We start from the raw sequence: 57,413 nt of genomic DNA, 5'->3' as shown, positions 1-57,413 counted from the left end.
CGTCGGCGCGCTGCGGGTCGCGGAACTGCACGGCCATCGCCTTGCCGTCGATCACGGTGCCGCCGTTGGCGGCGAAGACCATGTCGGGCAGGCCGGGCACCGGAGTGATCTCCTCGACGGTGTGGCCCAGGTCCAGGTACGTCTGGCGCAGCTGCTCCCACTGCCGGACGGCCAGCGCGGCGTCGACCGGCGCGCTCGGGTCCATCCAGGGGTTGATCGCGTAGTCGACGGCGAAGTACGTCGGCCGGCACATCAACAGGCGCTGGCTGGTGGCGTCCATCGTCATTGTCCTGCTCCAAGGGGTCGGGCGCGCCCGGCCACCGTGGCCCACGGGCTGGCGCCGTTGCTCAACGGTATGCGGCCCCAGCGGAAGGATCCACCACCGAAGGTTGCGCAGACCGAACATTCGTTGCGTGTGCTCAGTCTCGCGCCGCGATTCGTTGCGTAGATGGGCCGGCCAGGGCTGCTGGTGCTCCGCGTCACCCGACGTGGCCTGTGCGACGACACCGTCCGTGCGCGTGACCCCGTCCGTCTGCGGGCCGACGTGCGGGGTCGACGTGCGGGCCCGGCTGCGGGGGCAGTGGGCGCATCCTTTGCTCTGCTTCAGCGGAGGCAACACCTGCCGTCCGATAATCGGACGCTCGGTGTTGCCTGGGGTGAAGCAGAGCAAAGGACGAAAGGAGGAGGAAGGGGAGCCGGAAGGCAAGGAGCGAGCAGGAGGAAGAGGAAGAGAGAGGCGGAGAGGGGCTCAAGAGAGGGAGCGGAGGGAAGCTGCGGGTGCGCGCGATGTCCCTTCCCCGGACACACTTCAGGGGCGGCGAATCGCCGCCCCTGAAAGGGTGTTGCCCGATCGGTGAACCACCTGCGGGCTGCCGGCGAACCGCCGGCTTTTCGCCGGTGCATCACCGGCGAGCGGAACAGTGCCCGCTAGAAACGGTCCACAAACTGTGAATCAAGCCACTCGCGGAAGCGCTGCACCCAGTCGCCGTCGGTGGTCGGCCAGTCGAACTGACCGGTCATCGCCAGCACGCCGATCACCACCGCCGCGAGCCCGATGAGCACGCCGAACAGCGCGTCGGTCTTGCCGGCGACGTGCCGGCGGCGGGTGGCCATCAGGCCGAGCACCGAGAGCACCGCGCCGAACGCGCCGACGCCGATGCCGTACCCGGCCAGGGTGCCGGTCAGCACGAACAGCGCACCGGCGACGGAGGCGATGAGGCCGAGGGTGGCGAGCAGGCTGGCCCGGGGCTTCGGGCCGCGCGTCACCGGCGGCTCCGGCTCGATGTGCCCGGGGGTCGCGTCGACCGGGCGGTCGGTCCCGACGCGGTCGGTCGGGTCGGGCCGCGGGGTCGTCCGGTCGAGGTCCGTGTCGCGCTCGGGGCGTCGGGTCGTGTGGTCGCGGTCGAGGTCGGTGTCCCGCTCGATGGTCGGGGCGGTCGCCGCGGCGCTGCTCGCCCGGGTCGGGCCGTCCGAGCGGACGGCGCCGGATCGGGCGTCGCCCTCCACCGGGCGGGCGGTGGCGGCCCGGGCCACGGCCGCGCGCTCGGCGGCACGCCGCTCGGCCTCGCCGGCCTGGTCGCCGGTCGCCGTCGTGCTGCGGTACGTCGTCTGGTCGGCGTCCCGGTCGGTGACCACCGGCCGGTCGGTGACGTCCCCGGACCGGGCGGTGTCGGTGACCGCCGTGCTGCTCTCCCGGTCGGCGACCGGGACGTCGCGGCCGTCGACGCGGCCGTCGAGGTTCTCGTCCCGCGTCGGTGCCGGCTCGGACCGGCGGGACAGCGAAGGAATCCTGACCACTACACACCTCCTGATGAATGCGTGGTGGCCGACGGAGAGGGTGGCACCCACGCGGTACCGCCCTCAACTACCCCGTTGGGCGTTTCCTGACACCAAATACGGGTACGGCCATCACGCGCGGACTGACCTGCCCCGCGTCGGCGCGGCGCGGAGCACCCGCAGCCCGGCCCGCCGCACGTACAACTCCCGCTTGTCGACGGCCAGGCCCTTGGCGTCCAGGACGTAGCCGGTCAGCCAGACCCACCCGTGGTAGGTGGGGCGCGCGTCCACGCTCACCAGTCGCAACCGCAGCTCCCGGTCGCCGGAGAACTGCACCGAGCAGGCCGCCCCGATCAGCAGGAGGTCGCCGGGCTTCAGCTCGGTCACGTCGGCCAGTGCCCACGGTTGATCGGGATGCGGTGGCGGGCCCGGCAGGGCAGCTCCGCGCCGCAGCGGCACACCCGGCGCCACCGCGTCCAACTCCACACCGGCCGATGGCGGCGGGCGAGGGTCAGCGCGGTGGCCAAGAGGTATTCGTCGTACGACACGCGCACCGCGGCATCCTTCCCGCCGAATTGCCGCCGACGCCATTAGTGGCGTTCTTTTCCGGCCCCCGATACGTGACAGCCTGTTCCACGCCGGCCCCCTTGTGCAACAACTCCGCGCCGTCCTACTCTCGACCCGTATTGACGCACGAGGAATGGAAAAGAAATGGGTGCGGGGCGAAACAATCGGTGTTGCAGGAAGGGTGCGGTGATGTTGCATGACGGATGAAACAGGCGGGTCCACGGTCCCTCGGCGACAGCTCGGCCGGCTGCTCACCCAGCTCCGCGAGGACGCCTCGGTGACGCTGGACGCCGCGGCCGTGGCGCTGGACTGCTCGCGGCAGAAGGTGTGGCGCATCGAGAAGGGTCTGGTCCCGGTGCGCGTGGTGGACGCCCGAGCGATGTGCGCTCTCTACCGGGTGCCCGAAGATATGCGGGAGATCGTCGCCGCGCTCGCGAAGGAAACTCGCGCCAAAGGGTGGTGGCATTCGTACGGCGATGTCGTCCCGTCGTGGTTCTCGCTGTACGTCGGCCTGGAATCGTCGGCAAGTCTGATTCGCCGATACGACTCCGAGCTGATCCCCGGCCTCCTGCAGACCCGCGAATACGCCAGCGAGCTTTTCCGCCGCAAGAATCCGACCATGAGCGCCGAGGATCGGGAGAAGCTGGTCGAGGTCCGGTTGCAACGCCAGGGCATCCTCGTTCGCCGGCTGCCGACCGCGCCTGTCCTGCGGGTCGTCCTGAGCGAAGCGGTGCTGCGGCGCACGATCCCCGACCGGCGGGCGATGGTGGGGCAGTTGCGCCACCTGCTCGACGCGGCGCGGCTGCCGAACGTCAGCCTGCGGGTGCTGCCGCTCGCCGCCGGTCCGCCGCTGGCCAGCGAGACCGGCACCTTCGTGCTGCTGGGCTTCCCGCAGGCGTTCGGGAGGGCGTCGAGCGAGCCGACCACCGTCTACCTGGAGAACATCACCGGGGCGCTCTACCTCGACAAGCCAACCGAGGTGGCCGCCTTCGAACATGTCTGGTCTGATCTGGAGACGCTGGCGTCGACTGAGGCAGAATCAGAGAAAATGATCACTTCGATCATCGAGGAGCATCATGACTGACCTGGCCGGTGCCACCTGGCGCAAGAGCACCCGCAGCGGCGGGAGCGGCGGTGACTGCGTCGAGGTGGCCGACAACCTCCCCGGCGTCGTCGCCGTCCGGGACAGCAAGGCCCCGTCCGAGGCCGCTCTGATCTTCGCTCCGCGCGCCTGGGCGTCGTTCGTGGCCGACGTCAGGGAGCAGCGCCTGGGCTGACGTGTCCGCGCTGCTCATTCGGCCCGGCCGGCTGCCGCTGACTATCCTTGGGTCCCGTGCCAGAGGGACACACGATTCATCGCCTGGCAGCCCGGCACGCCGAGCTGTTCGCCGGGGACAAGCTGCACGCCGCCAGCCCGCAGGGCCGCTTCGCCGAGGGCGCGGCCCGGCTGTCCGGCACAGTCCTGGAGAGCACCGAGGCGTACGGCAAGCACCTGCTGCACCACTACGCCGGCGAGCTGACCCTGCACGTCCACCTCGGCCTGTACGGGAAGTTCACCGACGGGCCGGGGGAGCCGCCCGAGCCCGTCGGCCAGCTGCGACTGCGGCTGGCCAGTGACCGGCACTGGCTCGACCTGCGCGGGCCCACCGCCTGCGAACTGTTCACCCCGCCCGAGGTCACCGCCCTGCGCGAGCGCCTCGGGCCGGACCCGCTGCGCGCAGACGCCGACCCCGAGCGGTCGTACGCCCGGATCTCCCGCAGCCCCACGCCCCTCGCGGCGCTGCTGCTGGACCAGTCGGTGGTGGCCGGCACCGGGCTGATCTTCGTGACCGAGGCGCTGTTCCGGGCCGGGTTGTCGCCGACCATGCCGGGCCGCCACCTGACCCGCGCCGGCTGGGACGCGCTCTGGGCCGACCTGGTCGAGCTGATGCGCCTCGCCCTGCGGCAGGGGCGGATCGACACCGTGCGCGACGTCCACCTGCCGGAGGCGATGGGGCGACCACCGCGGGTCGACCGCCACGGCGGCGAGGTGTACGTCTACCGCCGCGCCGGCGGGCCCTGCCACGTCTGCGGCACCGAGGTCAGCCGGAGCGAACTGGCCGGACGCAACCTCTACTGGTGCCGCACCTGCCAGCCCGGCTGACCGCCCGCTCGCACTCACGCGCCGTCGAGCAGCCAGCGGACCACCTCGATCTGGTGCGGGAAGACGACGTCCCCGTCGATGCTCCAGGCCATCGTGTGGCCGATCGTCCAACCCCGTACCCGCTCGGTGTCCAGCCCGAGGTCGGCGCCGAGCCGGTGCAGCCGGTGCCGGACGGCGCCCGGCGAGTGGCCCAGCTCCTGACCGCGTACGAGCGGCACGACCGAGAACTCCCGCTCACCGCTCAGCGGCTTCGGGTCGATCACCAGCCAGGGCTCGCGGTCGGCGGCGAGCACGTTGCCGGCGTGCAGGTCCTGGTTGACGAGCACCTGCTCGCCCTGGCTCGACGCCAGGTCGACGAGCAGGGTGCAGGCGGCGTCGAGCAGCCGCCGCTCGTACGGGCGACCGGTCCGTTCCCAGCTTCGCGGAATCCGGTCGAGCCAGCCGGCGGCCTCCTCGGCGAGCGGGGTGAACGGCGTGCCGGCCGGTCGCCAGAGCCGGGGCAGCACGTCCATCGCCGCGTCCAGTGCCCGGTCCAGCGGCAGTTCGTACAGCGGCGTGCCGGGTTGGCAGCGTTCCACCAGCAGGGCGTGGCGGTCCGGGTCGTGCGCGAGCAGCCGGACCGCGCCGTCGCCGTCCCAGTGGGCCAGCGCCGGGGCCTCGTGCCGGCTGTCCTCGGTCGGGAACTGGAGCTTGAGCACCGCCGCCGTGCCGTCGGGCAGGTCGGCGGGGAGCGCCAGGGAGGCGTACGCGTACGGAAAGGGCCGGCCCAGGCGCAGCGACCACTGCTCGGCGCACTCCGCCAGCAACGTCGGAAGCGCGGCCAGCCAGCCCCGGCCGACCGCTGACCCTCGTATCCAGCCGAGTCCCTCAGGCAGGTCCATCAGGCCATCCTGGGTCATCCATCGTGCTGAATCGACAGTGTTCGCGTGTCGGATCCACTGTGGCTAGCGTGGTACGGATGACACCTGAGGACGAGAAGTTTCTCCGCCGAGCCGTGGAACTCGCCAGCCGGGCCGGGGCTGCCGGCGAACGACCGTTCGGTTCGTTGCTGGTCGACGCGGGCGGCGTCGTCCTGATCGAGGACCACAACACGGTCGTCTCGGATTCGGACATCACCGCCCACCCGGAGCTGAAGCTGGCCCGCTGGGCCGCCCGGGAACTCTCGCCGGAAGCGGCCGCCGGCACCACGATGTTCACGAGCTGCCAGCCCTGCCCGATGTGCGCGACAGCCATCGACCGGTCCGGCCTCGGGCGGGTGGTGTACGCCCTGTCGGGCGAGCAGTTCGAGGAGGTCAAGCCGGCCACCCCACCGCTGCCTCCGGTCCGCTACGAGGGGCCGGCGCTGTTCGAGGAGGCGCGTCGGCCGATCGACGACTACTACTGACCGGGCCGGTGGGTGCGGCGGCGCGGGCAGGGCGGCCGGGTCGACGCGGGTCGGGACGCGGTGGCCGGCCCGGTGTCGAGCACTGTCCAGCGCGGCGCCGCTCGGCCTCTGGATCGGGTGGGTGTGACGCAACTGGAATTGACAGTCGGCCGGCCTCCGGAGCAGGGTTTGAGAGTGACAACGATGTCAACGGGCAAAGGGGAGGAATCGTACACATGATTTCCTTCACGCCGTACCCGGCGAAAGACCGGCCGGTCTACGGTGTCCCGTTGGCGGTTTTCCGGCGCGCACCCAGTTCGCCCGCCGATCCTGGCCCTATGTCCCTTTCCTACCCCACGGTGACCAGCTGAAATGAGCGACGTGCCCCGACCCGACGCCGACCAGACCCCTGCCCCGGCAGGGTCACCCGACCTGCCCGACCTGGCCGGGTTCCTCGCCGACCAGACCCGCACGCTGCTCGACACGGCCCGCCGCGCGGTCCGCCCCGAGGGCGGGTTCTGGTGGCTCACCGACGACCGCACCCCGGATCGTGGCGAACCTCTCTACACGTGGATCACCTGCCGGATGACCCACGTGGCCGCGCTGGCCCACCGCAACGGTGACCCGGATGCCGCAGCCCTCGTCGACCACGGCGTCGCCGCGCTCAGCACGCTGCTGCGCGACGAGCGGTACGGCGGCTGGTTCAGCGCTGTCGACCAGGAGGGCACGCCCACCGACGAGCGCAAGGCCGGGTACGACCACGCGTTCGTGCTCCTCGCCGCGTCCAGCGCCGCCCGGGCCGGGCGACCCGGCGCGGATCGCCTGCTCGCCGACGTGCTGACAGTGCTGCGGGACCGGTTCTGGGACGACGACGCGGGCGCGGTCCGGGAATCGTGGAACCGGGACTGGACGGTCACCGAGGACTACCGAGGCGCGAACAGCAGCATGCACATGGTCGAGGCGTTCCTCGCCGCTGCCGCCGCCACCGGCGATACGAGCTGGACCGACCGGGCCCTGCGGATCGCCACCCACCTGGTGCACACCGAGGCCGCCCGGCACGACTGGCGGCTGCCCGAGCACTTCACGGCCGACTGGACGCCACTGCTCGACTACAACCGGGACCAGCCCGCCGACCCGTTCCGGCCGTACGGCTCGACGATGGGCCACTGGCTGGAGTGGGCCCGGCTGCTGCTGGAACTGGAGGCGGTCCTGCCGCAGCCACCGGGCTGGCTGCTCGCCGACGCCCGTACCCTCTTCGCGGCCGCCGTGCGGCGCGGCTGGGCGGTCGACGGCGCCGACGGTTTCGTCTACACGATCGACTGGGACGACCAGCCGGTGGTCCGCTCCCGGATGCACTGGGTGCTGGTCGAGGCCATCGGCGCGGCGGTCACCCTGCACCGCCGCACCGGGGACGCCGTCTACGACGAGTGGTACCGCGTCTTCTGGGCGTACGCACGCCGCTACCTGATCGACGGCACCGGCTGGCGGCACGAGCTGGACGAGCGGAACCTGCCCGCCGACACGGTCTGGCACGGCCGGCCGGACGTCTACCACGCGTACCAGGCGGTGCTGCTGTCCCGCTCGGCCGCCGGCCTCGGTGGTCCCGGCCCGCTCGCCCCCGGCACGGTGACCGCATGATCGTGGTGGCGGGGGAGGCCCTCATCGACCTGGTGGAAACCGCCGAGGGGCAGCGGGCGGTGCCGGGTGGCTCCCCGGCGAACGTAGCGGTCACCCTGGCGCGGCTCGACGAGCCGGTGCGGCTGCTGGCCCGGCTCGGCCCCGACGAGTACGGCCGACAGATCGCCGAGCACCTGGCGGCCAACCAGGTGGACCTGCGGTGGGCGGTCCACGCCGCCGAGCCCACGTCGGTGGCGGTGGCCACCCTGAACGCCACCGGGCAGGCCAGCTACGAGTTCCGGCTCGACGGCGCGGCAGACTGGCAGTGGACCCCGCAGGAGCTGCCCGACCTGGCCGCATCGTCGGCGACGGCCCTGCACACCGGGTCCCTCGCGCTCGCGCTCGCGCCCGGCGCGCAGGTGCTGGAGGGCCTGCTCGCCCGCGAACGCGACCGCGACGGGCTGACCATCTCGATCGACCTGAACCTGCGCCCGAGCATCGTCACGGACCGGGCCGCGGAGCAGGAGCGGACCCGCCGCCAGATCCGCCTCGCGCACGTGGTCAAGGCCAGCGACGAGGATCTGGCCTGGCTCTACCCGGACCGCTCGGTGGGCGACGTGCTGGCCGAATGGCGCGAGGCCGGCGTGTCCTGTGCGGTGGTCACCCGGGGCGGCGAGGGCGCGTGGCTGCTCGCCCCGAACGGCGCACTGCACGAACAACCGGCGGTACGCACCACAGTGGTCGACACCGTCGGCGCCGGCGACTCGTTCACCGGTGGCCTGCTGGCCGCGCTGGCCGACATCGACGCGCTCGGTGACCGGCCGGCCGACCGGCTCGCCGCGGTGACCGAGCAGCAGTGGAGCGCAGTCCTGCGCCAGGGCGCGACGGTGGCCGCGCTGACCTGCGCCCACCGAGGCGCCGACCCACCCCGCCGAGCAGAGGTAGAAGCCCTCCTGACCACAACACCCTGACCCCACCCCCCACCCCCCGCCCCCGCGCCCCGCCCCGCCCTCACGAGTCGATCATGGACTTGTGGTGGACGTTTAACAGCACTTTAGGGCATACGCGAGGCACCACAAGTCCATGATCAACCTGGGCCTGGGCCTGGGCCTGGGCGGGGTGTGGGGTGGGGGGTTAGGGGAGGCCTCGGCGTAGGAGGCGGGTGGGTAGGACTGTGGTTGCTGGCGGGGAGTCGTCGCCGGCGATCCGCTCGAAGAGGCGCTCCGTCGCCACGCGGGCCAGCTCCCGCGTGTCGTAGCCGACGACCGTCAACGGCCGGGGCATCAGGTGGGCCAGCTCGAAGTCGTCGAAGCCGACCAGCGCCGCGTCGCTGCCCCGACGGTGCAGCTCGGCGAGGGCGCCGACGGTGAGCCGGTTGTTGCCGCAGAAGAACGCGGTGGGCGGGTCCGGGAGGTCGAGCAGCGTGGCGACCGCACGGCCCGCGTCCTCGGGAGCGATCAGGCGCTCGCGGACCAGCGAATCGTCCGGCTCGACTCCGGCCTCCGCCAGCGCGGCCCGAGCGCCGACCAGCCGCTCACGCATGGTGGGGACGCTCGGAGCGCCGAGCAGGAGACCCACCCGCCGGTGCCCCTCGTCGAGCAGCGCGCCGACCCCGGCCCGGCCGCCACCTCGGTTGTCCAGCAGCACGGCGTCCGCGAGCAGTCCCTGCGGTGGCCGGTCCAGGAAGACCACCGGCATGCCCAGCTCGACCTCGCGGCGCAGGAACGAGTGGTCGGGACCCGCCGGCACCACCAGCAGCCCGTCGACCCGGCGCTGGGTGAAGTCCTGGAGGACCGCGCGTTCCCGCTCCGGGTCCTCCTCCGACGAAGCGGTGATCAACATGGTGCCGTGCGCGGCGGCGATCTCGGCGGCGACGCTCGCGATGGTGGCGTAGAACGGGTTGGCGATCTCCTCGATGAGCAGCCCGACAGTGGCGTTGAGCTGCCGCGAGCGCAGGTTGCGCGCGATGTCGTTGCGCCGGAAACCCAGCTCGGCGATCGCGGCCAGCACACGGCCGAGCAGTTCCTGCCCCACCGGCTCGTCGTTGACCACCCGGGAGACCGTCTTCAGGCTGACCCCGGCGTGCCGGGCGACATCGACCATGGTTGGGCGTCGGCGTGCGGCCGACCTGGTCGGAGTCTGGGTCACGGGGTGGTCCTCCACGGCGGGCGCGGGTCAGCGGTCGAGAGCGGCGAGCGCGTCGACCGCCTTTCGGGCGGCGATCAGCACCGGATCCCAGACCGGCGCGTACGGCGGAGCGTAGCCGAGGTCGAGCGCGGTCATGTCATCCACCGTCATGCCGTTCCACAGAGCCACGGCCAACGTGTCGATCCGTTTGGCCGCCTCGGACCAGCCGACGATCTGCGCGCCGAGCAGCCGGCCGCTGGGTCGCTCGGCGATCAGCTTGACGGTCATCGTCCGCGCGCCGGGGTAGTAGCCGGCCCGGTTGGTCGAGTCGGCGACCACCGAGACGAACTCGAAGCCGGCCGCCCTGGCCTCCCGCTCGCGCAGGCCCGTCCGACCCACCTCCAGGTCGCAGACCTTGGTCACCGCGGTGCCGATCACACCCGGGAAGGTCGCGTACCCGCCGCCGATGTTGATGCCGGCCGTCCGGCCCTGCTTGTTGGCGTGCGTACCGAGCGGCACGTGCACCGGCAGTCCGCTGACCCGGTGCAGCGTCTCCACGGAGTCGCCCGCGGCCCAGACCCCGGGCAGCCCCGGCACCCGCATCCGGCGGTCCACGCGGATGCCACCCGTGGGCCCGATCGGAAAGCCGGCAGCCTTGGCGAGCGCGGTGTTCGGGCGTACGCCCAACCCCAGGACCACGACGTCGGTCGGCATCGACCCCTCGGCCGTGACCACCGCGGACACCCGGCCGTCCCGCTGCTCCAGGCCGGTCACCGGCAGGCTGGTGCGGATCGTGATGCCCAGGCCGCGCATGGCCTCGGCGACCAGTTCGGCCATGTCGCCGTCCACCGTCGCCATGGGCTGCTGGCCCGCCTCGACCAGGGTCACCGCGAGGCCGCGCTCGATCAGCGCCTCGGCCATCTCGACGCCGATGTACCCGCCACCGACCACCACGGCCCGGCTGGGCTGCGGCTCGGCGTCCAGCCAGGCGCGCAGGGCCGCACCGTCGTCGAGGGTCTGCATCCCGAACACGCCGCCCGCGTCGGTGTCCGCCCACGGTGGCTGCACCGGCACCGCGCCCGCGGCGTATACCAGGTCGTCGAAGCGCTCGCGGACCTCGCCGCCGCCCGCCAGGTCCCGGGCGACCACCTCGCGCCGTTCGAGGTCGATGGTCGTCACCTCGTGCCGCATCCGGACGTCCACGGCGAACTTCGTGCGGAACGTCTCCGGGGTCCGCGCGATCAGCTCGTCCGGGCCGGACACCATCCCGCTGATCCAGTACGGGATGCCGCACGACGAGTAGGAGGTGAAGTGACCGCGCTCGAAGACCACGATCTCCAGGTCGTCAGCGCCGCGGCGGCGTCGTGCCTGCGACGCCGCCGACATGCCGGCGGCGTTCCCGCCGATGACGATCAGTCGTTGCGCCACGGGACCATCCTGTCACGGGCGTGTTCAGCCACGGGTCTGTCGCGCCACGTCCTGCACCACGTCGACGAGCCGTCCGGTACGGGCGTAAACGGCACGCTGCCGCGCCGCGCCGGTGCCGTGGCGGCGCAGCCCGCCCAACAGGTCGGACACCTCCGCCCAGTCGTCGTGCTGCTCCAGCGCCGGCCGCATCCGCTCCACGAACCGGTCCAGCAGCTCCCAGGCCGGGCGCAGCTCGCCGTTCGTGACGTCGACGCCCTCGCCTTCCAGGCCGTCGTGGGCGGCCCTCCAGTGCGCGCCGACCAGCAGGTGGTGGTCCGTGCGCAGGGCGGGCCGGCCGGCCTCGACGTCGGCCATGGCGGTGGCCACGAGTGCCCGCACCAGTGCGGCGACCAGCACGGCATCGTCCACCGTCGGGCAGACGTCGCCGATCCGCAGCTCCACCGTCGGGTACTTCGCCGACAGCCGGGCGTACCAGTAGAGCATTCCCTCGTCGAGCATCACGCCGCTGGAGATCAACTGACGGATCAGTCGCTGGTAGTGCTCGTGCGACTCCAACCAGGGCGTCGGCGCCACCGACGGCCAGCGCTCCCACTCCACCGAGCGCCAGCTCGCGTAGCCGGTGTCCTCACCACGCGAGAACGGCGAGTTGGTGGTGACGGCGTGCAGCATCGGCAGCCACGGCCGGACGTGGTTGAGCACCTGCACGCCGGTCTCCGGATCGGGGACGCCCACGTGCACGTGCATGCCGTTGTTGCCGGGGCCGGGCACGAGCAGCCGGAAGCGTTCGATCATCCGGTCGAAGCGGGGCTTGTCCACGACCGGCGGCACCGGGCCGTCCACCGGGCCGGTGCCGATGGCCAGCAGCCGTACGCCGGCCCGCTCGGCCGCCTCGGCGAGGGCCTTACGCAGGACGCCGAGGGAGTGCCGGATCGAGGACAGCTCGAGGCCGGGCGGCGAGCCGATCTCGATCTGGCTGGTCTGGAACTCGCGCTCCACCTGACCGCGCAGTTCCGCCGGCACCTGCTCCAGCACCAGGTCGACGGCGGGCACCGCGGCTCCGGTGTGCGGGTCGACGAGCAGGAACTCCTCCTCGACACCCACGGTGAGCAATTCGGTCCCCGCGGTCGTCCCGCTGGACGCCTCCGCCACCTGGCCCGTCATCGCGACACCACCGTCCGTTTCTGCCGTCTGCGGTCCGTCCGCGTCGGTCGGCCGTCTGGTTACCCACAGTGGCAACGCTCGGAAACGTGTGACGGCGCGCTGCCCGCGCGTGTCGCCCACAACTGGCGCGTGACACCGGGCGGATCGACCGGTGGAGGGCTCGCGATTCGGCCGGGCGGCGTGACAGCGGGTCCTATGCTGAGCCCGTGCCGGTGCCGCTGGGTTTCCTCTGGGTCGCGTGGATGTCCGCGTTCGCCCAGCTCACCATGCTGGCCGACCGCCCGGCCGACCTGCTGGCCGGGGCCGCCCTGACCGCCCTGGTCCTGTTCGCCGCGCTGCTCGCCGCGCACGTGCCCGCCCCGGCGGGGGCAACTGGCGTCGCACGACGCTGGGCCGGGCTACGCGCCCGCGCCCGAGGTCGCCGCGTTCCCCGCCAGATCGACCCGGACGCCGCCGGCCGACCTCGCCCCCGCGCACCTGGGCTCCCCTCGGCCGCGTAGCGCCCACCGCCGCGCGGCCGATCCCGCAGTCACCGGTCCTTCGTGCCGGCGGCCACCGCCGGGAAGGACCCTCCGGAATCGGACCGAGGGGTTTCCCATGCTCGCCTTCGCACCACTGCACGACGTCGTCGGCGCCGCCGGCACCGCGTTGTCCTGGCTCACCGATCTGCTCGAACCGTTGGCCGGCGGCACCGCGACAGTCGCCGCCATCGTGCTGCTCACCATCGCCGTCCGGTTGCTCATCGCACCGCTGACCGTCGCGCAGGTCCGGGGGGAGCGGCGCCGCGCGGCGCTCGCCCCCCAGGTGCGCGATCTCCAGCAGCGGTACGCCGACGACCCGGCGACACTCCAGCGCGAGGTGTTCTCGCTGTACCGCTCGGCCGGCGCCAACCCGATCGCCGGCTGCCTGCCGTTGCTGATCCAGGCGCCGTTCCTGCTGGTGCTGTACCGGCTGTTCGCCACCGACGAGGGCGGCACGGGGCTGCTCGACGAACGGCTGGCCGGGGTGCCGCTGGGCCACCACGTGAGCGACGGGTTGGCCGGGGCGGCCGGTCCGCTCTTCGTCGTCCTGCTGGGCCTGCTGCTGGTGCTGGCGTGGTGGTCGTCGCGGCGGGCGCGCCGGGCGTCGGCGGCTGTCGGCACGGTGGCGGGTACGCCCACCGAGGGGCCGGGCGCCGCCACGCTCGGCCGGCTGCTGCCCCTGCTGCCGTTCACGACAGTGCTGGTGGCGCTGGTGCTGCCGCTCGCGGCGGTGATCTACCTGGTGACGACCACCGCCTGGTCGGCGCTGGAACAGGCGGTGCTGCGCCGGCCCCAGGCGGTTCCGGCAACCACTCAGTAGCTGGCAGAGCTGTCGTCAACGTCAAGTGGTTCACCTTCCGCCGCTGAGGCGGGCCTCCGCGGGTCTCCCGCCGCGTCTCCGCGCGGCGGGAGGCTCACTCATTCGCGTCGGCCTCTGGACAGAAACAGTTAACTGTCTTAATAATTAGCGCCAACGTTGACGTACGTGGATGCCCAGTCGGGCGCGGAGGGCCGCATGAAGCCTGCCAGATCCCTTGTCCTGTCCCTGGTCACCGCGTTGGCCGCGACGCTCGGCCCGGCCTGGGTCGCGCTGCCCGCCTTCGCCGCCGAAGCGACCGCCAGCTTCGTCAAGACCGCCGACTGGGGCTCCGGTTGGGAGGGCAGGTACACGATCACCAACGGCGGCGGATCGACGATCAACGGCTGGAGCCTCGTCTTCGACCTGCCCTCCGGCACCACCCTGGGCAGCTACTGGGACGCGACGCTCAGCGCCGCCGGTCAGCGGCAGACCTTCACCAACCGGTCCTGGAACGGCACCGTCGCCCCGGGCGCCTCGGTCTCCTTCGGCTTCCTGGCCAGCGGCTCCGGCTCCCCGACCGGCTGCCAGCTCAACGGCGTGCCGTGCGGCGGAGGCACCCCACCCACCACGCCTCCGCCGACCACGCCGCCCCCGACCACGCCGCCCCCGACCACGCCGCCCCCGACCACGCCGCCCCCGACCACGCCGCCCCCGACGGACCCGCCCACCGGCGGGCTGCCGAAGCACCTGCTCACCGGCTACTGGCACAACTTCGACAACCCCGCAGTCGAACTGCGACTGCGCGACGTCCCCACCGCGTACGACCTCGTCGCCGTCGCCTTCGCCGAGGCCACCACGACGCCGGGCGCGCTCACCTTCGGTATCGATCCAGGGCTCTCCGCCGCGCTGGGCGGCTACACCGACGCGGACTTCACCGCCGACGTGCGTACCCTGCACAGCCGTGGCCAACGGGTCATCCTCTCCGTCGGCGGCGAGGCCGGCCGGGTCACGGTCAACGACGCCGCCTCGGCCACCGTCTTCGCGGACACGGCCGCCGCGCTGATCGCCCGCTACGGCTTCGACGGCATCGACATCGACCTGGAGAACGGGCTCAACCCGACGTACATGGCGCAGGCGCTGCGCGCGTTGCGGGCCAAGGTCGGCCCGGACCTGATCATCGCGATGGCGCCGCAGACCATCGACATGCAGAATCCGGCCGGCGGCTACTTCAAGCTGGCGCTCGACATCAGGGACATCCTCACCGTCGTCAACACCCAGTTCTACAACTCCGGGGCGATGCTCGGCTGCGACCAGAACGCCGCGTACGGCCAGGGGACTGTGAACTTCTTAGTCGCGCTTGCCTGCATCCAACTGGAGGCCGGGTTGCGCCCCGACCAGGTAGGCCTCGGCCTGCCCGCCGGACCGGGCGCCGCCGGTGGCGGCATCGTCGCGCCAAGCGTGGTCAACGCCGCGCTTGACTGCCTGGCCCGGGGCACCAACTGCGGCAGTTTCCGGCCGCCGCGCACCTACCCCGGTATCCGGGGCGCGATGACCTGGTCGGTGAACTGGGACGTCAGCAACGGCAACGGTTTCGCCAGCACGGTGGCCCCGCACCTGGACACCCTGCCCTGAGCGGGCGCCGACGCCCGTACCGGCGTCGGCGCACCACCTGCGCGGCCGGCAGACCACTCGGCCGCGCAGGGCAACGGCACCACCGCCCGCACGACCGAGTCCCGCTCGACGACGGGCGACATCCCCCCACCACACCGGTCCCTGGAGGCCACCGTGAAACTCCGATCCCCCCGCGCGGCGACGTTCGCCGTCGCGCTGGCCGCCGCACTGGTGGCGGCCACCGTCGTGGCACCCCCGGCCGCGTCGGCCGCCACCGCAGCCTTCGCCCGCACCAGCACCTGGAGCAGCGGGTACGAGGCGAAGTTCACGGTCACCAACAACACGTCCACGGCGATCACCTCCTGGGACGTGCAGTTCGACCTACCCGCCGGCAGCACCGTCGGGTCCGCCTGGGATGCCCAGGTGAGCAGCTCCGGTCAGCACGTGACAGCCCGCAACCTGTCCTGGAACGGTGCCCTGTCGGCAGGTGCGAGCACCTCGTTCGGCTTCATCGTGGCAGGCACCGGTGACCCCACCAACTGCACGGTCAACGGCGCGTCCTGCTCCGGCGGTCCCACCACGCCACCGGGCGCCCCCGGCACGCCCGGCGGCCTGCGGGTCACCGGCACGACCGCCTCGGCGGTATCGCTTGCCTGGAACGCGGTGGGTGGCACGGTGACCGGCTACCGGGTGTACGAGGGCTCGACGGTGCGCGCCACGGTCACCGGCACCTCGACGACCGTCTCGGGCCTGGCCGCCTGCTCGGCGCACAGCTACACGGTGGCCGCGTACAACTCGGCGGGGGAGTCGGCGCGCTCGGCGGCTGTCGCCGCGAACACCACAGGCTGCACCGGTGGCGGCGGTTCGATGGCCGTCGCGCCCTACCTCTACCCGGGCTGGGGTGACCCGCCCGCCCCGGCGACCGTCATGTCGGCGACGGGCGTGAAGTGGTTCACCATCGCGTTCGTGCTCTCCGGTGGCGGCTGCACCCCGGCCTGGGACGGTGGGGGCCCGCTCACCGGCGGCGCGCACGCCAGCACCATCGCGGCCATCCGGGCGGCCGGTGGCGACGTGATCCCGTCCATCGGCGGCTGGAGCGGCAACAAGCTCGGCCCGAACTGCTCCTCGGCCAGCGCCCTGGCCGGCGCGTACCAGCAGGTGATCAACGCGTTCGGGCTCAAGGCGATCGACATCGACATCGAGAACAGCGACGAGTTCGAGAACGAGGTCGTACAGGACCGAATCCTCGGCGCGCTGAAGATCGTCAAGCAGAACAACCCTGGCCTGAAGACGATCGTCACGTTCGGCACGTCGACCACCGGCCCGTCGTACTACGGCACCCGGCTGATCAACCAGGCCGCCGCGCTGGGCGCCAACATCGACACCTTCACCATCATGCCGTTCGACTTCGGTGGCGGCGCCAACATGTACCAGAGCACTGTCAACGCCGCCGAAGGGCTGAAGAACACGCTGAAGACCGCCTTCGGCTGGTCCGACGCGACGGCCTACGCCCACATGGGCATCTCCGGGATGAACGGGCTCTCCGACCAGCAGGAGCTGACCTCGCCAGCCACCTGGACCCAGATCCGGGACTGGGCGAAGGCGCGCGGGCTGAGCCGGTTCACGTTCTGGTCGGTCAACCGGGACCGGCCGTGCCCGGGCGGGGGAGTCGTCTCCAACTGCTCCGGCATCGCCCAGAACACGTGGGAGTTCACGTCGATCAGCGCGCAGTTCAACTGAGCGGGACGCGGATCAGCGACCGGCGGTCACCGACCGCCGGTCGTCGCGCTCGCGCCGACGGCGGACCTTGCGGATCACCCAACTGACCACCATCACGACGAAGACCACGCCGATGGCGTAGTTGAACCAGTCGCTGTAGCGCGCGACGTCCTGCCAGCGGCTGCCCAGCGCGTAACCAGCGCCCACGATGAGGGCGTTCCACACGCCGCTGCCGATCGTGGTGAGCAGGACGAACTCACCGAGCGGCATCCGGTTGGCCCCGGCCGGAACGGAGACCAGGCTGCGGACCACCGGCACGACCCGGCCGATCAGCACCGCCCACCGACCGTGCCGCTCGAACCAGCGGTCGGCCTTCTCCAGGTCGTCGCGGTCCACCAACGGGATGCGGTCCAGCCAGCGCTTGAGCCGCTCCTCGCCGAGCGCCGCGCCGAGCCAGTAGAGCACCAGCGCGCCGACGAGCGAGCCGACCGTCGCGGCCGCCACCACGAGGACGACGTTGAACTTGCCCTCGTGGGCCAGGAACCCGGCCAACGCCAGCACGATCTCACTGGGGATCGGCGGAATGATGCTCTCCAACGCGACAAGCAGCGCCACGCCGACCGGGCCCGTCGCGTCGATCACCGAGGCCACCCACCCGGTCAGGCCGGTGAACTCGGACGGGTCACCAGTCTGGGCGTACGCCATTGGTCGTCCTTCCGATCCGGCTACCGGGGATCGGAAGGTCTTACCCAGCGACCGGCGGCACACACCTGCGCGTGAGCCCTGCCACGCCGGCCGGGTCAGCCCTCCGGGTGCAGCGCGGTGTCGGCCGGGCCCTGCCGCCAGCCGGTGAACACCACGGTGAGACCGGCGCGCGTCGGCGCGCAGCAGAACGGGCCGGCCATGGCCTCGGCCGCCGGGTCCAGCGGAGCGAGGCGGACCAGTCGCCAGGCCGCATCGGCGACCCGGGCCCGTACGGTCAGCGCGTCGCCGGCCCGGCTGACCCGCACGGTCACCTCCTGGCCGGCCCAGCCGGGGACCGGGGACACCGACCAGTCGGAGAACTCCCTGGTCACCACCGCGCCGAGCTGGGACTCGCCGTCGCTGACCTCGACGCCCGCCTTGACCCACGTCCCCTCGTCGACGCGGACCAGCACGCCGGCCTGGTCGAACTGCGCCGAGAAGTCGAGGACGAAGCTCACCTCCATGGCGGCGCCGACCGGCAGCGGCGCCAGCAGGGCGGGCCCGTTGTCGTGGACGAAGCCGTAGCTGGTCCGCCGCCAGAAGTCCGTCTCCGCACCGGCCTCGACGACCAGCTCGCCGGCCGGGCCTTCCTCGGCGCGGACCGGCGGGTGCAGCCAGACGCCCCGGGCCCAGTCCAGCGGTTCGCTCGGCGGTACGAGGTCGATCTCCATAACCGGCACGGTAACCAACCCCGCCCGGCCCCGACGCCCGGGTTTGCCGCGGTGATCGACCGGAGATGTTCCTCCGGCATGGGTGACCGTTGGTATTCCGAAGCCGTCGTCTACTGCCTCGACATCGACACGTACGCCGACTCCGACGGTGACGGGGTCGGTGACATCCGTGGGCTGATCGGAAGGTTGGACTATCTGGCCCGGCTGGGCGTGACCTGCCTGTGGCTGCACCCGATCCACCCGTCACCCAACCGCGACGACGGTTACGACGTCACCGACTTCTACAACGTGGACCCGCGCTTCGGCACCCTCGGTGACTTCGCCGAGCTGCTGCACCAGGCGCAGAACCGGGGCATCCGCGTGATCATCGACCTGGTGGTCAACCACACGTCCGACGAGCACCCGTGGTTCCAGTCCGCCCGCTCGTCGCCGGACTCGCCGTACCGCGACTGGTTCGTCTGGTCCGACACCGAGCCGGACGACCGGAACCAGGGCATGGTCTTCCCCGGTGAGCAGAAGGAGACCTGGAGCTACGACCGGACGGCCAAGGCCTGGTTCTACCACCGGTTCTACAAGTTCCAGCCGGACCTCAACTTCGCCAACCCGCAGGTCCGGGCCGAGGTCAAGAAGATCATGTCGTTCTGGCTCCAGCTCGGGGTCTCCGGTTTCCGGATGGACGCCGTGCCATTCATCATCGAGCTGACCGAGCCGGGCAACCCGAACTCGCCGAAGGACTTCGAGTTCCTCACCGAGATGCGCCAGCACGTCCAGTGGCGGCGCGGCGACGCCGTCCTGCTGGCCGAGGCGAACGTCGAGCCGGACCAACTGCCGACGTTCTTCGGCGACACCAGTGGCTCGGGCAACCGCATCCACATGCTCTTCGACTTCATGCTCAACGGCCGGCTCATGCTCGCCCTGGCAAGGCAGGACCCGGAGTCGCTGATCGAGGCGTTGCGCGACACCCCGAAGCTGCCCGTCGGTGGGCAGTGGGCGACCTTCCTGCGCAACCACGACGAGATCGACCTGTCCCGGTTGACCACCGAACAACGCAACCAGGTGTACGAGCAGTTCGGCCCGGACGAGAACATGCGCATCTACGACCGGGGCATCCGTCGCCGGCTCGCCCCGATGCTCGGCAACGACCGGCGGCGCATCGAGCTGGCGTACGCCCTGCAGTTCTCGATGCGCGGCACGCCGGTGCTGCGCTACGGCGAGGAGATCGGGATGGGCGAGGACCTGTCGCTGCCCGGTCGGGAGGCCATCCGTACCCCGATGCAGTGGTCGTACCAGCCGAACGCCGGCTTCTCCACCGCCGACCCGGAGAAGCTGATCCGCCCGGTGCTCGACAAGGGTGAGTTCGGCTACCAGAACGTCAACGTCACTGCCCAGCGCAACGACCCGAAGTCGCTGCTGGCCTGGTTCGAGCGCATGATCCGGACCCTGCGGGAGGCCCCCGAGATCGGCTCCGGCTCGACCACCCACATCGACGTGGCGATGCCGGCCGGGGTGCTGGCGCACCGGGCGGACGGGCCGACCGGGACGATGGTCTTCGTGCACAACCTGGGCACCGATGACGTCGAGGTGGACCTGAGCAGCCTCGAACCGGAGGCCGACCTGCCGATCGACGTGCTCGCCGACCGTGGCTACGGCGAGCTGGGCAAGCTCGGCGCGGTGAAGGTCTCCGGGTACGGATACCGGTGGATTCGCCTATGCCGGGGTCGGGGGTTCTGACGTTAAGCTCCTCCGATCGACCCCACGTTACCGGGAGGTAATCATGTCGGAGGAGCCCCGCGTCGCCATCGTCACCGGAGCCGCGCGCGGTATCGGCGCGGCCACCGCCCGGCGGTTGGCCGCCGACGGGATGGCCGTCGCCGTGGTCGACATCGAGGAGGCCGCCACCAAGGAGACGGTGGACGCCATCGTCGGCGCGGGCGGCCGTGCGCTCGGCGTGGGCGCCGACGTGTCCGACCGGGAGCAGGTCGAGGCGGCCGTCGAGCGGGTCGCCGCCGAGCTGGGCGCCCCCACGGTGCTGGTCAACAACGCGGGTGTGCTCCGCGACAACCTGCTGTTCAAGATGACCAACGCCGACTGGGACACGGTCATGGGTGTGCACCTGCGCGGCGCGTTCCTGTTCAGCCAGGCCGCGCAGAAGCACATGGTGGACCGTAAGTGGGGGCGGATCGTCAACCTGTCCAGCACGTCCGCCCTGGGCAACCGGGGGCAGGCGAACTACGCCGCGGCCAAGGCGGGCCTCCAGGGCTTCACCAAGACGCTCGCCATCGAGCTGGGGCCGTTCGGGGTGACGGTCAACGCGGTCGCGCCGGGCTTCATCGTCACCGACATGACCGCCGCCACCGCCGCCCGGATGAAGGTCGACTTCGACGACCTCCAGAAGCACGCCGCCGCCGAGATCCCGGTCCGTCGCCCGGGTCGCCCGGAGGACGTCGCGCACACCATCTCGTTCCTGGCCAGTGAGGGGGCGGGCTTCGTCTCCGGGCAGGTCATCTACGTCGCCGGCGGCCCACGGGCCTGACGCGCGCCCTCGTCACGCGGCCCGGCCGGTCAGGCCGGGTCGCGGCGGGTGCGCCAGAGCCAGAACAGGCCGAGCACCGGCAGCACCAGCGGGATGTAGCCGTACCCGCTGCCGAACTGCGACCACACCGTCTCGTCGGGGAACAGGTCCTTGTCGACAACGCTGAGGATGCCGACAGCGACGACCCCGACCAACTCCACCGAGCAGCAGGCCAGCGCCACCCGTCGGCCGGTGTGCCCGGCACGGGCCAGACCCACCGCCGCCACGATGTAGATGAGCGCGGCCAGGGCGGAGAGCAGGTACGCCACCGGCGCCTCGTCGAACTTGGTGGCGATCTGCAGACCTGCCCGGCTGGTCGCGGCGATGGCGAAGAGCAGGTAGACCGCGATCAGCAGCCGGCCCGGACCGGCGTTCGTGGCGCGTCGGGCCGGTCGTGTCTCAACCACCGAGGACCTCCCAGGTCTGCTGCAACCGGACCACCACTACCGGTGCGACCAGGCAGACCGCGCAGACGATCGCCGACCCCCAGCGGGTCGGCTCCATCCGGGCCAGCACCCACGCCAGCGGCGGCAGGCAGACGAGCGTGGCCAGGTAGCCGTAGAACGCGCCGGGCTCGCCCGGTCGGTCCCCGCCACCGACCGCGACCAGGGCCAGCACCCCCAGCGCGAGCAGCGCCACCTCCAGTACGGCCAGACCGGCGAACTGCACCCGGTCCGGTGGCCGGTGGCGTACCGCCGCGACCAGCGCCCACACGGCGACGAGCAGCGAGAGCACGATCGACGCCGTCGCGAGGAGCCCGTCCACCGGCGAGTCGGCTGCCGCGCTCGTCATCGGCCCCACCTGGTCGTTGCCTCGGTCACCGGCACAGCCTACTAAGCGTCGTAGTACCCGGGTCACGCTGCCTGGCCGCCGCGTTGGCGGCGGGTCGTCGAGGGGTGTGCGGCCGCTGTCGAGCTGCCCCATGAGTGGGGCACCGCGACCCGCCCGGCCCGCCGCCCCGCTCGCCGGCCGCTCGCCCGCCCCGCCCACCTCGCTCGCTCGCCCACCCGGTCCGCCCGGCCCAAGATCGTGCTCGATCCAGGAAGTAGTGGCTTCGGGCGCGAACGAGGCCACTGGATCCTGGATCGAGCGCGATCAAGGGGGCGTCCCGCCGGGCGACGGCACCCGGTCGGTCGGTTCGTTGGTCGTGGGTACGGGGGCATTGGGCTGCTGTGGTTGGCGACCCGCCACCGGTGAGCCGGGTGGGGCGACTAGCGTGGATCACGTCCGTGGCGTCGTCACGGTGCGGGGAGACAGCGGAGGTACACGTGCTGCGGTTCGGTTTGTTCGGCACCGGTCACTGGGCGATCGAGACGCACGGTAAGGCGCTGCACGCACACCCGGACGCGGAACTGGTAGGCGTGTGGGGCCGTAACCCGGAGCGGGCGTCCGCGCTGGCCGAGCGGTACGGAGTTCCCGCCTACGCCGAGGTCGACGCGCTGATCGAACAGTGTGAGGCGATCGCTGTCGCGCTGCCGCCGGACGTTCAGGCCGATATCGCGGTCCGGGCCGCCACCGCCGGCCGTCACCTGCTGCTGGACAAGCCGCTGGCGCTCTCCGTCGAGGACGCCGACCGGGTGGTCGCCGCCGCCGAGGCGTCCGGGGTCGCCTCGGTCGTGTTCTTCACCCAGCGGTTCCAGCCGAACGTCACTGCGTTCCTCGCCGCGACCGCCGCCGCCGGCGGCTGGCAGCACGGCCGCACCACAGCCTTCGCGTCGATCTTCCAGGAGGGCAGCCCGTACGGCGGCTCCCTGTGGCGTCGCGAGCACGGCGCACTCTGGGACATCGCCCCGCACGCGCTCTCGATCCTCCTGCCGGTGCTGGGCCGGGTGACGCAGGTGGCGGCGATGGACGGGCCGAGCGGGATGGTGCACCTGCTGCTCACCCACGACGGCGGTGCCACCAGCAGCGCCTCGCTGTCCCTGGACGCTCCGACCGAGGCGATGGCCCGGGAGTTCGTGTTCTACGGCGAGAACGGGATCGAGACCGTCCCGGTCGGCGAGAACGACGCCGACACGGCGTTCGGTGTCGCGATCGACCAGCTCGTCGAGCAGGTGCGGACCGGCACCCGCGACCACCGCTGCGACGTCCGCTTCGGCCGCGAGGTAGTCGCGATCCTCGCCGCCGCCGAAACCGCCCGCACCGAATCCCGCACAATCCCCCTCCCGTAACCCACCCCACCCCACCCGCCGGGCCCCACCCCCTGCCCGCCCCGGTTGATCATGAAGTTATTGCCACCCCGCCCGGCGTGTCATGGCAATAACTTCATGATCACCGCGCCAAGCCGGTGGGAAATGGGTGGGGTGGGTGGGGTGGGGTCGGTAGGGTGGGGGGCATGATCACGCATGCCCTGATCGAGGGGGTCGGTACGCCGGCCGCCTGGGGTGCCCTGCTGGTGTCCCGTCCGCGCGTCCGGCGTCCGGCCCTGACGGGCTGGGACGTGACCTGCCGCTGATCGGTCCACTTCGCGGTGCGCCGGGGCTGTCGCCCCGCCGCCGCTGATCCTTCGCCACGGCACGAGGCTGTCGCCTCGTCTTCGCGTACCCGCGCATCGTCCAGGGCCGTCCGAGTCCCGATCCACTCGGACAGGTCCGGCAATTCCTGCTGCCTGTCCAGCCCGTCGCCGAGCGGCGACAGACAGGACGACGACCCGTGGCGCCTCGCCCGATCCGATCAACCGAACGCGACAGGTCCCGTCGCGTACTCAGCCAGAACTTTCTCGTCGACCGCGCGGCCGTCCAGCGGGTGGTCCGCGCCGCCGACCCCGATCCGGCCGGGCTCCTGCTGGAGGTCGGCGCGGGCCGGGGACAGCTCACCCGACCCCTCGCCGCCCGGTGTGGGCGGCTGACGGCGTACGAGGTGGACCCCGCCGTCCGCAACGCGCTGGCCGCCGTCTGCGGGCAGCTGTCCAACGTGGAGCACCGGCAGGCCGACTTCTTGGCCGCCGAGCCGCCACCGGAGCCGTTCGCGGTGGTCGGCAACATCCCCTGGTCGCTGACCTCCGCCGTGGTGCGGTGGTGCCTCGCCGCGCCCCGGTTGCGGTCCGCGACACTGCTCACCCAACTGGAGTACGCCCGCCGCCGCAGCGGCGACTACGGCCGGTGGACGCGGCTGACCGTCTCGACCTGGCCGGAGTTCGGGTGGCGGCTGGCGGGGCGGGTACCACGTACCGCGTTCCGGCCGGTGCCGGCGGTGGACGCCGGGATCCTGCGCATCGAACGGCGGCCGGAGCCGCTGCTGCCGGCGGCGGCTCTGCCGGCGTACCGAAGGCTCGTGGGGTGGGGTTTCGAGGGCGTCGGCGGCTCGCTCGCCGCGACCCTGCGCCGGCACCACCCGCCGGCGCGGGTCGCGGCCGCCCTGCGCGCGACCCGGATCGCGTCGGACACCCCCGTGGGGTACGTCTGGCCGGAGCAGTGGCTGGTGCTGTTCCGGCTGCTGCACGCGCGGTGACCCGGCGGTCAGGCGAGGGTGGTCAACGCCTCGCTCAGCTCGGCCGGCGACTCGAACTGTTCGGCCGGCAACGCCTGCAACATCTGCAACATGGCCGTGCTGGCCCCGTTCTCCTGCCCCCAACGGACGAGGTCCTCGCGGGAGACCGGGTAGTCGAGCCCGGCCAGGTACTCCTGCAACTGCACGCCGGTGACGGTCATGCCGTTCGGCTACCCGCTCGCCGCTCCCGTACACGCTCACGGCGTGTCGGTGGGCGACGCGCCGACGGTTTGTCGGCGCGACCGCCGGGTAGCCGCTGCCATGCTGGTTCAGCGGCTCGGCGCGCCGAGCGACTTCGACCCGTTGCTGGAGCGCGTCCGGGACGCCCGGGTGGTGATGATCGGCGAGTCCACCCACGGCAGCTACGACTACTACCGGCTGCGCGAGCAGCTCACCCGTCGGCTGATCGCGGAGTGCGGCTTCTCGTTCGTGGCAGTGGAGGGCGACTGGCCGGACTGCGACCGGGTGCACCGCTCGGTCACCGCCGCGCCGGGCGGGGCCCTCGATCCACAGACGGCGCTGGAGCGCTTCGAACGGTGGCCGACCTGGATGTGGGCGAACGCCGAGGTGGCCCGGTTCTGTCGCTGGCTGCGGGCGTGGAACCTGGAGCGGCCCCAGGACGGGCGGGCGGGCTTCCACGGGCTCGACGTGTACAGCCTCTGGGAGTCGATGCAGGCGATCTTCGACTACCTGGGGGAGGAGGACCCGACCTCGCTGGAGGCGGCGCAGGACGCGTACCGGTGCTTCGAGCCGTACGGCAAGCGGGTCGAGGAGTACGGCGCGGCCAGCCGCTTCGTCTCGGCCCGCTGCGAGGAGGAGGTCGTGCGGCTGCTGGCGCGTACCCGGGAACAGGCCATGTCGGACGGCCCGGACCGCTTCTCGGCCTGGCAGAACGCGGAGGTGGTGGCCGGCGCGGAGCGTTACTACCGGGCGATGGTGGCCGGCGGGCCGGACTCGTGGAACATCCGCGACACCCACATGCAGGACACCCTGGACCGGCTGCTGCAACGCTACGGCCCGGACGCCCGCGGGATCGTCTGGGCGCACAACACGCACGTGGGGGATGCGCGGGCCACCGACATGGCCGCGGACGGCATGGTCAACATCGGTCAGTTGGCCCGCGAGCGGCACGGCGACGACGCGGTGGCGTTGGTCGGGTTCGGCACCTACCGGGGCACGGTGATCGCCGCTCCCCGGTGGGGCTCGCCGTCGGAGGCGATGGTGGTGCCGCCGGCGCGGGAGGGTTCGGTGGAGCGGCGGTTGCACGAGCTGATGCCGGAGCGGGCGGTGCTCGTCTTCGGCGGCGACGACCAGCCGGGCTGGGTCACCGAACCGGCTGATCACCGGGCGATCGGGGTGGTCTACGACCCGTCCTTCGAGTCGTGGGGCAACTACGTGCCGACCCGGCTGGGCGACCGCTACGACGCCTTCATCTGGTGCGACGAGACGACGGCCCTGCATCCGCTGGCGGTCCCCGCCGTCCCCGGCGAAATGGAGACATACCCAGCCGGCGTGTAAACCCCGGCCAGGCCGCGCCCGGCCGGGTCGATCATGGAGTTGCGGTGCCGGACGAAGGCTCCCAAACGGGGTCCAACGGGCACCGCAACTCCATGATCGACCGCGAGGTGGGTCAGGTCAGACCCGGGTCGGGGTTGCCTCGGTCAGGTGTTCGCGCAGGCCTTCGCCCTCGATGTCCACGTTGGGCAGGGCCCGGTTGAGCCAGCGGGGCAGCCACCAGGCGCGGTCACCGAGCAGGGACATCACGGCCGGGACGATGGTCATCCGGACCACGAAGGCGTCGATCGCCACGCCGATGGCCAGCGCGAAGCCCATCGACTTGATCACCGGGTCGTCGAGGAAGACGAAGCCCCCGAACACCGAGATCATGATCAACGCGGCGGCGGTGACCACCCGGGCGCCGTGCCCCATGCCGCTGATCGTGGCCTGGCGGGCGGTCTCGCCGTGCACGAAGTCCTCGCGCATCCGGGAAACCAGGAACACCTCGTAGTCCATCGCGAGCCCGAACAGGATGCCGATGAGCAGGATCGGCAGGAAGCTGATCAGCGGGCCGGGCGTGTCCAGGCCCACGAGGTCGGCGAGGTGCCCCTGCTGGAACACCGCCACCGTGATGCCGAACGTGGCGGCGACGGTGAGCAGGAATCCCAGCGCGGCCTTGACCGGCACCAGCAGCGAGCGGAACACCAGCATCAGCAGCAGGACCGAGAGCCCCACCACCAGCAGCAGGTAGACGGGCAGCGCGTCGGAGAGCTTCTCGGACACGTCGATGCCGATCGCGGTGACGCCGGTGAGCAGCACGTCCGCGTCGCGGATCCCGCCCACCGAGTCCCGGATGTCGTGCACCAGCGTCTCGGTGGCCTCGTCGGTCGGGCCGGTCTTCGGCACGACGCCGAGCAGTGCCGTCCGGCCGTCCGGGCTGAGCTGGGCGGGCGCCACCGCGAGGACGTTCTCGGTGCGCTGGAGCAGCGCGGTGACCTGCGGCACGGCGGCCGAGGTGGCCTGCGGCGAGTCACCTGCGACGACGACCGCCAGTCGGCCGGTGAAGCCCGCGCCGAAGCCCTCGGTGATCAGGTCGTTCGACACCCGGGCCGGCGAGCCGACGGCCGCCGTCGACGCGTCCGGAAGCGCCAGCCGCATGTCCGGCGTGGGCAGCGCGAGCAGCCCCAGGCCGAGCAGGCCGACCAGGATGACGGGTACGCGGAACCGCGTGACGAACCGCGCCCAGCGGAAGCCGAACCGGGACTGGTCCTCGGTGGCGGCGTTCGCCTCGGCGGTCGGTGCGTCGGCCGATTCGTTGCCGGTGGCAGCGGTCTCGTCGGCCCCGGCGGTGCGCAGCCGGCGGGGGAGGACCCGACGTCCGGCGAAGCCGAGCAGCGCCGGCGCGAGGGTGATGGCGACGAGCACGGCCACGGTGACGGTGCCGGCGGCGGCGAGACCCATCACGGTGAGGAACGGGATGTCCACCACGGCCAGGCCGGCGAGCGCGATGACCACTGTGGCGCCCGCGAAGACGACTGCGGAGCCGGCGGTGCCCACGGCCCGGCCGACGGCCTCGTCCGGGGGCAGGCCGTCGAGCAGGTTCTGCCGGTGCCGGGAAGTGATGAACAGCGAGTAGTCGATGCCGACGGCGAGGCCGAGCATCAGCGCCAGGATCGGCGCCGTGCTGGTCAACTCGACGACGCCACTCAGCGCGAACAGTCCGGCCATGCCGGCGCCCACGCCGATCAGCGCGTTGAGCATGGTCATCCCGGCGGCCACCAACGAGCCGAAGGTGATGATCAGGACGATCGCGGCGACCACGACGCCGAGCGCCTCGGTCGAGCCGATCTCCGGCTCGCCGCCCAGCACCTCGCCGCCCGGGGCGACCTGCCAACCCTGTGCCTTCGCCGCCGCGCCGACCTCTTCGTACGCGGCCTTCTGGTCGTCGGTCACCTCGTCCGCGCCGGTGGCGAACTGGACCTGGACCAGCGCGTACCGGCCGTCGGGCGAGACCGCGCCGACCTGGAGCGGGTTGACCGCACCGACCACGCCGGGCAGCGTCCCGGCCTGCTGGACCAGCTCCTGCACCACCGCCTGACCCTGTGGCGTGCCGAGTTGGCCGTCTCCGGGCGCCTTGACCGCGATGGTGCCGGTCGCGCCGCTGGCCGCGGGGAACTGCTCGGCGAGCAGGTCGAGCGCGCGCTGGCTCTCGGTGCCGGGCATGGTGAAGTTGCTCGCCGTCGGGCCGCGCAGGGTCGCCGCGGCCAGGCCGGCGCCGACGAGTACGACGAGCCAGAGCGCGACGACGAGTCGTCGCCGGCGCAACGCGCCCCGGCCGAGCCGGTAGAGCAGGGTGGCCATCAGGAGTCCTTGTCCTCGGGTCGTGGGTGGGTGGGTCAGGGTGCGTCGACGGGTTCGACGGCCCGCCGCACGAGGGCGAGCAGGGCGGCGCGCAGTTCGTCGTCGGGGATGTCGGCGAACTCGGCGCACGCCTCGGAGATGCCGGCCAGCAGCACCAGCGCGGCGATCCGGGCGCCCGGTCGGTCGGAGTGCCCGGCCAACGCGTCGCGCAGCCGGTCGGAGATCTCCTGGATGTGCGCGAACGCCGGCTGGCACAGCAGCTCGGGGAACTCGCCGCGCAGCACCGCGATCTCCCGCCGGAACCGGACGGCGAGGTCGACGAAGCCCGCCGCGGCGAGTTCCTGGGCGGCCGTGCCGGTCCGGCCGGCGAGCTGGTCGTCGAGGTCGCGCAGCACGCCGATCGCGGGTGCCATCAGCTCGGCGAGCAGGGCTTCCTTGTTGGCGAAGTGGTAGAGCACGGTGGCCTTGGAGCAGCCGACCTCGCGGGCGATGTCCTGCAACGAGGTGCCCCGGTAGCCGGTCACCGCGAACCGTCGCGCCGCCGCGGCGAGGATCTCGCCGTGCGTCTCGGACACCGCTCTGGCCATCACCGGTCCACCTCCGTGAACCAGCATGCCTGACCGATCGGTCAGACCCTGACCGATCGGTCAGAAAGTAGTGGTGGCGTTCCCCACACCGGGGTCTGGTTTAGCCGGCGTGCTCGGCGTCGTACCTGGTCCGCGCCTCGGCGATGGCACGGCGGTGCCGTTCGGCCCAACTGGTCAGCGCCACCAGCGACTCGTACAGCTCCAGCGCCATCGGCGTGGCCGTGTACTCCACCTTCGGCGGGACGGTCGGGTAGACCGTGCGGTGCAGCAGGCCGTCGCGCTCCAGGTTGCGCAGGGTCAGGGTGAGCATCCGGCGGCTGATGCCCTCGATGTGCCGCTCCAGCTCGGTGAAGCGCACCGGACCGTTCGACGCGGCCACCAGGATGCCGATGCTCCACTTGCCGCCGACCCGGTCCAGCACCTCGCGGACGGTGCACGCCCGGGCCTGCCCGGGGGTGAACGGCACGTTCCCGGCGGCGCAGGTGAACTCCGCCTCGACCTGCGCGGACACATTGCTGTTCCTCTGGGACATCACAGTGCCTCCTTCCGCTCCGGCTCATGGTCACAGACGATGACGTCGGTAACAAACCGTGCACCAAGGAGGCGTGCGATGAACCGTACCGACCCGGCCCGCTGGCCGGCCCTGCTCGTGCTCTGCGCCGGCAGCCTGATGATCATCCTGGACGGCAGTGTCGTGTCGGTGGCCCTGCCGTCGGTGCAACGCGACCTGGGCTTCACCGCCGCCGGACTGGCCTGGGTGGTCAACGCCTACCTGGTGGCGTTCGGCGGGCTGCTGCTGCTCGCCGGCCGCCTGGGCGACCTGCTCGGCCGACGTCGGGTCTTCCTGGCCGGCGTCGTGCTGTTCACCCTCGCCTCGCTGGCCTGCGCGACGGCCACCGGACCGGCCCTGCTCGTCGCCGCGCGGTTCGGCCAGGGCGTCGGCGGCGCGCTCGCCATGGCGGTCAGCCTCGGCATGATCGTCCGGCTCTATCCCGAGTCGGTCGAGCGGGCCCGCGCCATCGCCGTCTTCAGCTTCACCGGGGCGGCCGGCGCCACGATCGGCACGGTCGCCGGCGGGGTGCTCACCGAGCTGGCCGGCTGGCGTTCGATCTTCCTGGTGAACCTGCCGATCGGGGCCGCGATCCTGCTCGCCGCCGTCCGCCAACTCCCCGCCGAACGGGGCATCGGCCTGCGGGCCGGCCTCGACCTGCCCGGCGCCCTGCTCGCCACCGCCGGCCTGATGGCCGCCGTGCTGGGCATCGTGGGGACCGGTGAGCACGGCTGGACCAGCCCGCGGACCCTCGGGGCGGCGGCGCTCGCGGCGCTGCTGCTCGGCGGTTTCGCCGTACGCCAACAGGTGGCGGCGACCCCGCTGCTGCCGGCACGGGTGCTGCGCGTGCCGGGCCTGGTGGCGGCCAACGCGGTGCAGTTCCTCGTGGTCGCCGCGTTCTTCGGCTTCCAGTTCCTGCTCGCCGTCGAGCTGCAACTCGTGCTCGGACTGGACGCGGCGGCCACCGGCTGGGCGTTCCTGCCCACCCCGGTGGTGATCGCCGTGGTGTCGCTCGGCCTGGCCGGTCGGCTGATCGGCAGGTGGGGGGCCCGCAACGTGCTGCTGGCCGGGTTGAGCCTCGCGACAGTCGGCTTCCTGCTGCTCGCCCGGTTGCCCGCCGACGGTCGCTACCTCCCCGACGTACTCCCGGCTCTGGTGCTCTTCGGGATGGCCGGCGGCCTGACCCTGCCGTCGGTCACCACACTGGCCATGGTCGGCGCGACCGACGCCGACGCCGGGCTGGCGTCCGGGTTGGCCAACACCACCCAGCAGGTCGGCGGGGCGGTCGGCCTGGCCGCACTGGCGACCCTGGCCGCGGCCCGCAGCGACGGCCTGCGGGCCGCCGGTCGGGCCGAGGTTGTGGCGCTGGCCGGCGGCTACCGGGTCGCGTACGCCGTGGCCGCCGGTCTGGTGCTCGCCGCGTTGCTGGTGGCGCTGGGCACGCTGCCCCGCCACCCGGCCGGCCGGCGGCCCGACGTTGACGCGCCGGTCGACGGCGGCGGGCAGCGGAATCGTTCGGTGTCGAAGCGCCGCGTCCGGTTGACCGACGACGCCGAGGCGGCCAGGGTGATCGGGTGAGTGAGGCTGACGAGACCCGCGACGGCGTGGCCCTGACCAACCTGGACCAGCCGCTGTCCGACCGTGACGGCGCGACCAAACGTGACCTGGTCGACTACCTCGACGCGGTGCGCGAGCCGCTCATCGGGCAGCTGCGGGACCGGCCGCTGTCGGTGATCCGGGTCCGCCCCGGCCAGCCGCCGTTCATGCAGAAGAACCTGCCCCGCTACACCCCGGAGTGGGTCCGCCGGGTGCCGGTCTGGGCCGAGGCGTCGCACCGGGAGATCTCGTACGCCCTCTGCGACGACCGGCGCACCCTGCTCTGGTTCGCCAACCAGCGGGCCGTCGAGTACCACCCGACGCTGGCCACGGCGGCCGACCTGCACCGACCGACGCACCTGGTGCTCGACCTGGACCCGCCCGAGGGCGACGGGTTCCGCGCTGCCGTCGGCGCCGCCCTGCTGGTCCGCCAGGCGCTCGCCGACGCCGGCCTCGCCGGGGCCGTCAAGACCAGCGGCGCCAAGGGCGTGCACGTCTTCGTCCCGGTGACGGGTGAGCCCACAGCCGAGGAGCTGGCCGCCGCCACCCGGGCGCTCGCCGTCCGCGCGGAGCGACTCGACCCGGCGCTGGCCACGACGGCGTATATCAAGGAAGACCGGGGCGGGAAGGTCTTCGTGGACGCCACCCGCGCCGGCGGGGCAACGGTCGTGGCCGCGTACAGCCCGCGACTGCGGCCCGGGCTGCCGGTCTCCTTCCCGGTCGACTGGTCCGACCTGACCGAGGTGACCCCTGCGGACTTCACCATCGCGACGGTGCCGTCGCTGCTCGACGGGACCGACCCGTGGGCCGCGCTGATGCCGGCGCCGCAGGCGCTCCCCGCCGACCTGGTCGCCCAGGGTCGGACCATCCCGGTGGCCCGGGTGCAGGCCATGCACGAGGGCAAGCGCCGGGCCCGCGCCCGCCGCGAAACCAGCTGACGGTACGCGCACCCCGCGCTGCCGCGCCGATCAGCAAAGGCACGCCGCCTTCGGCGGTCCCATGTCGTCGGGGGTCTGTGGCACGATTTTCCAGGTGACCAGCCGATCCGCCGAGAGCCAGCGCCTGAGCGATCTCGCGCGGCTGCGCCGCGTCCGCGACCGCATCGACCGGGAGTACGCGCAGCCCCTGGACGTCGAGGCGCTCGCCCGGGGCGTCCACATGTCGGCCGGGCATCTCAGTCGGGAGTTCCGGCTCGCCTACGGCGAATCTCCGTACAGCTATTTGATGACCCGGCGCGTGGAGCGCGCCATGGCGCTGCTGCGTCGCGGCGACCTGAGCGTCACCGATGTCTGTTTCGCGGTCGGCTGCTCGTCGCTCGGCACCTTCAGCACCCGCTTCACCGAGTTGGTCGGGGTGCCGCCCAGCACCTACCGGCGGGAGGCGGCGCTGGCGACGGCCGGCCTGCCGTCGTGCACGGCGAAGCAGGTGACCAGACCGGTCAGGAATCGAGAAGCCCAGGTCACGCCACCACCCCTAGCGTGACTGCCACGGGTCGGGTCGGCCTGGCGAGCCGCGTCGGCCGTGACCCCGGGGCCCCGCCCGCCCGAGAAGATGGAGACACGATGAGCAAGGCCACGGACCCGCCCGCGGCGCACGTCGCCGACCGGCACGACCTGATCCGGGTGCAGGGCGCGCGCGTGAACAACCTCAAGGACGTCACGGTCGAGCTTCCGAAGCGCCGACTGACGGTGTTCACCGGGGTTTCCGGCTCCGGCAAGAGCTCGCTGGTGTTCGGCACCATCGCGGCCGAGTCGCAGCGGATGATCAACGAGACCTACAGCGCCTTCGTGCAGGGCTTCATGCCGACGCTGACCCGGCCCGAGGTCGACGTACTGGACGGGCTGACCACCGCGATCATCGTCGACCAGGAGCGGATGGGCGCCAACGCCCGTTCCACGGTCGGCACCGCCACGGACGCCAACGCGATGCTGCGCATCCTCTTCAGCCGGCTCGGGCAGCCGCACATCGGCTCGCCCAACGCGTTCTCCTTCAACGTCCCGTCGGTGCGGGCGACCGGCGCGATCACCGTCGAGCGCGGTGCCGGCAAGACGAAGACCGAGAAGGCGACATTCAACCGGCTCGGCGGCATGTGCCCGCGCTGCGAGGGCATGGGCGCGGTCACCGACTTCGACCTGTCGGCGCTGTACGACGACAGCAGGTCGCTCAACGAGGGCGCGATCACGATCCCCGGCTACAGCATGGAGGGCTGGTACGGCCGGATCTTCCGGGGCTGCGGCTACTTCGACCCGGACAAGCCGATCGGCAGATACACCAAGAAGGAGTTGCAGGACCTGCTCCACCGGGAGCCCACCAAGATCAAGGTCGACGGCATCAACCTGACGTACGTCGGCCTCATCCCGCAGATCCAGAAGTCGTTCCTCGCCAAGGACATCGACACGCTGCAACCGCACATCCGCGCCTTCGTGGACCGTGCGGTGACGTTCACGACCTGCCCCGACTGTGCCGGCACCCGGCTCAGCGCCGAGGCCCGGTCGTCGAAGATCGCGGGTAAGAGCATCGCCGACGTCTGCGCGATGCAGATCAGCGACCTGGCGGCGTGGGTCCGGGGCATCAAAGAGCCCTCGGTGGCGCCGCTGCTCACCGGCCTGCAACACCTCCTCGACTCGTTCGAGGAGATCGGGTTGGGCTACCTGTCGCTCGACCGCCCCTCGGGCACCCTCTCCGGAGGCGAGGCGCAGCGCACCAAGATGATCCGCCACCTCGGGTCGTCGCTCACCGACGTCACGTACGTCTTCGACGAGCCGACGATCGGGCTGCACCCGCACGACATCGCGCGGATGAACGGCCTGCTCCTGCGCCTGCGGGACAAGGGCAACACCGTCCTGGTGGTGGAGCACAAGCCGGAGGCGATCGCCATCGCCGACCACGTCGTCGATCTCGGGCCGGGCGCGGGCACCGGCGGAGGCGAGGTGGTGTTCGAGGGCACCGTCGACGGGCTGCGCGCCAGCGACACGCTGACCGGGCGGCACCTGGACGACCGCGCCCGCCTGAAGACCTCCGTACGGACGCCGTCGGGTGTGCTGCAAGTGCGGGGCGCGAACACCCACAACCTGCGCGACGTCGACGTCGACATCCCGCTCGGCGTGCTCGTGGTGGTGACCGGTGTGGCCGGTTCGGGCAAGAGTTCGCTGATCCACGGCTCGGTGTCCGACCGCGACGGCGTGGTGTCGGTCGATCAGAGCGCGATCCGCGGCTCGCGCCGCAGCAACCCCGCGACGTACACGGGGCTGCTCGACCCGATCCGCAAGGCGTTCGCGAAGGCCAACGGTGTGAAGCCGGCCCTGTTCAGCGCCAACTCCGAGGGCGCCTGCCCCGGCTGCAACGGCGCCGGCGTCATCTACACCGACCTGGGGATGATGGCCGGCGTCGCCGCCACCTGCGAGGAGTGCGAGGGCAGGCGGTTCCAGGCGTCGGTCCTGGAGTACCGGTTCGGGGGCCGGGACATCAGCGAGGTGCTCGCCATGTCGGTGCGCGAGGCCGAGGCGTTCTTCTCCGCCGGCGAGGCGCGTACGCCCGCCGCGCACGCCATCCTCGATCGGCTCGTCGACGTCGGGCTCGGCTACCTCAGCCTCGGCCAGCCGCTGACCACCCTGTCCGGCGGCGAGCGGCAGCGACTCAAGCTGGCCACCCGCATGGCCGAGAAGGGCGGCGTGTACGTCCTCGACGAGCCGACCACCGGCCTGCACCTCGCCGACGTCGAGCAGCTGCTCGGCCTGCTGGACCGACTGGTCGACTCCGGCAAGTCGGTGATCGTCGTCGAGCACCACCAGGCGGTCATGGCGCACGCCGACTGGATCATCGACCTCGGCCCGGGCGCCGGCCACGACGGCGGCCGGATCGTCTTCGAGGGCACCCCGGCCGATCTCGTGGCCGCCCGCTCCACCCTCACCGGTGAGCACCTGGCGGCGTACGTCGGCAGGTGAGCCCCCGGGGCCGGCGCGCGGCAGCGGCGTCGGCCTCACCGGGACCGGGGCCGGGTCCCGGCGATCAGCGTTCGGGTAGGCGTGGCCGGCTGATCGGGGCGCTGAGCATTCCGGTGATGGCGTCGACGAGGAAGTCGCCGACCGCGGGCCATTGCGGGTCTTCGCCGGTGCGCTCGGCGCGTGCCTCGACCTCGGCCGTCGTGGTGCTGACGATGCGGGTGATCAGGAGCGCACGGCCGGCGACCACCTCCGGGTCGAGGTGCCGCAGCCGCGCGGCCAGGGACTCGCGCAGCTCCAATGCCTGTGGCGTGGTGTCCTGGGCTTCGCGCATGATCGGCACAGTGGTGGGGTTGTGCAGCATGTGTTCCAGGAACCGGGCCCGCCAGCTCGGGCGCGGTAGCTGGTCGAGAACCCGCATGCTCGGCTCCACGAGACCGCGGATGTCGCCGAGGATGGAGTCGTCGGTCGGGGGCATCTGAGCGCGTTGTTCCGCCACGGCGTGCACGTGGCGGGCCATGAGCGCCTTCAGCAGGCCCTCGCGCCCGCCGAAGTAGTAGCGCACCGCCGAGTGGTTGGTGTTGCCAGCCGCCTCGGCCACCCGGCGGTCGGAGATCTCGGCGACTCCCGACTCGGCGAACAGCCGCTCCGCCGCGTCCAGCAGCGCGGTGCGTGCCGCCTCGGACCGCCTCATGACCCCGGCCCCCTCGTGTCCTCGCCCGGATGTGACTCAGGTCAACCTAGCCGGATTCCTGGTTCCGGCAGCTGCCGCCTACAGTTTGTAAGTCAACTGGCGTACAAACTGCTCTGGAGCGTGCATGGATACCGAAGCCGTGATCGAGGCTGCCGACGTGGTGGACGGCCGCCCGCCCGGCGCGGACCGCAAGGAACAGATCATCCGAATGGTCGCCCTGTTCGTGATGCCCTTCCTCATCGTCACGATGATGTTCGCGACCTACATGTCGACCATGCACTCACCGCACCCCCGGGACATGCCGGTCGCGATCGTCGGCAGCGGCGCCCAGGCACAGGCCGTCGTCGACGGGCTCAACGCCGCCGACAGCACCGAGGCCACCCTGGTGGCCACCCGCGACGACGCGGTCGACCTGCTGCACGACCAGGAAGCCGCCGGCGCGCTCGTCCTGCCCACCGACGGCAGCGCCAACGCCACGATCCTCACCGCCTCCGCGGCCGGAGCCTCGCAGAACGCCACAGTCCAGCAGTTGCTCGCGCCGGTGGCCCTCCAGAACAGCTGGCAGACCACCGCCGAGGACGTCGCGCCGCTCCCCGCCGGTGACTCGGCCGGCATCGCGGTCCTGTTCGCCGCGATGGGCATGATGCTGGCCGGGTACGTGCCACTGAGCATCATGGTGATGGGCGTCCCCCACCTGCTGCGGCTGCGCCGGTTCCTGCCCGTTCTGGCCGGCTGGTCCGCGGTCACCAGCTCGATCATCTGGCTCATCCTCGGGCCCGTCGTGGGAGCCGTCGACGGCCACTACCTCACCTTCCTCGGCGTCGGCATGCTCGCCACCGCGGCCGTCGGCCTGGCCCAGCTGCTGCTCTCCAAGTTCGTCGGACCCCTCGCGGTGCTGCCCGGCATGCTGCTCTGGGTCGTGTTCGGCATGCCCGCGTCCAACCTGGCCCTGTCCGTGCACAACATGCCCGGGTTCTTCCAGTTCCTGCACAGCGTGCTGCCGCTCCCGGCGGCCGGTGAGGCACTGCGCTCGGTCCTGTACTTCGACGGCAACGGCCTGGGCACCCACCTGATCGTCCTGGCCGTGTGGCTCGTGGCCGCCCTCGCGCTCTGCCTGCTCAAGGAGCGCAGTGCGAGCGGCAACACGATCCCCGGCGTCCCCCCGATCGCCGACCCCGACGCGAAGGCCCCCGCTCTGGCCGGCGGGCCACCGCGTTCCAAGCGATTCCGGTACGTGGCCGCGGCCGGCTTCCCGCTGGCCATCCTCGTGGTCGTCGTGGGCGCCATGGGGTTCTCCATGCACAAACCGCAACCGCACGACATCCCGGTCGTCGTGGTCGCCGCCGCCCCCGGGCAGGCTCAGCAGACCGCCGCCGGCCTCAACGCACAGCTTGACGGCATCCTCGACGTCACAGTCGCCGACACGGTGGACGAGGCCACCGAGCAGATCCGTACCCGTGAAGTGGTCGCCGCCTTCGTCCTGCCGTCGGCGCCCGACACTCCCGCGACGCTGTACTCGGCGTCCGCCGCCAACGCCAGCCAGCAGTCCGCGATCCGCGCGATCTTCCAGCCGATCACCGCGGCCCAGGACCTTCCGCTCACGCTGACCGACGTACAGCCCCTGAGCGCTACCGACACCGGCGGCAGCAACAGCATGTACGTCGGGATGTCCTGGATCATGGCCGGCTTCCTGTTCCTGGCCGTCCTGCGCGGTGGTGCCCCGCACGTGCGCCGCCTGCCTCAGTTCCTGCCGCTGCTGGGCGGCTGGGCGATCGGCATGTCCGTCTGGCTGTGGTTCCTCTTCGACGTCGTCATCGGCGCGATCAGCGGCAACGCCCTGGAAACGATCGCCTACGGCGCCCTGACCATCTTCTCGGTCTCCCTGGCCACCGGAGTGCTCACCCGCACCGTCGGCCTGGCCGGCATCATCCCGATGATGCTGGTGCTGATGATGGCCGGCGTGCCCGCCTCCGGCGGTGGCATGTCGGTGTACCTGGTCCCCGAGGTGTTCCGCCCCCTGCAGGACGTGCTGCCGCTGCCCGCGGCTGTCGACATCGCCCGATCGCTGCGGTACTTCGACGGCGTCGGTGTCGGACAGAACCTGTTGGTCATCGCCATCTGGGGCGCTGTCGGGCTCGTCCTGAACCTCGTGATCGACAAGTGGCTCAAACGCCGCGCGGACTCCGGCGACCCGGATGCGGGTGCGGCACCCGAGGTGCACCCGAGGTTGGTGCCGGCCGAGGCGCACTGAGCGGCACCGCAGCCCACCGCCGATCCCTCGCGATCGGCGGTGGGCTTGCTCCTTCTGGTCAGGCCGGGTCGTACTCGACGGCGACGTCGAGCACCCAGGTGACGCCGAACGGGTCGGTGAGCATGCCGTAGAGGGGAGCCCAGCCGGCGGGTGCGAGGTCGACCAGGACTGTCGAGGCCTCGCTCAGTTTCTTCCAGTAGCCGGTGATCTCGTCGGCGTCGCTGCCCCGGACCGAGACGAAGAACGGGCTCTCGCCCTGGCTCCACGGCCGCGCCGACGGCACGTCGTACGCCATGATCTGGAAGCCCTCGGCGGACGTGACCTGACCCCACATGATCTGGTCGGCCTCGTCCGGGGTCTGCATGTTGTGGGCGTCGGCGTAGGTCACCGCGGCGAGGTCCCCGTCGAAGACGGACCGGTAGAAATCGAGGGCGGCCCGCGCGTTGCCCCGAAGGTTGATGTGGGCGACGGTGTTGATGCTCATTGCTGCTCCTCGTGTGACGCGACCCGTGGCTGTTGCCCCGGGTGCAACGCCGACGATGGCAGGGGTAGCGGTCAGGTTGTGTCCGCTACCCGGGGCACACTCGGGTGCATGGCCACGACCTCCGCGAGACTGCTGTCGCTGCTCTCGCTCCTCCAGGCCCGACGTGACTGGCCTGGCGGTCTCCTGGCCGAGAGGCTGGACGTGAGCCCGCGTACGGTGCGACGCGATGTCGACCGGCTGCGCGAGCTCGGCTACCCGATCAGAGCCTTCAAGGGCCCGGACGGCGGTTACCGGCTCGACGCTGGCGCCCAACTGCCACCGCTGCTGTTCGACGACGAGCAGGCCGTCGCCATCGCCGTCGCACTCCAGGTGGCAGCCCTCTCCGGGGCGGACATCCAGGAGGGCGCGGCGCGAGCGCTGAACACCATCCGGCAGGTCATGCCCAGCCGGCTGCGGCACCGCGTCGACGCCCTCCAGGTCACCGCCGTCGGACAACCCGCCACCGGGCCGGACTCCCCGGTCGACCGCACCGTGCTGACAGCCATCGGCGCGGCCGTCCACGCCCACGAGGTCCTGCGCTTCGACTACGCCTCGACGAGCGCCGCCGCCGACGCGCCGCCCCGCCGCGTGCAGCCCCACCACCTCGTCACCTGGAAGGGGCGCTGGTATCTCGTCGCCTGGGACCTCGACCGAGACGACTGGCGAACCTTCCGCTGCGACCGGGTCAGCCCGCGTACCCCGACCGGACCACGCTTCACCCCACGACAGCTGCCCATGGGAGACGTGGCCACGTACGTCACGGGCCGCTTCCGAGGTTCCACCGACGCCTCGGCGTGGCCCTGCGTTGGCGAGGTCATCATCGGCCTTCCCGCCGTCGTCGTCGCCGCGTACACCCGCGACGGGCTTGTCGAAGAGATCGGCCCCGAGCGCTGCAAGCTCGTACAGGGCTCCTGGTCCTGGGTCGGCCTCGCAGCCGCGCTCGGCAGGTTCGACGCGGACATCGAGGTGATCGGGCCCGCCGAGCTCAAGGCTGCCTTCGGCGGTCTCGCCCGCCGCTACGCGGACGCGGCCCGGCCCGGCTAGACGCGCGGCGGCCGTGCGCACACGGCCGGCTCGTCGCGGGCTTCGGGGAGCGGAAACGCAAAACCGGGCGCGTGGAGGCGGTGTGCCTCTGCGCCCGGCGGTGAAACTCTTCTTGGTGCCCCCGGCAGGATTCGAACCTGCGCCCCCGCCTCCGGAGGGCGGTGCTCTATCCCCTGAGCTACGGGGGCTCAGCGACTGGAGAAGACTAGCAAACCTCCTCCGCGTACGCCGAATCGGTATCGGACGAGCCGATCGTGTCGGTGATCGGCCCGTCCGTGCTCAGGCCGCTGCGATGGCCCGCCCGCAACTGGGCAGCGGGTGCAGGACGATCCGCCGGGGGAGCCGGCGTGGCCACTCGTTGCGCGGCCAGGACCCGTCCACGATCAGGTGCACCGTGCGCTGCTCCTCGCCGCTGAGTCGCAGCACGAAGTCGCGGGGGAGCGGCGGGTCCACGGTCGGCGTGGTGATCATGAAGCGCACCCGCCCCCGGGACGAGACCGCGGAGATCACGTCCGCCGCCGGCATGGTGCCGCGCAGCCGGACCCGACCGATCCAGTAGACCTCGGCCAGGTGCTCCTGGGCAGTCCGGGTGATCGCCGGGTACTCGCTGCGTACCCAGCGCTCGACCGCGCTGACGCAGAGCCCGCAGGCCCGCTCGCGCGGTTCCCGCGGACCCAACCCCCAGGCCCGCAGGTACGCCCCGACCGCCCCCGCGTCCAGCGGGAGGTTGAACCGGCGCTGGATGAGCGTGGTGAGGCTCTGCCGCGTCCACAACTCCTCGTCCAGGCCGAACTCGTCGGGGTGGACGCCCCGGAGTGTGTCGATCAGTTCGAGTTCCTGTTCGCGACTGAGCGTTCCCGGCTCGCCCTGCCGCTGTCCGCGACGGACGGCTGCCACCGCCCCGTCACCGCCGATGGTGTGGCGTCGGCACCAACTGGTCACCGAGCGCCGTGCGTCTCTGAGTGCAACCCCCACGTCTTGGGCAACGAGCCCGAATCACAACTGGTCACGATATGTGTGGAGAAAACTCTCTAAGCAACGTAATCGCCCGTGACGCTCGAATCGACCAAACCGGACGTAAGTGTATGAAGGGTGCGGCCGAGGGGGGTCTGCAGGGGGTGGAATCCGCCTCGGAGCCGCCAAGATCCGCACAACTTCAGGGATGTTGCTGCCTTCCGGCGCTGCGAGACAGCAACATCCCGGAAACTGCGCGGATCCCGAGCCAGGGCGGGACGGCAGGGGTGGGGGTGTGGACAGGCGTCGGGCCCGCGTCCACGCCGGCGAGCGGCGGGAACGCGGGCCCGGGTGCCCGTACGGCCGGTCAGCCCTTGGCCTGCGCCTGAAGCTGCCGGAGGTTGTTCAGCTCGGACTGCTGGGTGCTCTTCATGGTCTGGGCCATGCGGACCACCTCGGCGTTGTCGGTCTCCGCGAGCGCCGCGTCGATCATGTGGATCCCGCCGAGGTGGTGGTTGTACATCAGGGCCAGGAACTGCCGGTCCACCTCGATGCCCTTGGCGTCGCGCAACGAGGCCATCTGCTCCGGGGTGGCCATGCCCGGCATCAGCCCGTCCTTGACCGCGGCGCCGTCGGACATCCACGACATCGGCGGCTGCGACCCGGTCGGGCTCAGCTGCCAGTCGCGCAGCCAGGTCTGCATGGCGCCGATCTCGCCCTGCTGACCGGTGGCGATGTCGACGGCTATCTGTCGCACCTCGGGCAGCGTCGCCGACCGGTACGCGATCAGGCTCATCTCCACCGCCTGAGCGTGGTGGGTCGTCATGTCCCGCGCGAAACCCGCCTCGACCGACGAGTCACCGGGTCGGGTGAGGCGAGGGGTGAGCAGGCCGCCGGCGTACCCGAGCAGCAGGCCCACCACCACCATGATGGCGAGCGCCGCGACGCCGTAGCGCCGCGCCGGTGCCGGGCCGCCCTCGTGCGGGGCGGCCACGACGTCGTCGTGCTCGGTGTCGGTGGTGGCGGGGGCTGTCATCGCCGTCCTTACTGGGTCGGGGGCTGCTGCTGGAGGTCACGCGGCGTGGTGCCGGTGGCGGTGATACCCGTGTTGCACAGCGCGGTGGGGCCCTCGACGGAGGCGTTCACCCGCAGGTCCTTGATGAACTCGTCGATCCGCTTGTCGTCGGCGTTGTCGACCTTGAGCTGGTAGCCCCACGCCTGGAGCGAGATCGGCTTGTCCAGGCCCTCGTACGGGCTCAGCATCGTCTTCTCGACGCCGCGCACCTTGCCGGCGAGCTTGTCGACCTGGTCCTTCGGCAGGTCCGGGCGGTAGGTGATCCACACCGCGCCGTGCTCCAGGCTGTGCACCGCGTTCTCGCTGGCGATCGGGGCGTCGTAGACGTCGCCCATGCAGTTCTGCCAGGCCGCGTTGTGCACGCCGCCGACGGGCGGCGAGTACTTGTAGGTGAGCGGGCCGGACTTGTGCGCCTCGTACTTCAAACTGTCCGGATCGGTCTTGCGGTAGTTGACGATGCCGTCGATGGCGTTCGCCCGCTTGTCCCACGGCTTGGAGCCCTGGAACGACGCCCAGGCGCCGTAGCCGATGATGCCGGCAGCCAGCACGCCCACGGCCACGAAGAGCGCGATCGGGCCCCAGGCCCGGCCCTGGCTCACCTTGACCGGGGTGACCGGCTTGCGGGGGCCCTTGCCGCCTGCCCGTGGCGTGCCGGCCGGCTTGCCGGTGCCGGCCTTGGCGCCGGACGCCGGCCGGCCCGCGGCCGGCTTCTTGCCGGTGCTGACCACGGTCGGGCGGCGCTCAGGGCCGCCCGGGGTGCTGATGCTCATCGTGCCTCGTCAGGTCGGTCGGTCAGGGGAGTGGCGGGCCGGATGACGCGCAGGGTTGCCGCCGAGTGCCCGAGTCTACCCCCGATAACATGGTTGGGTGACTCCTGCAGAACTCGCCTCGGTCGTCCTCACCGCCGCCCACGCCGTCTTCACCGACCGTGGTCTGGATCACGCCGCGCTGCCGGAGCACACGGTGGTGGAGCGACCTCGGAACCCCGAGCACGGCGACTACGCCTCCACGCTCGCTCTGCAGTTGAGCAAGAAGGTGGGCGTCCCGCCGCGCGAGCTGGCCACCGCTCTGGCCGACGAGCTGGGCCGGGCGCCGGGGATCAAGTCGGTGGAGATCGCCGGTCCGGGCTTTCTGAACATCCGGCTGGACGCCGCCGCCGCCGGCCAGCTCGCCCGCCTGATCGTCGAGGCCGGCGCGGAGTACGGCCGCAGCGACCGGCTCGCCGGCGAGAAGATCAACCTTGAGTTCGTCTCGGCGAACCCGACCGGCCCGGTGCACATCGGCGGGGTCCGCTGGGCGGCCGTCGGCGACGCGCTGAGCCGGCTGCTGCGGGCCACCGGCGCCGAGGTGGGCACGGAGTACTACTTCAACGACGCCGGCTCCCAGATCGACAGGTTCGCCCGCTCGCTGCTCGCCGCCGCCAAGGGCGAGCCCGCGCCGGAGGACGGCTACGGCGGCGCGTACATCGCCGAGATCGCCGCCGAGGTGCAGGCCCGCCGGCCCGACGTGCTGACCCTCGACGACGCCGCCGCCCAGGAGGTGTTCCGGGTCGAGGGCGTCGCGCTGATGTTCGACGAGATCCGCTCGTCGCTGCGCGACTTCGGGGTGGAGTTCGACACCTACTTCAACGAGAAGGACCTGCACGACCGGGGTGAACTGGACCTCGCGCTGGCCCGGCTGCGCGAGCAGGGCCGGGTCTACGAGTCCGAGGGCGCGACCTGGCTGCGCACCACCGACTTCGGTGACGACAAGGACCGGGTGCTGCGCAAGTCCAACGGCGAGTGGACGTACTTCGCCGCGGACTGCGCCTACTACCTCGACAAGCGCGAGCGCGGCTTCGAGCGGGTCGTGATCATGCTGGGCGCCGACCACCACGGCTACATCGGCCGGATGAAGGCGATGGCCGCCTGCTTCGGCGACGACCCGGAGCGCAACCTGGAGATCCTCATCGGGCAGCTGGTCAACCTGCTGCGCGACGGCGCCCCGATGCGGATGAGCAAGCGGGCCGGCACGGTGATCACCCTGGAGGACCTGGTCGAGGCGATCGGCGTGGACGCCTCCCGGTACGCGTTGGCCCGCTACTCCAGCGACTCCCCGATCGACATCGACATCGAGCTGTGGACCCGGGCGACCCGCGACAACCCGGTCTACTACGTGCAGTACGTGGCCGCCCGGACGGCGGGGGTGGCCCGCAACGCCGCCGAGGTGGGGCTGGTTCCGGGCGACGCCGAGGCGTTCCGCCCCGAGCTGCTCGACCACGAGAAGGAGAACGAGCTGCTCAAGGCGCTCGCCGAGTTCCCGGCGGTGGTCGCCACCGCCGCTGAGCTGCGCGAGCCGCACCGGGTGGCGCGCTACCTGGAGGAGAGCGTCGCCGCCTCCTACCACCGGTTCTACGACAACTGCCGGGTGCTGCCGCTGGGCGACGAGGAGGTCACCGACAGGCACCGGGCCCGGCTCTGGCTCAACAACGCCACCCGCACGGTGATCGCCAACGGCCTGCACCTGCTCGGCGTCTCCGCACCCGAGAGGATGTGACATGCGGGCTCACGAGGCTGGTGCGCTGCACGCGGACATCAGCAACCAGGGGCCGGCCTGGCTGCGTACCCCGGCCGACGTCAACGACCTCGTGCCGGCGCTGTGGCCGCGCAGCGTGACGCGCGGCGCGGACGGCGCGGTCGCCGTCGCGGGCCTGAGCGTCCGCGACATCGCTGCCGAGTTCGGCACCCCGGTGTACGTCCTCGACGAGGCCGACCTGCGCTCGCGCTGCCGCGACTTCCGGGCGGCCTTCCCGACCGAGGACGTCTTCTACGCGGGCAAGGCGTTCCTCTGCCGCGCGGTGGTCCGGATGATCGCCGAGGAGGGCCTGCACCTCGACGTCTGCACCGGCGGTGAGCTGGCCACCGCGCTCTCGGCGGGGATGACTCCGGAGCGGATCGGCTTCCACGGCAACAACAAGTCGGTCGCCGAGCTGGGCCGGGCGCTGGACGCCGGGGTGGGTCGGATCATCGTCGACTCGTTCACCGAGATCGACCGGCTCACCGCGCTGGCCCGCGAGCGCGGGGTGCGGCCCCGGGTGCTGGTCCGGGTGACGGTCGGCGTCGAGGCGCACACCCACGAGTTCATCGCCACCGCCCACGAGGACCAGAAGTTCGGCTTCTCGCTGGCCGGCGGCGCGGCGGCCAACGCCGCGTTCAAGATCCTCGACGAGGACGTGCTGGAGCTGCGCGGCCTGCACTCGCACATCGGCTCGCAGATCTTCGACGCCAGCGGGTTCGAGGTCTCGGCCCGCCGGGTGCTCGCCCTGCAGGCGCAGATCCGCGACGCGCGCGGGGTGGAGCTGCCCGAGCTGGACCTGGGCGGTGGGTTCGGCATCGCGTACACCACGCAGGACGACCCGGCCACCCCACAGGACCTGGCCAAGCGGCTGCGCAAGATCGTCGACTCGGAGTGCGCGGCGGAGAACCTGGCCGTGCCGCACCTGTCGATCGAGCCGGGCCGGGCCATCGTCGGTCCGGCCGTGTTCACCCTCTACGAGGTGGGCACGGTCAAGGACCTCGACGGCCTCCGCACGTACGTCAGCGTCGACGGCGGGATGAGCGACAACATCCGCACCGCGCTCTACGACGCGTCCTACTCGGCGACGCTGGCCTCGCGCGCCTCGACAGCGCAGCCGCTGCTCGCCCGCGTGGTGGGAAAGCATTGTGAGTCCGGGGACATCGTGGTGAAGGATGAATTCCTGCCCGCCGACGTGCAGCCCGGAGATCTTGTCGCGGTGCCCGGCACCGGCGCCTACTGCCGGAGCATGGCCAGCAACTACAACCATGTGCCCCGGCCGCCGGTCGTCGCGGTCCGCGACGGCCAGGCGCGTCTGATCGTCCGGCGGGAGACCGAAGACGATCTGCTGGCATTGGATGTGGGATGACGTCACCTGTGCGCTTGGCACTGCTCGGCTGCGGCACGGTCGGCCAGGAGGTGGTCCGGCTGCTGCACGAGCAGTCGGCCGACCTGGCCGCCCGCATCGGCGCTCCACTGGAGCTCGCCGGCATCGCCGTCCGCAGGCTCGGCCGCGACCGCGGTGACCTTCCGGTCGACGACGCCCTGTTCACCACCGACGCGCTCGGCCTGATCAAACGGGACGACGTCGACGTGGTGATCGAGGTGGTCGGCGGCATCGAGCCGGCTCGCGACTGGCTGGTCGAGGCGCTGCGCGCCGGCAAGAGCGTGGTCACCGCCAACAAGGCGCTGCTCGCCGAGGACGGGGTGGCCCTGCACGAGGCGGCGGCCGAGGGCGGCGGCGACCTCTACTACGAGGCGTCGGTCGCCGGCGCGATCCCGCTGCTGCGCCCGCTGCGCGAGTCGCTGCACGGCGATCGGATCAACCGGGTCACCGGCATCGTCAACGGCACCAGCAACTTCATCCTCTCCGCGATGGACACGACAGGCGCCGGGTTCGCGGAGGCCCTGGAGCAGGCCACCGCCCTGGGGTACGCGGAGGCCGACCCGACCGCCGACGTCGAGGGCTTCGACGCCGCGGCCAAGGCCGCCATCCTCGCTTCGCTGGCGTTCCACACCCGGGTCGGCGCCGCCGACGTGCACCGCGAGGGCATCACCGAGGTGACCGCCGCGGACATGGCCAGCGCCCAGGCGATGGGCTGCACGATCAAGCTGCTCTGCATCGCCGCGCGGGGCGTCGACGCGGCCGGTCAGGAGACGGTGAGTGTCCGCGTCCACCCGGCGATGATCCCGCGCAGCCACCCGCTGGCCAGCGTCGGCGACGCGTTCAACGCGGTCTTCGTCGAGGCGGACGCGGCCGGGCAACTGATGTTCTACGGCCGGGGCGCGGGCGGCGCACCGAGCGCCAGCGCCGTGCTCGGCGACGTGGTGGCGGTGTCCCGCAACCGGCTCGCCGGGGTGCGCGCGGCCAGCGAGAGCGCGTACGCGGCCCTGGCGGTGCGGCCGATGGGCGAGGCGCTGACCCGCTACCACGTGAGCCTGGACGTGGCCGACCGTCCGGGTGTGCTGGCCGCGGTGGCGGGCGTGTTCGCCCGGCACGACGTGTCGATCGCGACCGTCCGTCAGGGCTCGGCGAGCGGCATGCCCGGCCGGGACGGCGACGCCGAGCTGGTCATCGTCACCCACGTGGCGCCGGACGCCGCGCTCGCCGCGACAGTGGTCGAGCTGCGCGGGCTGGACATCGTCCGGTCGGTGACGAGTGTGCTGCGGGTCGAGGGCGGCGCCTGAGTCGTTGAACCACCGGGGCGGCCCGCCCGTCCCGCCAGGTGGGTAACCCGGGGTGTGCCCTCGATGGCTGCGGCAGGGTGGTCCAGGGTGGCCTGATGCTCGGGTCGGTGCAGAGGTAGAGGCGAGGAGAGCGACATGTGGCGGGGTCTGATCGAGGCGTACCGGGATCGGCTGCCGGTCACCGCGGCCACGCCGGTCGTCACGTTGCACGAGGGGAACACCCCGCTGCTGCCGGCGCCCGTGCTCTCGGCCCGGCTCGGCTGCGACGTCTACCTGAAGGTGGAGGGCGCCAACCCGACCGGCTCCTTCAAGGACCGGGGGATGACCCTCGCGGTCTCCAAGGCGGTCGAGGCGGGCAACAAGGCGATCATCTGCGCCTCCACCGGCAACACCAGCGCCTCCGCCGCGGCGTACGCGGCCCGCGCCGGGCTGACCTGCGCGGTGCTGGTGCCGCAGGGCAAGATCGCCCTGGGCAAGCTGGCCCAGGCGCTGGTGCACGGGGCGAAGCTGCTCCAGGTCAGCGGCAACTTCGACGACTGCCTCGCGCTCGCCGCCAAGCTGGCCCAGGATCACCCGGTCGCGCTGGTCAACTCGGTGAACATCGACCGGCTGCACGGCCAGAAGACCGCCGCCTTCGAGATCGTCGAGGCGCTCGGCGAAGCCCCCGACATCCACTGCCTGCCCGTCGGTAACGCCGGCAACATCTCCGCGTACTGGATGGGATATTCCGAGGAGCACGCCGCCGGCACGACCACGCGGGCGCCGAAGATGTACGGCTTCCAGGCGTCCGGAGCGGCGCCGATCGTGACCGGCCAGGTCGTGCCGGAGCCGTCGACGATCGCCACCGCCATCCGGATCGGCAACCCGGCGAGCTGGACCAAGGCGCTCGACGCCCGGGACGCCTCCGGAGGTCTGATCGCGGCGGTGACCGACCGGGAGATCCTCTCCGCGTACCGGCTGCTCGCCCGCGAGGTGGGGGTCTTCGTCGAGCTGGGCAGCGCGGCCAGCGTGGCCGGCCTGCTCCAGCAGGCCGCGGCGGGCGCGGTGCCGGCCGGCTCGACGGTGGTCTGCACGGTGACCGGTCACGGCCTGAAGGACCCGGAGTGGGCGATCTCCACCGCGCCCGCCCCGGTGACCATCGGCAACGACCCGCTGGCCGCGGCCCGCGCCCTCGACCTGGCCTGAGAGCGGTACGACCCACCGGCGGTGGGCCGCCCGTGGGGGCGGCGGGGGTCCAGGTGATCGAGTCCGGCACACTTTCACCTATCCCCGCCCGCATTCTCTTTCAGGAGTGAGCCAGGCCGATGTCGCTGCTCGCCAGATTCAGCCTCGCCAACCGAGGGCTGGTCGCCCTCATCGCGGTGGTGATTACGGCGTTCGGAGCGTTCGCCGTGCCGTCGCTGAAGCAGCAACTGCTGCCGTCGCTCGAGTTCCCGGCCGCGTTCATCGTGGCGCCCTATCCCGGTGCCGGTCCCGAGATCGTCGAGTCGCAGGTGACCGAGCCGATCGAGAACGCCCTGCAGGGCATCCCGGGGCTGGACAAGGTCACCTCCACGTCCCGCGAGGGGGCGGCCACCGTCCAGGTGCAGTACGAGTTCGGCACCGACCTGGACGACGTGGTCAACAAGATGCAGACCGCGCTGAGCCGGATCGACGCCCAGCTGCCCGAGAGCGTCGACCCGCAGGTCATCGCGGGCAGCACGGACGACCTGCCGGCGGTGGTGCTGGCCGCGGCCGGCGGCGCCGACGAGCGGGCGCTCGCCGAGAAGCTGCGCGCGACTGTGGTGCCGGAGCTGGAGGGCATCGACGGAGTCCGCACTGTCGAGGTGACCGGAACCCGCGACGACGTCGTGGTGGTCACCCCAAATCCGGCGAAGCTGGCCGCGGCGAAGGTCCAGCCGACCGCCATCGGCGCGGCGTTGAAGACCAACGGCGTGTCGGTGCCGGCAGGGGCGGTGACCGACGGCGGCCTGGCGCTGCCGGTGCAGGTCGGGACGCCGGTCGTGACCCTGGACGACCTGCGCGGCATCATCATCGCGCCCGGCGCGGCACCGGTTCGTCTCGGTGACGTGGCGACTGTCGAGCAGCAGCTCGCCCCGGCCACCGCGATCACCCGGACCAACGGCAAGGACAGCCTCGGCATCGCCGTCACCGCGTCCCCGGACGGCAACGCGGTGGAGATCTCCCACGAGATCCAGGACCGGCTGGCCGACCTGAAGGACGCCTCCGGCGCGGAGCTGACGGTGGTCTTCGACCAGGCGCCGTTCGTGGAGAAGTCGATCAAGTCGTTGACCACCGAGGGCCTGCTGGGTCTGCTGATGGCGGTCATCGTCATCCTGGTCTTCCTGCTGTCGGTGCGCTCGACAGTGGTCACCGCGGTCTCCATCCCGCTCTCCGTGCTGGTGGCGCTGCTCGCCCTGTGGATCGGCGACTACTCGCTCAACCTGCTCACCCTCGGCGCGTTGACCATCGCGGTGGGCCGGGTGGTGGACGACTCGATCGTGGTGTTGGAGAACATCAAACGACACCTGGAGTACGGCGAGGAGAAGCGCCAGGCGATCATCACCGGCGTCCGTGAGGTGGCCGGCGCGGTGACCGCGTCCACCCTCACGACGGTGGCGGTGTTCGCACCGATCGCGCTTGTCGGCGGGTTCGTCGGGCAGCTCTTCGCGCCGTTCGCGATCACGGTGACGGTGGCGCTGCTCGCCTCGCTGCTCGTCTCGCTGACGGTGATCCCGGTGCTGGCGTACTGGTTCCTCAAGCCGCGCGGCGGCACTGTCGACGACGAGGCGGTGCGTCGCGACGCCGAGGAGAAGGAGCTGCGCAATCCGTTGCAGCGGGCGTACCTGCCGGTGATCGGGTTCGCCACCCGCAAGCGGTCGACCCGCTGGATCACCGTCGGGCTCGGCCTGCTGGTGCTCTTCGGCACCTTCGGGTTGGCGCAGAAGCTGGAGACGAACTTCCTGGACGACTCCGGTCAGGACACGCTCAGCTTCCGGCAGGAGCTGCCGGCGGGCAGCGGCCTGGCGGCCACCGACGCGGCGGCGAAGCAGGTCGAGGCGGTCCTCGGGCGGGTCGACGGGGTGGAGACCTACCAGGTGACCGCCGGTGGCGGCGACAACCCGTGGGCGGGCGGCGGAGGCAACAACGTCGCGAGCTGGTCGTTGGCGCTCGACGGCGACACCGACGCCAAGCAGGTCCGTGAGGAGCTGCGCCGGGAGTTCGACAAGATCGGCACCAGCCTGGGCGAGGTCAGCTTCGGCGGTGGTCAGGAGGCCTCGACCAGCCAGCTGGAGGTGATCGTCCAGGCCAGTGACCCGGAGGTGCTGACCCGCGCCGCCGAGGAGGCCCGGACGGCGATGGCCGGTGTCCCGGACGTCGAGGACGTCACCACGAGCCTCGCCGCGCGGGTGCCGAGGGTCGACGTGACAGTCGACCGGGTCGCCGCCGGTCGGGTGGGCCTCACCGAGGCCGCCGTTGGTCAGCTCGTGTCGCAGGCGTTCCGTGGCGCTCCGCTGGGGCAGGTGGCGCTCGACGGCCGCCAGCAGAACGTGGTGCTGCGGCTGAGCGCGGCCGCTCCGGTGTCACTGGAGCAGCTGCGGGCACTTCCGGTCGGGCCGGTGAAGCTGGACGACATCGCGGACGTCACCCAGGCCGAGGGACCGCAGCAGGTCACGCGGATCGACGGTGAGCGCAGCGTCTCGGTGACCGGCGCCGCGACCGGTTCGAACCTGGGCGCGACCACCAAGGAGTTGCAGAAGCGGCTCGACGGCATCGACGTGCCGGGGGCGAGCTTCACCATCGGTGGGGTCAGCGCCGATCAGGCGGATGCCTTCGGCGACCTGGGCCTGGCGGTACTGGCCGCCATCGCGATCGTGTTCCTGATCATGGTGGCCACGTTCCGGAGCCTCACCCAGGCGTTGATCCTGCTGATCTCCATCCCCTTCGCGTCGACAGGCGCGATCGGGCTGCTGCTGGCCACCGGGACGCCGCTGGGAGTGCCGGCGCTGATCGGTGTGCTGATGCTCGTCGGCATCGTGGTGACCAACGCGATCGTGCTGCTCGATCTGATCAACCAGTACCGGGCGCAGGGCATGGGGGTCCGGGAGGCGGTGGTCGAGGGTGGCCGGCGTCGGCTGCGCCCAATCCTGATGACCGCGGTCGCGACGATCTTCGCGCTGCTGCCGATGGCCCTCGGGCTGACCGGCGAGGGCGGCTTCATCTCGCAGCCCCTGGCGGTCGTGGTGATCGGTGGTCTGCTCAGCTCGACGCTGTTGACGCTGATCCTGGTGCCGACGCTCTACACGATGGTCGAGCGCACCAAGGAGTCGCTGCGGGAGCGTCGCCGTCGGCGGCGATCCGGTGAGCCGGCGGTGACCGAGCCGACCGGGCCGGAGGGCGTCGAGGCGGACGGCCCGAACCAGGTGGCCGTGCCGACGGCCGCACCGGTGTCGACGGCGGCCGACGGCACGCAGCCGGCGGCGACACGCCCCGCCCCGTCGGGCGCGTTGGTGGACGGCACGGACCAGTTCGAGGTGCTGCGGCTGCCCCGGAGCCGCACCTCGCCGCTGCCCCCGTCGGAGCCGACCGAGCCGACCGAGTAGTCGGACGACGACCCGTAACGCCCCCGGCAGGTTCGCCTGCCGGGGGCGTTCGGCCGTGCGGCCGCGGACACTCCGATCGGTCGACCGATGCTGCACTTTGCGTCACATCTTGCATACTCCAGGTAGGCATGGCGAGGTGACGGTGAGCGGGGCGGGTGGATGACCGAGAGCGCGCACGGGTGGTCCCGGCGCGATCTGCTGCGCCGAGGGGCGCTCGTGGTGACCGGTGCGGCCGCCGGGGCGGGCGTCACCGACGTCTGGCTCACCCATCGGCGGTTGCCGCTCGCCGGCGGCCCGGCCAGTGCCACCGTCGGCAACGGGCCGCAGGACGTCGGCTCGGGCGTGGTGCCGGTCATCTGGTCGGGGCCGACCACGCAGCGGCTGGTCGCGCTCACCTTCGACGACGGGCCGGCGCCACAGTGGACGCCCATGGTGTTGGACACCCTCGCCCAGCACCGGGTGCCCGCGACGTTCTTCCTGGTCGGCGCTCAGGCCCGGAAGCACGCCGACCTCGTACGCGACAGGCTCGGCGAGCACGAGGTGGGCAACCACAGCTGGGCGCACCGGGACCTCGCCCGGCTGGACGCCGCCGCGGCGTACGACGACCTGCGCCGCAGCCACGACACGATCGCCGAGGTGACCGGCCGGCCACCGCGGCTGGTCCGCCCGCCGTACGGCCACCTGGGTGGTGCGGTGCTGCACGCGGCATCGCGGCTGAACTACCGGCTGGTGCTCTGGTCGTTGCAGATGGTGGAGCGGGAGTTTCCCGACGACCCGGCCGGCCACGCGCGGCGGATCGTGGCCAACGTGCGGCCGGGGACGATCGTTCTCGGGCACGACGTCGGTGACCGGAGACGTCTGGTCGCGCTGCACGGCCTCCCCGACATGATCGCCGGGCTGCGGGCGCGCGGCTACACCTTCGTCACCGTCTCGGCGCTGCTGGGACCCGGTGTGGCCCCCACACCGACCGGGTAGGGTCCCGCTCCGTGGCGTCCACCCTCTCGGTCCTTACCGGCAATCGGAGCTTTCGCAATCTCTTCCTCGCCGAGCTGGTGGTCTTCGGCGCTGACTGGTTCGTCATGGTGCCGCTGCTGGTGCTGCTGCCGCAGCTGACCGGCAGTGGGGTCTGGGGCGCCCTGGTGCTGGCGGTGGACACCGGCATCGTGGCGCTGCTGCTGCCGTACACCGGCACGATCGCCGACCGCTTCGACCGGCGGAAGATCATGATCGCCGCGAACGTGGCCGCGCTGGCCGGCGTGCTGCTGCTCCTCGGCGTCCGCGACCGCGGTACGGCCTGGCTGGCGCTGGTGGCGATCGGTGCCGTCGCGGTCGCCAAGGCGTTCTACTCGCCGGCCGCCCAGGCCGCGCTCCCCAACGTCCTGGAGCCGCACGAGTTGGCCGCCGGTAACGCCGTGGCCGGCTCGGCCTGGGGCACCATGACTGTGGTGGGCGCCTCACTGGGTGGTGTGCTCAGCTCGGCTGCCGGCCCGTACGTCTGCTTCTGGGTGGCGGCGGTCGGCCTGGCGGTGGCCGCGGGCCTCGCCACCCGGATCCGCCGGCCGTTGCAGGCGGCCCGGGACCCGGAGGTGCCGGCGCAGCGGACCTGGTCGGCGGTCCGCGAGGCGCTCGGCTACATCGGGCACCGGCCGCGGGTGCTGGCGCTGGTCACGGTCAAGTCGGCGGTCGGCCTGGGCAACGGTGTGCTGACCGTGTTTCCGCTGCTCGCTGGCCTCTACGGGGTCGGTTCGCTGGGCGCGGGCCTGCTCTTCGCGGTCCGGGGAGCGGGCGCGCTGGTCGGGCCGATCCTGATGCGGCGGGTGTTGACCAACCGATCCTGGCTGCTGCCCGGGCTCGCGCTGTCCATGTCGCTGTACGGCCTGTCCTACCTGGGCACGTCGGTGGTGCGCTGGTTCCCGCTGGTGCTGCTGCTGGTCTTCGTGGCGCACTTCGCGGGCGGCAGCAACTGGGTGATGTCGAACTTCGCCCTGCAGGGCGAGGTGCCGGACCGGCTGCGCGGGCGGGTCTTCGCCACCGACATGATGCTCGCGACGCTGGCCATCTCGGTGAGTCAACTGGCGGTGGCCCTGGTGGTGGACGTGGTGGACGAACGGGTGGTGCTGGCCGGCTGCGGACTGGTGACCCTCGTGTACGCGGTCGGCTGGCGGATCGCCACCCGCCGGCTGTCGCTGACCGAACCGGTCGCCGAACCGGTTCCCGACCCGGCCGGCTGAACCCCGGCGGTCCCATGGTGCGGGCGACCGACCGGATCGTCGGTGCCGGGCCCTAGCATGGGCGCGTGCCGAACTTCACCGACGGGCCGGTCCGGGTCCGCGTCCCCGCGACCAGCGCCAACCTCGGTCCGGGCTTCGACGCGCTGGGGCTCGCCCTCGGGCTCTACGACGACCTGGCCGCCGAGGTCGTGTCCGCCGGCGTCCAGGTGACTGTCAGCGGCCAGGGCGCCGGTGAGCTGCCGGCCGACGATCGGCACCTGGTGGTGCGGGCCATGCGGGCCACCTTCGACGTTCTCGGCGGGCAGCCCGCGGGCCTCAGCGTCGAGTGCGTCAACCGGATCCCGCAGGCGCGCGGCCTGGGCTCGTCGTCGGCCGCCATCGTCGCCGGGGTGCTGCTGGCCCGTGCCCTGGTCACCGACGGCGAGCACCGGCTGGACGAGCCCGGCGTGCTCCGGCTGGCCGCCGAGATCGAGGGCCATCCGGACAACGTCGCCCCGTGTCTGCTCGGCGGTTTCACGGTGGCCTGGTCCGAGCCGGGCGGCGCCCGCGCGGTGTCCCTGCCGGTCGCGTCCGGCGTACGACCGACGGTTTTCGTGCCGGCCGAGCGCGGCCTGACCGCTACCGCGCGGGCCGCGCTGCCGGCCACCGTGCCCCACGCCGACGCCGCGTTGACCGCCGGGCGGGCGGCGCTGCTGGCGCACGCGCTCACCAGCGACCCGGCGTTGTTGCTGCCGGCGACCGTCGACCGCCTCCACCAGGACTACCGGGCACCCGGGATGCCGGGCACATCGGCCCTGGTCAGCGAGTTGCGAGCGGCGGGTGTGGCGGCTGTGGTCAGTGGGGCCGGGCCGAGTGTGCTGGCGCTCAGCGCGCCGCCGCCGAGCCTCGAGGTGGGAACAGACTGGCAGATCTGGCAGTTACCGATAGACGTCAGCGGCGCCCGGGTTGCCCGGGGTAGACTTGGACACGCCGAGCGGGACCCTGTTGCCGCAGGTCGGAAGAGTTGATTACGCTCTAGACCTAGCACAGCCGCGAAGCACGCGATCTCCTGCGGGGCGGCGCACCCCCGAAGCTCTCGGCGGTCAGCCCGTCACCCCTGCCAAGGCCCACGCCGCACCGCAGTTTCCACAGGTCGCCGCAGACGGCGAGACCTGCCCACCGACTTTTGGTGGGTCGGGAAACCACCGGCTGCTGTGTCACAGACTCCCGCGACGCGTCCTTGCGAGGCGGGTGCACCGAGGCCGCCCGGCCACCTGAGCTCCGACTCCGGGCAGTCCCGGCCTTATCGAGGGAAGGAATCCATTGAGCGACACCACCGACGTGACGTCGGATGTTTCCAACGTCGCTGGCGATGCCACCGCTGCCGCTCCCGCCCGTCGTCGGCGCAGCGGCACCGGTCTGTCGGCGATGCTGCTGCCAGAGCTGCAGAGCCTGGCTGCGTCGCTCGGCATCTCCGGCACGGCTCGCATGCGCAAGGGTGAGCTGATCGCCGCGATCTCCGAGCGGCAGGGCGGCAACGCCGCCGGGACCCCTCGACCGCGAGCCGAGGTCGCGGCTGCGGCCGCTCCGGCCCGTGAGGAGGTGCGGGAGACCGTGGATCGCCCGGCGGCCGAGAGCCGCAGCACCGACCAGACGCCGGCCGAGCCGGCTACCGCGACCGAGGGCCGTGGCCGTACCCGGCGCAGCCGGACCGCCCCGGCCGAATCCCGTGCCTCCGAGGCCGGCACCTCCGAGCCGCGCGCCGCGGAGGCGCGTTCCTCCGAGGTCCGTCCCGCTGAGGCCCGCACCGACGAGGTGGAGGCCGGCGAGCGGTCCGACCGTGGCGAGAACCGCCGCGACCGCGCCGAGCGCAACGACCGCGCGGAGCGTGCCGACCGCGCCGAGCGTGCCGACCGTGGTGAGCGGGCCGAGCGCAACGATCGGGGCGAGCGTGCCGACCGTGGCGAGCGGGCCGAGCGCACCGACCGGACCGAGCGGACCGACCGCAACGATCGCGGCGAGCGCAACGATCGCGGTGAGCGGGGCGAGCGTAACGATCGGGGCGAGCGTGCCGACCGTGGTGAGCGTGCCGAGCGCAACGACCGGGGCGAGCGCGCCGAGCGGGGCGACCGTAACGAGCGCAACGACCGGGGCGAGCGTGCCGAGCGCAACGACCGTTCGGAGCGCGCCGACCGCAACGACCGTGGTCAGCGTGTCGAGCGGGACAACGACGACGACGACGGCGAGGGCGGCGGTCGGCGTGGCCGGCGCAGCCGCTTCCGGGACCGTCGGCGCGGCCGTGGCGAGCGGGCGGAGACCGGTGGTGACACCGGTGGCCGTGAGCCGCAGGTCGGCGAGGACGACGTGCTCGTCCCCGTGGCCGGCATCATCGACGTGCTCGACAACTACGCCTTCGTGCGGACGACCGGTTACCTGGCCGGCCCGAACGACGTGTACGTCTCGATGTCCCAGATCAAGAAGTACGGCCTGCGCCGCGGTGACGCGATCACCGGCGCGGTGCGCGCTGCCCGCGACGGCGGCAACACCGGTGACCAGCGGCGGGACAAGTACAACCCGCTGATGCGGCTGGACACGATCAACGGGATGGAGCCGGACGAGGCGCGGCGGCGGCCCGAGTTCTACAAGCTCACGCCGCTCTACCCGCAGGAGCGCCTGCGGCTGGAGACCGAGCCGCACATCCTGACCACCCGGGTCATCGACCTGGTCATGCCGATCGGCAAGGGCCAGCGGGCACTCATCCAGTCGCCGCCGAAGGCGGGTAAGACGATGGTGCTCCAGGCGATCGCGAACGCGATCACCCGGAACAACCCGGAGTGCCACCTCATGGTGGTGCTGGTCGACGAGCGGCCCGAAGAGGTCACCGACATGCAGCGGTCGATCAAGGGCGAGGTCATCGCGGCCACGTTCGACCGTCCGCCGCAGGACCACACGACGGTGGCGGAGCTGGCGATCGAGCGGGCCAAGCGTCTGGTCGAGCTGGGCCACGACGTCGTCGTGCTGCTCGACTCGGTGACCCGGCTCGGTCGGTCGTACAACCTGGCGGCGCCGGCCAGCGGCCGGATCATGTCGGGTGGTATCGACTCCACCGCGCTCTACCCGCCGAAGCGCTTCCTCGGCGCGGCCCGGAACATCGAGAACGGCGGGTCGCTGACCATCATCGCCACGGCGCTGGTGGAGACCGGGTCCATGGCGGACACGGTCATCTTCGAGGAGTTCAAGGGCACCGGCAACGCCGAGTTGAAGCTGGACCGGAAGATCGCCGACAAGCGGACCTTCCCGGCCATCGACATCAACCCGTCCGGCACCCGTAAGGAAGAGGTCCTGCTCGCGCCCGAGGAGCTGGCCATCATCCACAAGCTCCGCAAGGTGCTGCACTCGCTGGACTCGCAGGCGGCGATGGACCTCCTGCTGGACCGGCTCAAGCAGTCCCGCACCAACATCGAGTTCCTGATGCAGATCGCGAAGTCGACGCCGGGGGAGTAACCCTTCCCGGTTGACCGACGACGAAGGGGCACGGCCATCGCGGCCGTGCCCCTTGGTCGTGCCCGCTCATCGCGGCCGTGCCCCTTGGTCGTGCCCGCTCATCGTCCTTTGCTCTGCTTCAACCGAGGCAACACTTCGGGGCGCTTTGTGTTGCCTCCGTTGAAGCAGAGCAAAGGGGAGTGAGAGGGGGTGGCCGACCCTGCTCGCACGCCACCAGAGGGGGTTCGGCGGGAGCCAGGAGCCGGGGGATGGCGGAATTTTCCTTCGGTTCAGTCGACAGGTCTTGAAACTTCTATTCACTGCCGGGTTGACTGTCGTCCATGCGTACCCGCAGACGATCCGCCCGTCGCACCGGTGTCCTGCTGCTGACGCCGCTGCTCGCCCTGGCCGTGTCGCCGCCGGCCACCGCCGCGCCGCCGGCGCCGTCCGTGGCCGCCCGGCCCGTGGCGTCGCCGCCCGTGCTCCCGGCCACC

At 72.0% G+C, this 57,413-nt stretch carries 51 protein-coding genes and 1 tRNA gene (1 of these 52 running past the window's edge); 30 read left to right on the top strand and 22 right to left on the bottom strand.

Annotated elements, in window-relative coordinates; genetic code table 11:
• The 4 genes from ddaH to B0E54_RS18425 all read right to left on the bottom strand — a co-directional run.
• Positions 1-280: the 5' portion of a dimethylargininase gene (gene ddaH, locus B0E54_RS18440; RefSeq protein WP_234586087.1), read on the bottom strand. 536 nt of this gene lie to the left of the window's left edge; 280 of the gene's 816 nt are visible here — the first part of the coding sequence; its start codon is at positions 278-280; the stop codon falls past the left edge of the window.
• A 647-nt stretch (positions 281-927) separates the two neighbouring features.
• A complete protein-coding gene (locus tag B0E54_RS18435; RefSeq protein ID WP_234586033.1) occupies positions 928-1,797 on the bottom strand; it encodes a sulfite exporter TauE/SafE family protein in 870 nt (289 codons plus the stop codon).
• Between the two features lie 111 nt (positions 1,798-1,908).
• Entirely contained in the window at positions 1,909-2,163 is a 255-nt protein-coding gene (locus tag B0E54_RS18430; RefSeq protein ID WP_234586031.1) for a hypothetical protein, read from the bottom strand.
• Positions 2,160-2,330, bottom strand: a complete 171-nt coding sequence (locus B0E54_RS18425) for a hypothetical protein (protein ID WP_234586029.1) — start codon at positions 2,328-2,330, stop codon at positions 2,160-2,162. Before B0E54_RS18425 ends, B0E54_RS18430 begins: the two co-directional genes overlap by 4 nt.
• A 209-nt stretch (positions 2,331-2,539) precedes the next feature.
• On the opposite strand from B0E54_RS18425, the gene B0E54_RS18420 reads away from it, so the two are divergent.
• From B0E54_RS18420 to B0E54_RS18410, 3 genes are read left to right on the top strand one after another with little or no spacing between them, the layout of a single operon-like run.
• Positions 2,540-3,427 carry a helix-turn-helix transcriptional regulator gene (locus tag B0E54_RS18420; protein WP_234586015.1) on the top strand — a complete coding sequence of 296 codons (888 nt, stop codon included), beginning with the start codon at positions 2,540-2,542 and terminating at the stop codon, positions 3,425-3,427.
• Positions 3,420-3,620: a DUF397 domain-containing protein gene (locus B0E54_RS18415; protein WP_234586013.1), complete on the top strand. Its 201-nt coding sequence runs from the start codon at positions 3,420-3,422 to the stop codon at positions 3,618-3,620. Before B0E54_RS18420 ends, B0E54_RS18415 begins: the two co-directional genes overlap by 8 nt.
• A gap of 56 nt (positions 3,621-3,676) precedes the next feature.
• The gene (locus B0E54_RS18410) at positions 3,677-4,486 is read left to right on the top strand and encodes a DNA-formamidopyrimidine glycosylase family protein (protein ID WP_234586010.1); all 810 of its coding nucleotides are present in this window, start codon (positions 3,677-3,679) and stop codon (positions 4,484-4,486) included.
• Between the two features lie 14 nt (positions 4,487-4,500).
• Here B0E54_RS18410 and B0E54_RS18405 read toward each other — a convergent pair whose 3' ends face one another.
• Entirely contained in the window at positions 4,501-5,367 is an 867-nt protein-coding gene (locus tag B0E54_RS18405) for an aminoglycoside phosphotransferase family protein (RefSeq protein ID WP_234586007.1), read from the bottom strand.
• Between the two features lie 77 nt (positions 5,368-5,444).
• Between B0E54_RS18405 and B0E54_RS18400 the strand changes: the two genes are divergently transcribed.
• From B0E54_RS18400 to B0E54_RS18390, 3 genes are all read left to right on the top strand, one after another.
• Complete coding sequence (locus tag B0E54_RS18400) at positions 5,445-5,870, top strand: nucleoside deaminase (RefSeq protein ID WP_234585994.1); 426 nt, start codon at positions 5,445-5,447, stop codon at positions 5,868-5,870.
• Positions 5,871-6,221: 351 nt separating this feature from the next.
• A complete protein-coding gene (locus B0E54_RS18395) occupies positions 6,222-7,487 on the top strand; it encodes an AGE family epimerase/isomerase (protein ID WP_308195377.1) in 1,266 nt (421 codons plus the stop codon).
• The gene (locus tag B0E54_RS18390; protein ID WP_234585991.1) at positions 7,484-8,437 is read left to right on the top strand and encodes a carbohydrate kinase; all 954 of its coding nucleotides are present in this window, start codon (positions 7,484-7,486) and stop codon (positions 8,435-8,437) included. The genes B0E54_RS18395 and B0E54_RS18390 overlap by 4 nt, the downstream gene beginning before the upstream one ends.
• A 163-nt stretch (positions 8,438-8,600) precedes the next feature.
• Here B0E54_RS18390 and B0E54_RS18385 read toward each other — a convergent pair whose 3' ends face one another.
• The 3 genes from B0E54_RS18385 to B0E54_RS18375 are packed head-to-tail and all read right to left on the bottom strand — an operon-like array spanning position 8,601 to position 12,182.
• Complete coding sequence (locus B0E54_RS18385) at positions 8,601-9,614, bottom strand: LacI family DNA-binding transcriptional regulator (RefSeq protein WP_374109286.1); 1,014 nt, start codon at positions 9,612-9,614, stop codon at positions 8,601-8,603.
• A gap of 27 nt (positions 9,615-9,641) precedes the next feature.
• The gene (locus tag B0E54_RS18380; protein ID WP_234585976.1) at positions 9,642-11,021 is read right to left on the bottom strand and encodes an FAD-dependent oxidoreductase; all 1,380 of its coding nucleotides are present in this window, start codon (positions 11,019-11,021) and stop codon (positions 9,642-9,644) included.
• Between the two features lie 24 nt (positions 11,022-11,045).
• Positions 11,046-12,182, bottom strand: a complete 1,137-nt coding sequence (locus B0E54_RS18375; RefSeq protein WP_234585974.1) for a glutamate--cysteine ligase — start codon at positions 12,180-12,182, stop codon at positions 11,046-11,048.
• 206 nt (positions 12,183-12,388) lie between these two features.
• Here B0E54_RS18375 and B0E54_RS18370 point away from each other — a divergent pair, with 206 nt between their 5' ends.
• The 4 genes from B0E54_RS18370 (at position 12,389) to B0E54_RS18355 (ending at position 16,853) form a co-directional block, all read left to right on the top strand.
• A complete protein-coding gene (locus tag B0E54_RS18370; protein WP_234585971.1) occupies positions 12,389-12,682 on the top strand; it encodes a DUF6412 domain-containing protein in 294 nt (97 codons plus the stop codon).
• A gap of 97 nt (positions 12,683-12,779) precedes the next feature.
• The gene (locus B0E54_RS18365) at positions 12,780-13,523 is read left to right on the top strand and encodes a membrane protein insertase YidC (protein WP_234585969.1); all 744 of its coding nucleotides are present in this window, start codon (positions 12,780-12,782) and stop codon (positions 13,521-13,523) included.
• A 195-nt stretch (positions 13,524-13,718) separates the two neighbouring features.
• Positions 13,719-15,134, top strand: coding sequence for a chitinase (locus tag B0E54_RS18360; RefSeq protein ID WP_234585967.1), 1,416 nt, complete (start codon positions 13,719-13,721; stop codon positions 15,132-15,134).
• A 153-nt stretch (positions 15,135-15,287) separates the two neighbouring features.
• Positions 15,288-16,853, top strand: a complete 1,566-nt coding sequence (locus tag B0E54_RS18355; RefSeq protein WP_234585964.1) for a cellulose binding domain-containing protein — start codon at positions 15,288-15,290, stop codon at positions 16,851-16,853.
• 12 nt (positions 16,854-16,865) lie between these two features.
• On the opposite strand, the gene B0E54_RS18350 is transcribed toward B0E54_RS18355, so the two are convergent.
• Entirely contained in the window at positions 16,866-17,537 is a 672-nt protein-coding gene (locus B0E54_RS18350; protein WP_234585960.1) for a DedA family protein, read from the bottom strand.
• Between the two features lie 95 nt (positions 17,538-17,632).
• Positions 17,633-18,247, bottom strand: a complete 615-nt coding sequence (locus B0E54_RS18345; RefSeq protein ID WP_234585957.1) for a DUF1349 domain-containing protein — start codon at positions 18,245-18,247, stop codon at positions 17,633-17,635.
• A 78-nt stretch (positions 18,248-18,325) separates the two neighbouring features.
• On the opposite strand from B0E54_RS18345, the gene B0E54_RS18340 reads away from it, so the two are divergent.
• Both B0E54_RS18340 and fabG read left to right on the top strand, forming a co-directional pair.
• Positions 18,326-19,978: an alpha-amylase family protein gene (locus tag B0E54_RS18340; RefSeq protein WP_234585954.1), complete on the top strand. Its 1,653-nt coding sequence runs from the start codon at positions 18,326-18,328 to the stop codon at positions 19,976-19,978.
• Between the two features lie 43 nt (positions 19,979-20,021).
• Positions 20,022-20,780 carry a 3-oxoacyl-ACP reductase FabG gene (gene fabG / locus B0E54_RS18335; protein WP_234585952.1) on the top strand — a complete coding sequence of 253 codons (759 nt, stop codon included), beginning with the start codon at positions 20,022-20,024 and terminating at the stop codon, positions 20,778-20,780.
• 29 nt (positions 20,781-20,809) lie between these two features.
• Here fabG and B0E54_RS18330 read toward each other — a convergent pair whose 3' ends face one another.
• On the bottom strand, positions 20,810-21,226 hold the full coding sequence (locus tag B0E54_RS18330; RefSeq protein ID WP_234585950.1) for a hypothetical protein: 417 nt from the start codon (positions 21,224-21,226) through the stop codon (positions 20,810-20,812).
• Positions 21,219-21,611 (bottom strand): hypothetical protein, encoded by a 393-nt coding sequence (locus tag B0E54_RS18325; protein WP_234585948.1) that lies wholly within the window; start codon positions 21,609-21,611, stop codon positions 21,219-21,221. Before B0E54_RS18325 ends, B0E54_RS18330 begins: the two co-directional genes overlap by 8 nt.
• A 476-nt stretch (positions 21,612-22,087) precedes the next feature.
• On the opposite strand from B0E54_RS18325, the gene B0E54_RS18320 reads away from it, so the two are divergent.
• The gene (locus tag B0E54_RS18320) at positions 22,088-22,990 is read left to right on the top strand and encodes a Gfo/Idh/MocA family protein (RefSeq protein WP_234585936.1); all 903 of its coding nucleotides are present in this window, start codon (positions 22,088-22,090) and stop codon (positions 22,988-22,990) included.
• Between the two features lie 481 nt (positions 22,991-23,471).
• On the top strand, positions 23,472-24,269 hold the full coding sequence (gene erm / locus B0E54_RS18315) for an ErmE/ErmH/ErmO/ErmR family 23S rRNA (adenine(2058)-N(6))-methyltransferase (RefSeq protein ID WP_234585934.1): 798 nt from the start codon (positions 23,472-23,474) through the stop codon (positions 24,267-24,269).
• Positions 24,270-24,277: 8 nt separating this feature from the next.
• Here the strand turns inward: erm and B0E54_RS18310 are convergent, their stop codons facing one another.
• Positions 24,278-24,469, bottom strand: coding sequence for a DUF2795 domain-containing protein (locus tag B0E54_RS18310; protein WP_234585931.1), 192 nt, complete (start codon positions 24,467-24,469; stop codon positions 24,278-24,280).
• 100 nt (positions 24,470-24,569) lie between these two features.
• Between B0E54_RS18310 and B0E54_RS18305 the strand changes: the two genes are divergently transcribed.
• A complete protein-coding gene (locus tag B0E54_RS18305; RefSeq protein WP_234585927.1) occupies positions 24,570-25,826 on the top strand; it encodes an erythromycin esterase family protein in 1,257 nt (418 codons plus the stop codon).
• A 117-nt stretch (positions 25,827-25,943) separates the two neighbouring features.
• On the opposite strand, the gene B0E54_RS18300 is transcribed toward B0E54_RS18305, so the two are convergent.
• The 3 genes from B0E54_RS18300 to B0E54_RS18290 all read right to left on the bottom strand — a co-directional run bounded on the left by B0E54_RS18300 (position 25,944) and on the right by B0E54_RS18290 (position 29,288).
• Positions 25,944-28,166, bottom strand: coding sequence for an MMPL family transporter (locus B0E54_RS18300; RefSeq protein ID WP_234585925.1), 2,223 nt, complete (start codon positions 28,164-28,166; stop codon positions 25,944-25,946).
• A 35-nt stretch (positions 28,167-28,201) separates the two neighbouring features.
• The gene (locus tag B0E54_RS18295) at positions 28,202-28,753 is read right to left on the bottom strand and encodes a TetR/AcrR family transcriptional regulator (protein ID WP_234585923.1); all 552 of its coding nucleotides are present in this window, start codon (positions 28,751-28,753) and stop codon (positions 28,202-28,204) included.
• A gap of 100 nt (positions 28,754-28,853) precedes the next feature.
• Positions 28,854-29,288, bottom strand: a complete 435-nt coding sequence (locus B0E54_RS18290) for a helix-turn-helix domain-containing protein (RefSeq protein ID WP_234585920.1) — start codon at positions 29,286-29,288, stop codon at positions 28,854-28,856.
• 75 nt (positions 29,289-29,363) lie between these two features.
• Between B0E54_RS18290 and B0E54_RS18285 the strand changes: the two genes are divergently transcribed.
• The 4 genes from B0E54_RS18285 (at position 29,364) to B0E54_RS18270 (ending at position 34,843) form a co-directional block, all read left to right on the top strand.
• Complete coding sequence (locus tag B0E54_RS18285; RefSeq protein ID WP_234585918.1) at positions 29,364-30,881, top strand: MFS transporter; 1,518 nt, start codon at positions 29,364-29,366, stop codon at positions 30,879-30,881.
• On the top strand, positions 30,878-31,837 hold the full coding sequence (locus tag B0E54_RS18280; protein ID WP_234585916.1) for a DNA polymerase domain-containing protein: 960 nt from the start codon (positions 30,878-30,880) through the stop codon (positions 31,835-31,837). The genes B0E54_RS18285 and B0E54_RS18280 overlap by 4 nt, the downstream gene beginning before the upstream one ends.
• 61 nt (positions 31,838-31,898) lie before the next feature.
• Entirely contained in the window at positions 31,899-32,381 is a 483-nt protein-coding gene (locus B0E54_RS18275) for a helix-turn-helix transcriptional regulator (protein ID WP_374109285.1), read from the top strand.
• 80 nt (positions 32,382-32,461) lie between these two features.
• Positions 32,462-34,843, top strand: coding sequence for an excinuclease ABC subunit UvrA (locus B0E54_RS18270; RefSeq protein WP_234585910.1), 2,382 nt, complete (start codon positions 32,462-32,464; stop codon positions 34,841-34,843).
• Between the two features lie 64 nt (positions 34,844-34,907).
• Here the strand turns inward: B0E54_RS18270 and B0E54_RS18265 are convergent, their stop codons facing one another.
• On the bottom strand, positions 34,908-35,534 hold the full coding sequence (locus tag B0E54_RS18265; protein WP_234585897.1) for a TetR/AcrR family transcriptional regulator: 627 nt from the start codon (positions 35,532-35,534) through the stop codon (positions 34,908-34,910).
• A 124-nt stretch (positions 35,535-35,658) separates the two neighbouring features.
• On the opposite strand from B0E54_RS18265, the gene B0E54_RS18260 reads away from it, so the two are divergent.
• Positions 35,659-37,785, top strand: coding sequence for an ABC transporter permease (locus B0E54_RS18260; protein WP_234585895.1), 2,127 nt, complete (start codon positions 35,659-35,661; stop codon positions 37,783-37,785).
• A gap of 58 nt (positions 37,786-37,843) precedes the next feature.
• On the opposite strand, the gene B0E54_RS18255 is transcribed toward B0E54_RS18260, so the two are convergent.
• Positions 37,844-38,269 carry a VOC family protein gene (locus B0E54_RS18255; protein ID WP_234585893.1) on the bottom strand — a complete coding sequence of 142 codons (426 nt, stop codon included), beginning with the start codon at positions 38,267-38,269 and terminating at the stop codon, positions 37,844-37,846.
• Positions 38,270-38,377: 108 nt separating this feature from the next.
• Here B0E54_RS18255 and B0E54_RS18250 point away from each other — a divergent pair, with 108 nt between their 5' ends.
• On the top strand, positions 38,378-39,352 hold the full coding sequence (locus B0E54_RS18250; RefSeq protein ID WP_234585891.1) for a YafY family protein: 975 nt from the start codon (positions 38,378-38,380) through the stop codon (positions 39,350-39,352).
• Between the two features lie 113 nt (positions 39,353-39,465).
• Here the strand turns inward: B0E54_RS18250 and B0E54_RS18245 are convergent.
• The 4 genes from B0E54_RS18245 to B0E54_RS18230 form a co-directional block, all read right to left on the bottom strand.
• Positions 39,466-39,540 (bottom strand) — tRNA-Arg (locus tag B0E54_RS18245).
• A gap of 91 nt (positions 39,541-39,631) precedes the next feature.
• On the bottom strand, positions 39,632-40,327 hold the full coding sequence (locus B0E54_RS18240; protein WP_234585888.1) for a winged helix-turn-helix domain-containing protein: 696 nt from the start codon (positions 40,325-40,327) through the stop codon (positions 39,632-39,634).
• Positions 40,328-40,673: 346 nt separating this feature from the next.
• Positions 40,674-41,342 carry a DUF305 domain-containing protein gene (locus B0E54_RS18235; protein ID WP_234585886.1) on the bottom strand — a complete coding sequence of 223 codons (669 nt, stop codon included), beginning with the start codon at positions 41,340-41,342 and terminating at the stop codon, positions 40,674-40,676.
• Positions 41,343-41,350: 8 nt separating this feature from the next.
• Positions 41,351-42,151: a DUF3105 domain-containing protein gene (locus B0E54_RS18230; RefSeq protein ID WP_234585884.1), complete on the bottom strand. Its 801-nt coding sequence runs from the start codon at positions 42,149-42,151 to the stop codon at positions 41,351-41,353.
• A 97-nt stretch (positions 42,152-42,248) separates the two neighbouring features.
• Here B0E54_RS18230 and argS point away from each other — a divergent pair, with 97 nt between their 5' ends.
• The 9 genes from argS (at position 42,249) to rho (ending at position 56,940) form a co-directional block, all read left to right on the top strand.
• A complete protein-coding gene (gene argS / locus B0E54_RS18225) occupies positions 42,249-43,916 on the top strand; it encodes an arginine--tRNA ligase (RefSeq protein WP_234585883.1) in 1,668 nt (555 codons plus the stop codon).
• Between the two features lies 1 nt (position 43,917).
• Positions 43,918-45,303 (top strand): diaminopimelate decarboxylase, encoded by a 1,386-nt coding sequence (gene lysA / locus B0E54_RS18220; RefSeq protein ID WP_234585881.1) that lies wholly within the window; start codon positions 43,918-43,920, stop codon positions 45,301-45,303.
• A gap of 8 nt (positions 45,304-45,311) precedes the next feature.
• Entirely contained in the window at positions 45,312-46,622 is a 1,311-nt protein-coding gene (locus B0E54_RS18215; RefSeq protein ID WP_234586072.1) for a homoserine dehydrogenase, read from the top strand.
• Between the two features lie 135 nt (positions 46,623-46,757).
• Positions 46,758-47,807, top strand: coding sequence for a threonine synthase (gene thrC / locus B0E54_RS18210; protein ID WP_234585878.1), 1,050 nt, complete (start codon positions 46,758-46,760; stop codon positions 47,805-47,807).
• Between the two features lie 119 nt (positions 47,808-47,926).
• Complete coding sequence (locus tag B0E54_RS18205) at positions 47,927-51,226, top strand: efflux RND transporter permease subunit (RefSeq protein ID WP_234585876.1); 3,300 nt, start codon at positions 47,927-47,929, stop codon at positions 51,224-51,226.
• Positions 51,227-51,385: 159 nt separating this feature from the next.
• Positions 51,386-52,201, top strand: a complete 816-nt coding sequence (locus B0E54_RS18200) for a polysaccharide deacetylase family protein (protein ID WP_234585872.1) — start codon at positions 51,386-51,388, stop codon at positions 52,199-52,201.
• Positions 52,202-52,212: 11 nt separating this feature from the next.
• Positions 52,213-53,457, top strand: coding sequence for an MFS transporter (locus tag B0E54_RS18195; RefSeq protein ID WP_234585858.1), 1,245 nt, complete (start codon positions 52,213-52,215; stop codon positions 53,455-53,457).
• Positions 53,458-53,522: 65 nt separating this feature from the next.
• Entirely contained in the window at positions 53,523-54,464 is a 942-nt protein-coding gene (thrB, locus tag B0E54_RS18190; protein WP_234585856.1) for a homoserine kinase, read from the top strand.
• 295 nt (positions 54,465-54,759) lie between these two features.
• On the top strand, positions 54,760-56,940 hold the full coding sequence (rho, locus tag B0E54_RS18185) for a transcription termination factor Rho (RefSeq protein WP_234585853.1): 2,181 nt from the start codon (positions 54,760-54,762) through the stop codon (positions 56,938-56,940).
• Positions 56,941-57,413: the final 473 nt, after the last annotated feature.

It is taken from the genome of Micromonospora sp. MH99 (assembly GCF_021442385.1).
Classification (GTDB): Bacteria; Actinomycetota; Actinomycetes; order Mycobacteriales; family Micromonosporaceae; genus Micromonospora.
The sequence above is the reverse complement of the archived record's forward strand: the minus strand, read 5'-3'. Positions and strand labels throughout refer to the sequence as shown.

Coding starts and splice junctions, on each gene's coding strand:
- B0E54_RS18235 (WP_234585886.1), bottom strand. CDS start 41,342: ATGACAGCCCCCGCCACCACCGACACCGAGCACGACGACGTCGTGGCC.
- thrC (WP_234585878.1), top strand. CDS start 46,758: ATGTGGCGGGGTCTGATCGAGGCGTACCGGGATCGGCTGCCGGTCACC.
- B0E54_RS18300 (WP_234585925.1), bottom strand. CDS start 28,166: ATGGCCACCCTGCTCTACCGGCTCGGCCGGGGCGCGTTGCGCCGGCGA.
- B0E54_RS18415 (WP_234586013.1), top strand. CDS start 3,420: ATGACTGACCTGGCCGGTGCCACCTGGCGCAAGAGCACCCGCAGCGGC.
- B0E54_RS18250 (WP_234585891.1), top strand. CDS start 38,378: ATGGCCACGACCTCCGCGAGACTGCTGTCGCTGCTCTCGCTCCTCCAG.
- B0E54_RS18395 (WP_308195377.1), top strand. CDS start 6,222: ATGAGCGACGTGCCCCGACCCGACGCCGACCAGACCCCTGCCCCGGCA.
- B0E54_RS18375 (WP_234585974.1), bottom strand. CDS start 12,182: ATGACGGGCCAGGTGGCGGAGGCGTCCAGCGGGACGACCGCGGGGACC.
- B0E54_RS18345 (WP_234585957.1), bottom strand. CDS start 18,247: ATGGAGATCGACCTCGTACCGCCGAGCGAACCGCTGGACTGGGCCCGG.
- B0E54_RS18275 (WP_374109285.1), top strand. CDS start 31,899: ATGTCGTCGGGGGTCTGTGGCACGATTTTCCAGGTGACCAGCCGATCC.
- B0E54_RS18265 (WP_234585897.1), bottom strand. CDS start 35,534: ATGAGGCGGTCCGAGGCGGCACGCACCGCGCTGCTGGACGCGGCGGAG.
- B0E54_RS18360 (WP_234585967.1), top strand. CDS start 13,719: ATGAAGCCTGCCAGATCCCTTGTCCTGTCCCTGGTCACCGCGTTGGCC.
- B0E54_RS18350 (WP_234585960.1), bottom strand. CDS start 17,537: ATGGCGTACGCCCAGACTGGTGACCCGTCCGAGTTCACCGGCCTGACC.
- fabG (WP_234585952.1), top strand. CDS start 20,022: ATGTCGGAGGAGCCCCGCGTCGCCATCGTCACCGGAGCCGCGCGCGGT.
- B0E54_RS18420 (WP_234586015.1), top strand. CDS start 2,540: ATGACGGATGAAACAGGCGGGTCCACGGTCCCTCGGCGACAGCTCGGC.
- B0E54_RS18205 (WP_234585876.1), top strand. CDS start 47,927: ATGTCGCTGCTCGCCAGATTCAGCCTCGCCAACCGAGGGCTGGTCGCC.
- B0E54_RS18295 (WP_234585923.1), bottom strand. CDS start 28,753: ATGGCCAGAGCGGTGTCCGAGACGCACGGCGAGATCCTCGCCGCGGCG.
- B0E54_RS18260 (WP_234585895.1), top strand. CDS start 35,659: ATGGATACCGAAGCCGTGATCGAGGCTGCCGACGTGGTGGACGGCCGC.
- B0E54_RS18325 (WP_234585948.1), bottom strand. CDS start 21,611: ATGACGAGCGCGGCAGCCGACTCGCCGGTGGACGGGCTCCTCGCGACG.
- B0E54_RS18305 (WP_234585927.1), top strand. CDS start 24,570: ATGCTGGTTCAGCGGCTCGGCGCGCCGAGCGACTTCGACCCGTTGCTG.
- B0E54_RS18340 (WP_234585954.1), top strand. CDS start 18,326: ATGGGTGACCGTTGGTATTCCGAAGCCGTCGTCTACTGCCTCGACATC.
- B0E54_RS18255 (WP_234585893.1), bottom strand. CDS start 38,269: ATGAGCATCAACACCGTCGCCCACATCAACCTTCGGGGCAACGCGCGG.
- B0E54_RS18365 (WP_234585969.1), top strand. CDS start 12,780: ATGCTCGCCTTCGCACCACTGCACGACGTCGTCGGCGCCGCCGGCACC.
- lysA (WP_234585881.1), top strand. CDS start 43,918: ATGCGGGCTCACGAGGCTGGTGCGCTGCACGCGGACATCAGCAACCAG.
- B0E54_RS18310 (WP_234585931.1), bottom strand. CDS start 24,469: ATGACCGTCACCGGCGTGCAGTTGCAGGAGTACCTGGCCGGGCTCGAC.
- B0E54_RS18405 (WP_234586007.1), bottom strand. CDS start 5,367: ATGGACCTGCCTGAGGGACTCGGCTGGATACGAGGGTCAGCGGTCGGC.
- B0E54_RS18270 (WP_234585910.1), top strand. CDS start 32,462: ATGAGCAAGGCCACGGACCCGCCCGCGGCGCACGTCGCCGACCGGCAC.
- B0E54_RS18200 (WP_234585872.1), top strand. CDS start 51,386: ATGACCGAGAGCGCGCACGGGTGGTCCCGGCGCGATCTGCTGCGCCGA.
- B0E54_RS18390 (WP_234585991.1), top strand. CDS start 7,484: ATGATCGTGGTGGCGGGGGAGGCCCTCATCGACCTGGTGGAAACCGCC.
- B0E54_RS18285 (WP_234585918.1), top strand. CDS start 29,364: ATGAACCGTACCGACCCGGCCCGCTGGCCGGCCCTGCTCGTGCTCTGC.
- B0E54_RS18230 (WP_234585884.1), bottom strand. CDS start 42,151: ATGAGCATCAGCACCCCGGGCGGCCCTGAGCGCCGCCCGACCGTGGTC.
- B0E54_RS18400 (WP_234585994.1), top strand. CDS start 5,445: ATGACACCTGAGGACGAGAAGTTTCTCCGCCGAGCCGTGGAACTCGCC.